This window comes from Arthrobacter globiformis, from assembly GCF_003261175.1.
In the GTDB taxonomy this organism is placed as follows: domain Bacteria; phylum Actinomycetota; class Actinomycetes; order Actinomycetales; family Micrococcaceae; genus Arthrobacter; species Arthrobacter globiformis_A.
In genome coordinates this window covers 115,344-172,641 of sequence record NZ_QLNP01000074.1, presented here as the reverse complement: position 1 = coordinate 172,641, position 57,298 = coordinate 115,344, and the positions used below count along the sequence as shown (strand labels likewise).

The window sequence follows — 57,298 nt, the reverse complement described above, 5'->3', positions numbered from 1 at the left end:
CTCGCGTGGGCTTCAGTAAAGCTTCTGATGCGGACGACGGCGGGGAAGTTCCAAGAGGTGCCGGAAATCTGAGTCTCCAGTAAAGGACGAATGTGAATCTCACTGAGCTTCGATCTGAAGCGAAGCGCGTAGCCGCCCTTGCCACTACGGCGTCTACCCGCATCCAGACCTTCGGTGAAATTAACGGATGGGAGCTCGTGCCTGGTCGTCGCTCCGATCACGCTAGCGGCCAAAAGTATAGCGATGCATTGGGGAACGATTGGAAAGACTTCCATTACATCGGTGGCACGTTGGTGCTGGGCACCGACGGTTATCTTTGGGAAGTAGACCGATCATGGGGGGAAACATCGGAAAGGCCATACTGGGACAAGTTGACGGTCAAAGAAGCAACTGCCGAGCGCCTAGTTGGTACTGACAACGAGCCGTTCGAAAAAGTCGCAAGTGCGCTGAGGCGTTTAGAGGCTATTTCATCGTGACCTACAATGCATCGCACTGCGGGACATAGAAAAGCACCGCAACATCTAGCAACGTGATGCCTATGGCCCGCTCGGCGGCAGGCGCTGTAGCGCAGCAGGTACTGCGCTACTACGACATTGATGTCATAGCCCTGCGTCGGGGCGACCGCCCGTAAAGGAACTGGGCCCATGATAAGCGACTTCAAAGGTCAGATAAATCAAGGGCCGATTCCTCCGACGGTCGGAGGGGGCCACGGCATCGAACGTAAGAAACTAGGTTCGGAGCTCGCTGCTGACGCTACCCCTACCATGACTGGAACGGACTGTTTGGGACACCGGTGGAAATCCGCAGAGGCTTCTCATTCATCCGGGCATGAATTGTTGACGACGTTATGCCTGGTTATTCCGCACTGGCTGGCTTCAGAGAGCAGCTATGGGCGAGAAATTTTCGCCGCGGCGGAAGGCTCGCACAGGAAAAAGCCAAAGCAGGCTGGAGCCGTCGATTGGCGAGTACCGAGGAGACAACGAATCAGGGACAAGCGGTAAGAAGTAGCGTATGCCTAAGTATGCGCCACGTCATCACGAGTTGCCGCGCCGTTATCGCCGAACCGAGACGGAGAGAGAGTGTCTGCAGCGTCTAGAGGATCAGAAGGAAGAGTAACTTCATATACGTCCACGACTCTTGAAACGCGAAAGTTAATTGCGTACGCCAAGAGAGTTGCGGCCGAAACTAGTGTTCCCCCCGCAGGCAGCCTCACACGCCAAGTTGAGAAAGCCGTCATGTCTACGGAGACAATCAGAAGCGGCTTCCTAGGCTTGAGGTCTAAAACCGTAGATGTGCAAAGAGCGGTGGTGACTAGCGAAGAAGTGGTTGGCCCTCACTGGGTGTTGCACCAGACCTGGCACAATATCGAGTCAAAGGAACGGGGTATTTACACCGAGTACTATGAGCAAAAATACTGGGTGCTTCAAAAAGACGGTTGTCTCCTCAAAGTTTGGCGGTGGGAGGAAGCGAAGGTTTTTTCATCGGGAACAAGAGTCGAAAATGACCTAACAGCCTCTGCCATGACCGAGGACGACATACTGATGCTTGACCGAAGTTTTCCTCCATATGAAAAGGGAAAACATGGGTCTAGTTTCAAATGTTGGGGAAACAGGGAGCCGCAGCAGATTGTGCGTCACGCAAAAGGGGTAGGTATGTCCCTTGCGCTAAAGGCGCTTCTTGAAGGACGGCGACAGGAACTAGTGATCCCTAAGTAGGACACGGTTGCTCAATACGCGATCCGCTCCAGGGCTGCAGGAGTATTTCGTGAGTGTCGGAGGCCGCAGGCAACTGACATTCTCTGGACGCTTAACCACCCCAGCGTGTGGCAACTCCTGGTCTCGAACCGCGGCTGGACCGACGAAGAATACGAGCGATAGCTTGGCGACGCCTTCTGCTTACAACTCCTCCACTCCCCCCGCCGGGCCCACGATGAAACGAGCTCCGTCGATCCCTAGAGGCCGATAGCCGCCGTTACGTCAACCTAGCTAGTTGAAGCTTCCAGTATCTCCTCCTCCGGAGGTTTACTCGTTCGCGCTCACCGCGGGCACAGCTGAAGAGCAGCGGGCACATAAAATTGGACGAGCCGGCATTCTCAGCATTGGCCGTGCGTCCTCGCTGGATGCCGGAGTGGCCGGGTGCCGGCTCGAACCAGCTGTCCGGCCGTGCAGTTCCTACGCTGCACCCGCCAGGTCCTGCGCTATCTGCCGTAGATGGGGACTTTCATTGAATACGTGTTTCCCGGCCTGGGTGCTTGAAGGCCAGAACGAAGACTTCGGGTCTACTCCGTCGCATCGCCGGGGGCTCCTGCTTTGCTCGCCGACTTGAGCGTGTCTTGATCCAATATTGATATGCAATTGAGAAACATTTGCAACAGTAGGGAGTGCAAGGCTGGACCGGAAATCGACAGGAGAAGCGTTGGCTGTACGGATTACACATGTTCGTCTTTCTGGCTCCATCAACCACGAAAACATCACCAATTTTCGCTGGATTGAGGAAGAAAGCTCGGAGACGGGATCGAACACAAAGGCCTCGATAGTCGAATTTATCGACGTTCAGGGTGTACGCGCCTACGTAAGCTCACCAAACGGAAGAGCGGAAGTCGGTGTCATCAAGCCCAACGGCCGAGTTCCATACCTTCGGACTTACGCGGATGGCGAATGGAACAATAATCTGCTCTCACTCCCCCGCTTCTAGAGTTCAAGAAGCCACAATCCCGTAGGTGCCAGAAAGAATGTCGGTGGCCAACGCTATGTTTTATTCACCTTGCCTCGTCCCTCTAGTTCGGAGACCACATGATGACTGAGTACACGCCCGGCATGTTCGGCGACGCCGTCATGGGTGATTTCTCGATTCGTCGTGCAACTAACGGCGTCATGAAAGAGTCTCTCCGTGCTTCCGCGGCTCTGGAGACCAAAGCACTCGGTCATCCAGCGTTCGAGACGCTGCGTGTCGGGGAGCGCCTAACTTCACCCATGGTGGTGGTGTTCATCGATCTGACCGACTTCACCGGCCGCAGCTTCTGGGACGACGAGACAGAAGTTGCCGACCTAGCCCACGCCCTCCTCACAGGGTTCATACAAACAGTAACCGCGTTCGGCGGCTTCCCTCTTGGACTCCGCGGCGACGGACTGTTTGCCGGCTTCGGTCCGGGCAATGCTCAAATCGACAGCGTCATGGCATTGAGCGCCTGCGCCTTTGCCCTGGACGCCGTACAAAATGAAGTAAATCCACGGTTGCAGCGCAAGAACATCGAGCCAGTCCAAGCCCGGGCCGGCCTGGACTACGGACGCATAACCTTTGTTCGTAGCGGGAACCACGAGCACAGCGAGGTCAACCCCCTGGGGTTCGCCGCCAACTTCGCAGCCAAATGCGAAAAGCAGGCAAAATCTTGGGAGATCGTGATCGGCCAGGGTATCGCCCAACAAGTCCCCGATTCCACGACGTACAGCCGGCATGAAAAATCGCCGAAGTCCTACCAGCGAGCCGGAGTAGTCAAGACCTACAACTTCTACCAGTACCACTGGCGTAGAGCCCTTAAATACATTCCGGGCACCGTCCAGCAGGTCAACGGCAAGTCCACAGCCAGCATCACGATCAATTGAACTGACGAGGAGTTCATCATGACAATCGCTGCACTGCTCCGACACCACGGGGTTAACGTCCCGAGGTGGGTCACCATCGACGGGCAAATCGTCTTCGATAACGTCACCACGACGCCCGCAAACTCCTCGCACCCTGCCCACGGCACGGTGACGCCTGTAGCCAACCACACCTTTCACGGAGGAGAGAACCCACCGGCCGACAAAGGCACCGAAACCTCGCCATGGTGGAATGACGCTCCCCGATTCAACCGCCACCGCGCCGCCATGGATAAATCTTTCCCGGGTTGGGTCTATCTCGCTGCAACAGATGACGAAGCGCCATCTTGGGGAGGCACCATCGACACCGGGCGCGGCAAGTTCCTCGTGGCCATCTACCCCCGCCGTGATGAGGGACTGCCTAGGATTACGGTTCTGGGGCCGAAACTTGGCGTGAACGCAGGTCGGCGCTGGATCCCGTCGCCTCACCTGTACTTGAACGGCACCCTTTGCGTGGCAGCAGCTGAGGACTGGAATCCACGGGAACACACCGTTGCTACCGCCGCGTCCTGGGCTGCTCACTGGCTCGCTGCCTACACCGAATGGCGCATGACTCGCCGTTGGCCCGTGGAAGGATCACAGGGCATTGCGGTCTAAACGTAACCCAAACTCCGAACCCGAGCCGGCGGCACCGGACCCCACGTTTGCTGGCAAGCCCGCAGATGGCAAACCAGCTGACGGCGGGTTCCAGGCTATGGACCAACTGGCAAACTGGGTTCGCTTTGCAGACACAAAGGCCACGATCCTGACAGCTGGCTTGGGCGTCGTCCTGACAATGTTGATCAATAACTCGCGAACGATCCTTGACGCAATGGGCAAGAGTCATGTCTCGGCAGCAGTCGTCAGCGGGCTCGCTGTCGGAACCGTGTTGGCAGTTGGATGGACACTGTTTTGGCTAGTGCGAGCAATTGGACCACAAAACAAGGTCTTCTACGCCCGACTAAATCGTTTTGCCTGGCCTTCCCTCGTCCGGGCAACACCGGAACAACTACTCGAGCATACGAGCCACAATGATGTCCGCGCGGACGCGTGGCAACAAGTCCTCGACCTATCACTCCTGGCGGAACGCAAGTTCACCGCATGCGGAAAGGCGGTCAATGGCTTCGCCGCACTTGTCTTGTTCGGGACGGCATGCGTAGGCGCATCAATGCTGTTTACCACCGCCTAAGAGCATCGAAACTAGTCCATTTCTCCCTTGTGTCGGGCAAGGCAATTATTCACCTGTGCCAGGCTGAGGTTTGCGCGCTGGGTCGGGCATAATGCCGGACATCGGTTTCCCGTCCCTGGGAGTCTGCGGGCCGCCTATATGATCCGGAGATGGATTGGTTCGTGTGCGGCAATTTCGCCTCGGTTTCTTGCGGTACTTGGCTCGGGTTTTGGAGTGGGGCGATCGGGGCTGTCGTGGCCGCCTTCGTTGGTGGTCTGGTCGCGCTGATGGTGGTCAGACTCACGAATGGTCACCAGAAGAAGCTTGCCGCGCAAGCTCGCGTTTTGGGTGCCCTTGCCGACTTTCAAGCTGCACTTTCCGAGATGCCACGCAGGTATGCGGACGGGAAAGAATCGATTCAGCGGCTGGTAATTCAAGCCGACGCGGCTAGCAATCGCATCACTATGGACATTGATGACTTTCCCCTCGCGGAAGAACTAAGCCTGTGGCCCCTAGACCTTGGGGTCTTGGCCGTGCGAGCCGGACGACTACACTCGGATGGTCACGCCGAGAGATCGCATGAAGTGTGGGCCCTGCTGCGTCGAGCTCTTGGCACACTCATAGGAACCACGCAGCAGTGGGCCAAGACTCCCGCGAAGAGAAGAACGCATTGGGCCAAAGATCTGCGCGCCGTACGCACTAAGCTAAAGGACGAGGTGGACGCCACCTTGGCCTGACGTTCGTAGCCAATGTGCCAACTGCTTCCAACTACGGACACAATCCAGGCGTGGCGCCTCAGCACAGCTGAATGGACGAACGAAATGGCGCCTATCTGTCCGGCCCTCAGCTTGTCGCTTATCGGCGTTCGGTCAGGGGTGTCATTAGATAAGCGAACCGTGCATCTATTTGCAGTCTCTGCGGGTGCCAAACAGCAGGCTCTGTTATGCCCCACGTTGGATGTTGCCAGAAAAACGGCCATCATGGTGGCGTTGACCCTAGGCCGTTCACAGATCTTTGAACGACGGAAGCTACGCACTCATTTTGTGAACGGCGTGGCCTGTGAAGTACCTGGAGTGCGTCTTTCTGACAGTGTCCAGGGAGTCACTGTTCAGCGAAACTATCTCCCATTCGGCGCTTGGGCGGATCTTTTCCAGCTCGAGCCGACGCAGCAGCGCTGCTCGATGTCCGTCAGCACCGGAGTACTCGGTGACCAAGTGGTCGCCCGTAATCCTGTTGTATTCGATAACAAAGCCCGGCATGGTCACCCCTTTCGTTCTTCTCGCATGGTATCAAAGCGACGCTTAAGAACGACCATCTCCTCTGTGGTCGCTTCCTCCTGCTTTCGAAGCAGCTCGCGCACTCTGTGCAGCGTTCCTCGCAGCTGCGCCACTTCGTCCGCGATCCGTTCTCCCTTCGGCCCTGGCATGAGAGTTTGGAGAAATTGAGAAGACCGGCCATGGGAAATCTCAAGTTGTTGGACCTCATTGCGTGACTTCTCCAAGGTGACGATGCGGTCCAGAGAAAGGGCGTGCATCTGCTCGACGAGATTGGCTGACGCGTCGTCCTCGGGCATGTGGCCGTACCGAATCTCGCGGCCGAAAACGTCGGCAGCCGACTCATACATGTTCGCCCAAGCGCCTTGGAGCTGAGTACGAACCTGGAGCTCCGCCCGGACAGGAAGTCTGAGCCAGATGTGCACAGCTCGATAGCCACTGTGCGGTTCCTTGCGAAGATCGCGAACTGTGCAGCCGGCGCCAAACGCCCCCACGAGCTGTTGAACAACCTTGTCTTGCTCAGCCAGCGTCATATCGGCCTCAAACCTGACACCGGCGACGTCCTGCACGCTGGGCAGTGGCGTGGTGGGTTCCCTCTGCAGCTTTTCCCGAAGAGTGTCAATGGACTTGGCCCGGGATGTAACTTTCGGCCGTACGCCGCCGAGAAGCTCCGGCCAGTCAATCTCGTCGATTTGTTGCTCGACATGGACGGCCACGTCGTTGTAAAAGACCATCACCTCGCCATAATCCGGGACGTCGCCACGGGGTTCCAGCCCGTCGCGGAGACATTTGCTTAATCGCTTGAGTTGTCCGCCCGTCCACTGATGCTGCATTGAACGAATCCTAGCTGCCGGCACCCGCTTCACCTGCAGACCTAGCCTTTGTTTCCGCGCTTAGTTCGGTATTCGAGGACTACCCGCTACGCCAGGCGGGATCCACTGCCGCGGTTTAGAGCGTTCGCGGTCAACAGTTCCCGCTTCCATGGCATCTCCGTTAGAAACGTCTCTCAGAAGGCTCGCGCTGGCAGCTTTTGCCCATCGTCGCGCCTGTTCACCTTCCGTCGACGGCTGCCTAGATTCACGCTCGTTTCGCTGCTCCGGATGACCCCGGAGCTTTACAGAATCTTTATTATCGGCGTTTCAAAATGGCCGGGGGAGCGGCCTTAACGGTAGCCGTGTGTCCGTTCCCATTTTAGGTGTCAGCTTTCGCATCCAAGGTATCAGTCGACGGATTTTGGACGTTTCTCAGTCAAGTTGTCAGTTGGCGTTTAGTCTTGCTGTGGCTGACGAAGTACCTGACCGCGACGCCGCATGGACTGCGCTGACTTACGGAACTGTCAACTTAAGTGAGAAAGAATTCACCAGATTCCTCTCATCCAACCTGTCAGTTCCCAAGTCGCCACTGGCATATACATTGAGAACGGACACCGTGTCCAGGACGGGCTGTGCGGTCAACTGGGGCCCGCTCGGCATTCGGCCTGTTTGGTAACGGGCCTTTCAACTTCGGCGGGTTTCTAGTTCCGCCATCCGAAGACTCCCCGCATTGGTGTGGCCGTCCTCCGGGGGGCGTCCAGCCTTTGACCAATCTCTTGCCTGCCGCCGCTGCTGCCACATAGGCTCAGGGTGTGAGTGGCGGGGACGGCAATCTGAAAAGCGGATCCGGTCCGCGACCCGTGAAGGAAACAAGCATGGCAACGGGTACAGTCAAGTGGTTCAACGCCGAAAAGGGCTTCGGTTTCATCGCCCCCGACGACGGAAGCGCTGACGTGTTCGCACACTTTTCGGCAATCGCATCCAGCGGTTACCGCTCCCTCGACGAGAACCAGAAGGTTCAGTTCGACGTCACCCAGGGCCCTAAGGGTCCGCAGGCGGAGAACATCCAGCCGCTCTAAGCGGTTGTTAAAAAAGCTGACCGGCACAAGCCGGTCAGCTTTTTTGGTTCCCACAGTGCCCCTTGCCGTAAAGATGCTCAGCATGACCACGATGAAGGCCCGCCAGCCCAAGGCGTCAGCTCCGGCGGGCGATTCACCGAAACCGGCCGCGAAGAAGCGCCCCGCTCGCTGGAATGTATCGACCCTGCCTGCAGGGCTTGTAGGCCGAGATTCTGTAAAGCAGCTTGCCCTTGTTACTGGATGCGGGATTCGAGCAGCTGGCGCCCAAATGATCCCTTAAAGCCTCGTATGGCGTCTGAAATTGGGCATAAAGAGTGGGTAACAAAGGATATGCCGTCGCCAAGGCTCCATGAGAGGGGGCGGGGCCCGTGGACAGGCCGCATCACTTGCCGAGCGAGCACGTTGACAGCTAATGAGACGCAGGTAACATATATGAGAGCGAACAAGCGTTCGCTCTCATAGTTACTGTGTTCTGTGTCTTGGTAGAAGGATCGGTGCATCACGATGGAGAGAATCACGGTTCTGGCCGGCGGCGTGGGTGGCGCCCGTTTCGTCCGCGGCCTCCGTGCACATCTGACCGACGCTTTCGCTGATGCCGGTTCTAAGGCCCCTGAAGTCACCGTAGTTGCCAACACCGGAGATGATATGTGGCTGAACGGCCTGCGTATTTGTCCGGATTTGGACACTGTCATGTACACATTGGGTGACGGAGTGGACGAGGACCAGGGCTGGGGACGCAGTGGCGAAAGCCGTCGTGCGGCTGCTGAAATCAGTGCCTACGGCCGTGGCTGGGACTGGTTTACCCTCGGCGATCTCGATCTGGGGACGCACATCGTCCGCACGGACATGTTGCGTGAAGGCGCAACGCTGACTCGGGTCACTGAAGCGCTGTGCCAGCGCTGGCGTCCTGGGGTTCGCCTCCTTCCCATGAGCGATCAACCCGTCGAAACGCACGTCCGCCTTGCTCAGGGCACCTCCGAGCATATGGCCGGTGAGCTGATCCATTTTGAAGAATGGTGGGTGCGCTACCGCGCCGGTATCCCGGTTAGCGAATTCATCCAGGTTGGCCTGGAGCAGGCCTCGGCCACACCGGAGGTCATCGAAGCCATAGGATCCGCGGACGCCATCATCATGTGTCCGTCAAACCCGGTGGTGTCGGTGGGAACGATCATGGCAGTTCCCGGCGTCCGTGATGCCCTCGACAGCACGGACGCCCGGATTGTCGGCCTGTCCCCCATCATCGGCGGATCGGCCGTGCGCGGGATGGCCGAGCAGTGCCTCCAGACCGTCGGCGTGGATGCCACTGCTCTCGGAGTGGCTGGTTTCTATGGCGCCAGAACTCGCGGCGGCGTTCTGGACGGATGGCTCATGGATGTTACTGATGCCGAATACCTTCCCAGTCTGAAGGAACTCGGCATCCGGGGGGCGACGGCCCCACTGTGGATGACAGATACGCAGGCCACTGCCGCCATGGCTTCAGCCGCATTGGACATGGCCACCTCGATGGCCACCCCCTAGCCCCTGCAATCCACCCACGCCCTGTCGGGCGCAGCAACCCTCCGCCCCTACCCTGGAGTTTGATCATGACCGCGATGGATACGTTCGTCCCTTCCGAAAGCGCAATACGAAGGGCCCTGCGCCGCGCAGAGGACGGGGTGACTCTAAACCCCGACGAGGCCCAAACGCTCCTGCATGCCCGAGGGGAAAATCTCACGCGCCTGATGACCGCGGCTTCCAGGGTCCGCGATGCCGGTCTGGAGCAGGCCGGCCAGTCCGGCATCATCACCTACTCCCGGAAGGTTTTCATCCCAGTCACGCACCTGTGTCGTGACCGGTGCCATTACTGCACCTTTGTCAGCACTCCCGGCAAACTGGCAAAGGCCGGGAAGGGCATCTTCATGTCACCGGATGAGATTCTGGACGTCGCACGCAAGGGAGCGGAATTGGACTGCAAGGAGGCGCTCTTCACGCTGGGAGACCGGCCCGAAGACCGTTGGCCTGCCGCCCGGGAATGGCTTGACTCTCATGGCTATGACTCAACGCTGGACTATGTCCGCGCGATGGCGGTCAGGGTCCTGGAAGAAACAGGCCTCCTGCCCCATCTGAACCCCGGAGTCATGACCTGGGAGGAGATCCAGCGGCTCAAACCGGTCGCCCCTTCTATGGGAATGATGCTGGAGACAACCGCCACCCGGCTGTGGTCCGAAAAGGGCGGGCCCCATTACGGTTCGCCGGATAAGGACCCTGCGCTGCGACTCAGGGTCCTTGAAGATGCCGGACGTTCCAGCGTTCCATTCACCACCGGGGTCCTGTTGGGCATCGGGGAAAACTACGCCGAGCGTGTTGATGCCATCTTCGCCCTCCGGGCCGCGCATCGTCGGTACGGCAACATCCAGGAAGTCATTGTTCAGAACTTCCGTGCCAAGGATGCAACAGCCATGATGGCTGCACCGGACCTCGGAACGGAAGAATACGTGGCAGCCATAGCAGTCACCCGCGTGGTCTTGGGACCGAAGGTCCGACTCCAGGCACCACCAAACCTCACCGACGCGGACGAGTTGGCCCTCCTGATCGGCGCAGGGATCGATGACTGGGGCGGAGTCAGCCCTCTGACTCCGGACCACGTCAACCCGGAGCGCCCATGGCCACATCTGGAAGACCTTGCCCGCTTAACAGCAGCCAACGGCTTCACACTCCGCGAACGCTTGACCGCCCACCCCCGCTATATAAAGGAAGAGGAGCCCTGGCTTGATCCGCGCATCCTGCCGCACGTCCGTGCACTGGCGGGCGCTGACGGCCTCGCCGTAGAAGGACGAAATCCTGCCGGCCTGCCATGGCAGGACCCGGACGTGGAATGGGCAAGCGGCGGGCACGGCCGGGTCAACCTCCACATCGAGATAGACACTATCGGCCGGACGAGTGACCGCCGGAGTGATTTTGACGGCGTCTACGGCGACTGGGCCACGCTCCGTGAAGACGCCGCCCGCGACCATAGCCCACGCCACTCCCCCGGCGGCCACGAGGCCAGTGACATCCGCAAAGTTCTCAGCCGGGCGGAGAACAACCCGGCAGGGCTCTCAGACGCCGATTACCTCCGGCTGCTCTCCTCAGAGGGTCCGGAGCTGGAGGCCCTGGCTGCGCTGGCCGATGATGTGAGAGCACACACGGTTGGCGATGAGGTGCGCTATGTGGTGAACCGGAATATAAATTTCACCAACGTCTGTTACACAGGCTGCCGTTTCTGCGCCTTCGCGCAGCGACGGACCGACGCCGACGCTTACACACTGTCGATGAAGCAGGTCGGGGACCGGGTTGATGAAGCCTGGGCCGTCGGCGCGACTGAAATCTGCATGCAGGGCGGTATTCATCCCGATTTGCCCGGCAGCGCATATTTTGATCTTGCACGGGAGGTGAAGAAGCGCCAGCCCGGTATGCACCTGCACGCCTTCAGCCCGATGGAAATCGTCAACGGGGCGACACGCCTCGGGATGTCCTTCGAGGAGTTCCTGACCGAAGCGCGCAATGCAGGGCTCGATAGCATTCCAGGCACTGCCGCAGAAATACTTGACGATGAAGTCCGATGGCTGCTGACCAAAGGAAAGCTGCCGGCGGCAACATGGATCGACATCGTCAGTACAGCTCACCGGCTCGGCATCCCCAGCAGTTCAACGATGATGTACGGCCATGTCGACAACCCTTCGCACTGGGTGGGACACCTGCGCACTCTGTCCAGGATTCAGGACGAAACCGGCGGATTCACCGAATTCGTTCTGCTTCCGTTCATCCACACGAACGCCCCGGTCTATCTTGCAGGCATCGCCCGCCCTGGACCTACCATGCAGGAAAACCGTGCCATCCACGCCGTGGCCCGCCTCATGCTCCACGGCCGGATCGATCACATACAGACGTCGTGGGTAAAACTCGGTACCGAGGGTACGCAACTCATGCTTCAGGGAGGAGCCAATGACCTGGGCGGAACACTCATGGAAGAGACCATCAGCCGCATGGCCGGAGCCGACAACGGTTCCGAGAAGACAGTCTCGGAACTTGAGCGCATGATCAGCTCCATCGGGCGGATTCCCTTGCAGCGCACTACGACTTACGGAACGCCGACAGCGGAGCGCCTAGCTGTCGCCCGACAAAACGCAGACACCGGATTCGCCGCTACAGGCAAAGACCTTCGCCTGCTCCCCCTGTCCCTGAAGTAGCGAGCACACATCTCGAAAGGAACCACTTCATGATCAGCAGCGGCTCCGGGGTCGCGCCCGCTGGAGGAGGCCTCCCAATTTGGGCGAGCAGGGACGCCAAGTGGACTCTTGTGGTGCCGTTCAAGGGCGGACCGAACGGCAAGAGCCGCCTTCAGGGCAATTTAGGGACGGATCGACTGGGTCCCGGCCTTCGACGTGAAATCGCGCTCGGATTTCTCCGGGACACCGTTACGGCAGCAGCGGCAGCGGCCAATGTTGCACACATCATTGTCGTTTCTTCCGACCCCGCCACCGTCATGGATGCAGGGAAGATCCAGATGCTCCCGGATCCCGGGCAGGGGCTCAATGGTGCGGTTAAGGCGGGCTTCGCCTTCGCACGATCGCTGGGGGTGACTCCCGTAGCCGCGATAACAGCAGACCTTCCGTGCCTTGAGGTGAGAGATCTGGAATACGCACTCGAAGGCGCGAAACATCATTCACTCGGCATCGTTCCGGATCTGGACGGGACGGGGAGCACGATGATATCGGCGCTGCCAGGAGCCCCGGTGAATCCCTGCTTTGGCCCTCATTCCCGTGCCGGACACCAGCACGCCGGCCACCGTCTGCTGCCCATACCCCGCAGCTCGACCCTGCGTGCTGACGTAGACACTCTTGAGGACCTTGCCAGTGCCATAGAGCGGGGCGTCGGCGCCCACACCCGTGCCGCGCTGCTTGCCTCCGGCCTTTTCCCAGCTCGTCCGGTGCCCTTGGGAGGCGAGCACCGCCAAATCCGTCTGTTAGCAAATCCCAGCGTGCAAAGGAAGTCATGTCCGGCCTTTTAATTACCACCCTTGCGGGAATCCCAGAGGTCACCTCTGACGACAACCTTGCCGAGATTATCGGCGCAGCGATCAGCAAGTCTCCTGAGGGCATCCAGAACGGGGACATACTCGTCGTTACGAGCAAAATCGTCTCCAAAGCCGAAGGCCGGCAGGTCGCGGCCGCTGACCGTGAGGCTGCCATCACCGCCGAGACAGTCCGGCTTGTGGCCAGCAGACCGTACCCCGGGGGTCTGACGCGCATCGTGGAAAACCGGCAGGGACTGGTTCTGGCCGCAGCGGGAGTCGACAATAGCAACACGCCCGAAGGCACGGTCCTGCTCCTTCCGACCGACCCCGACGCGTCTGCCAGGAAGCTGTGCGCTGATCTGCGCATGCAGTTTGGGGTGGCGATCGCGGTGATCCTCAGCGATACTCTCGGCAGACCGTGGCGCGAAGGGCAAACAGACGCGGCCATCGGTGCGGCGGGAGTGCGCGTGCTTGAAGACTACCGGGGAACCCGCGACCCGCACGGGAACCTGCTTCTTGCCTCCGCGGCCGCCGTTGCCGATGAGATCGCTGGTGCCGCTGACCTGGTTAAGGGCAAATCCAACGGGTGCCCCGTTGCGCTGGTGCGCGGTCTGTCCCATCTGGTCATTGACGACCTTGATTCGCCTGCCGGGGCAGCGCGCAGCCTGGTCCGGCCAGCGGATAAGGACATGTTCAGACTCGGCAGCGACGAGGCCTACTCCAACGGGTACAAAGACGGCCAGCGCGCAGCGTCTGCCTTTGGAGGCGGGGCCCGTTAGTCCCCTGGTGAAACCGCGGCGTCGTGAGGATGGCTGAATTGCTGTTAGTGCCGCTCGTCTACCCTGGCGTCGGCGTCGGGGACGTTGAGTTCGCGGAGGGCCAGTTTGGTGTAGATGGCGACGATCTCATCCAGGCTCATCCGACCTCCTGGTTTGAACCAACTGGCAATGTGGGTGGCCTGCGCGACAAAACTGTAGACGTGGATTTTGGCGTCGATGACGTCGGCGAGTCCTGCTCGGCCCGCGTCTTCGATCAGCTCCTGTAGGAACAGTTCATATTCGTGGCGCTTTTCGATAACGACATCACGGGCACCGTTCGAAAGCGAACGCAGCTCGGTGTTGCCGATAAACACTTCTTGGGCGCGTTCGGCATGAAAGGTCAGATGGGCAGCCAGCGCCGCCTGGAGTCTGTCGACCGCGTCCCCGTCTATCTTGACGGCACTGCGGGCAGTGTCCAACAGATCATCAATGATCCCGCCCATGATCTGCAGCAGGAGATGTTCCTTACTGTCAATGTGGTTGTAGAGACTGCCCACCATTACCCCAACAGCAGACGCCACCTGCCGCAGGCTCGTCGCGTCGTATCCGCGTTCAAAAAAAAGCTTTGCAGCTTCCTCGCGGATAGCCTGCGCAGTACTGCGTTCTGCCGTTGCAACCATTTACGTCACCTATCGTTTCGTCGATGCCCCAAGTTTAACCGCACGGACATTCGTTTGCTGAGTATCAGTGAAATTACACGCTTTTGGGCCTTCCCTGAGGAGGCCGAAGCCTACTTCGGGACAAGACCGGTGGTCGGCGTCGCCTGTGCCGGCCCGTCTCCTGGCAACTGTTCCGCAACACCGGCTTCTTGAACCCGCGCAGCCGGGTCTCTTCACGATGAGAGCCCGGCTGCGGTTCCTGCGGGTGGTTACTCGGCCTTCGCGATGGCCGGCAGTCCTGTTGTTTCGCCCCCGTCGGCCACGAACTCGCTGCCGGTTGAGAATGAGCTCTCTTCGCTGGCAAGGAAAACCACGAGGTTGCTGATTTCCTCAGCATCACCGGCGCGGCCTTGAGGCACATGGCTGAAGTCCATGTAGAGCCCGTCGATCATCTGGGTCTTGATGTTCCCAGGGTGTATCGAGTTCACGCGCACACCATGAGGTGCGAGCTCGATGGCTGCATTCTTTGTCAGGCCGCGAAGGCCCCATTTGGAAGATCCGTAGGCAGTAAACCCGGCAAAGCCTTTGAGTCCCGCCGTGGAGGAAATGTTGACGACAGCCGACGGTGCAGAGCGTTTCAGCTCCTGGGCAGCCGCGCGGATTCCCTTGAACGCTCCTGTGAGGTTGATGCCCAGCACGAGATCCCATTCCTCGTCGGAGCATTGCTCGACCCCGCTGTGCCGCAGCACACCCGCGTTGTTAACGAGGACATTCAATCCCCCGAATTCCCGCACGGCCAACGCCACCGCTTCCTCCCAGTCGGCGCTGCTGCGGACATCGAGGTGCACGAACCGGGCGCGCAGGCCCAGTGAATCAGCAAAAACTTTGCCGCGTTCGTCATCCACGTCGCCAATCACTACACTGCCACCGTGCTCGATGATGGCTCGTGCGTGGCTGGCACCCATGCCCTGGGCGGCGCCGCTGATGAGTGCGACCTTGCCCTCAAGCCTGGGCATGGGCCACCTCCTCGACGTTGGTCAGGCCAATCCCGGCGTGAGTTTTATACCTGCGGTTGACGGCGATCAGGTTGGCCGTCAGACCTTCAACGGCATGTGCAGTGCGCAGCTTGCCTGCGAAAATACCGCGCATCCCGGGAATCAGGCGCACCAAGTCCTGCACCTTCTTGGTGCTTTCGGCATCGTCGCCCAGAACCATGACATCAGTGTCAACCGTTTCTGCCGTAACGTCGGAAAGCAACACCGAGGAGACGTGGTGGAAAGCTGCGACCACACGTGAATCGGGAAGGAGAACCTGTGCCTGCTGCGCCGCGCTGCCTTCCTCGACCGGCGGCGCATATGCCCCGCCCTTGTCAAAGACCAAGGGGTTGACGACGTCGATGACGATCTTTCCCGGAACGCCATCACGGATTTGTTCCAGTGTTTCCCGATGGGCGTCCCAAGGCACGGCCACGACCACCACATCTGCGTTGGCCGCGCATTCTTCCAAGCCGGCTCCGGTAAGGGAATGTGCTGTCGGAATGGCGCTGCTGATTCTCGCCGCTGCCTCTGCGGCACGTTCTTCATTACGGGAGCCAATGGTGACTGTGAGGCCTGCAGCGGCCCATCGATAGGCGAGGCCACCGCCCAGGGCGCCTGTTCCGCCGAGAATTCCAATCGAAGGCAGAGAGTCGTTGTCGGGTTGCATGATGATCCTTGGAGCTCGTTGAGACGGTATAGGGGATCCCGTCATTGGCCGCATGCGGAGGTGGAATCCGCAAGCGGTCAATGACGGGATCAGGGTTAGCCTTGCTGTGCTAACGAGAGAGCATTATTGCTGGAATTCCTGCATGGCCTTCGCGGCGGTCTCCAGGTTCTGGAACGCCTGACTGGGATCCGAGGGGTCAATCCAGAGAACAGCCCTTTCAATTCCCTGCTCGGCGTATCTTTCCAGCACCTTCGGATCTGGTGGTGCGGACGCGACCGCTACCCGCATGGTCTTCGGATCGCGTCCGGATTCTTCCACGATCTCCCAGAACTTCGGGAGAGTCTTTTCCAGCGTCGGGTCGTCCGGCGGCGGGACGATGTAGAGGCCGTCGGCCCATTCGGCGGCGTGCTTGAAGGTAGTGGGGCCGGCGCCTCCGATGAACACGGCCGGGCCGCCTGTCTGCTGCGGCTTGGGCCATGACCAGCTCGGGGCGAGGTGAATGTGTTTGCCTTCGTAGCTGGCTTCGTCCTCGGTCCATAGGGCCCGCATGGCGGCGACCTTTTCCTTGACGATGCTGAACCGCTGCTTCCAGATGACCCCGTGTGCTTCGGCTTCATCGGCGTTCCAGCCGAGGCCGACGGCGACGGTAAGGCGTCCTCCGGACAGGTAGTCGAGGGTCGCCAGCTGCTTGGCTTTGGAGATGGGGTCATGCTGGGCGATCAGGCATGCACCGGTGCCGATGTTCAGCTTGGTGGTGGCGGCGATGTAGGAAAGTGTGACCACCTGGTCGTACGTGCGCAGGTAGAAGTTGGGAAGCTCCCCTCCCCCGTATGCGGCAGGGTACGGGGTCTTCCTCGAGGTAGGAAAGTGAGTGTGCTCAGGCACGTACAGGGACTCGAAGCCGTAGGCTTCCATCTCCTGTGCGAACTTCACCGGATCCGGGCCTTCGTCCGTGAAGAAATAAACTCCACCAATATCCATTGATCTCAGGTCTTTCTGTTCAAAAGTGGAAGGGGTTTAGTCGTTGTCGACGACGACATAGTCGTTCAGCACGATCACGGAGTGCTTGCCCAGGAAGTTAGGGACATCGGCCAGTGCGGCCTGCCCGGCTTCCGTGGCCCAGCCCTGTTCCATTGCTTCCTGGCTTTCGTATTCGAGAATGGCGATGCCATCGATGCCAAAGTCGTTGTCCGGTTCACCGTTCCCGGCGTCCGGAACGATGTGGCGCTGGACGTACCGTGTTACACCGGGGACCTTGGAGGCCAGGGGCGCGTGGGTATCCCGCCAGTAGGTGCAGAACTGGTCGAAGGACATTCCGGGTTTGCGGCCCAGAAGGGCCATGGTCTTAACCGGGCGGACGTTGTTGTCGGGCATGGGTTTCCTTTCGTTTGTAACCTGGGGTGCATGGCGGCCGGTGGCCGCCGGATACGTGGGCCCCAAGGAGGCTGGCTAGGCGGGCTGTTTTCGTTTCGGCCGTGACGGGGCCAGACGTCCCAACACGGACTTTCCCTGGACCGATTGAAGCCCCACGGCCACCGCGATGACGGCCGCCTGAATGAGGAGCTGGGTGGACGAAGGTGCGCCCAGCGACAGAACCAGCTGGGTCAGCTGGCTGAGGAAGAGCGCCCCGATCGCTGTGCCCAGGATCTTGCCCCGGCCACCGTTAAGTGCTGTTCCACCGACTACCACGGCGGCAATTGCCGGCAGGAGGTACTGGTTTCCGACGTTGGTGTTCGGCGTGCTGATGTAACCGGCAAGAAGGACGCCGGCACCGCTGTAGCAGAGGGCAGCCGCAACATAGCCACTGACTTTTAGGCTGACTACCCGCACGCCGGCGATCTTGGCGGCCGATTCGTTGGCACCGACCGCGACAAGGCGCCTGCCCCAGACAGTGCGTTTCGTGGCAAGTGCCACCACAACGACCAAGAGAACTGAGAGCCACACGGTGTTTGACACTCCGAAGGTCTTATCGAGAGCGAAGTCGGATACGGACTGGGGCGCGCGGGTGGGGGTACCCCCTGAGTAGGCCAGGGCGGCTCCCAGCAGCAGGGCGTTCATGGCCAGCGTCGCGACCAGCGGCGTGACAGAGAACACTGCTATGACCAAGCCGTTGACCAGACCGACGGCGACGGCGATGAGGGCGACAACGGCCAGTGCGAGCGGGACGTTGTCGGAGTTCTTTGCTGCGAACTGTGTACTGACCAGTGCCCCCATCGTCATCATGCCGGGAACTGAGAGGTCGATGCCTTTGAGCATCACCACCAGTGTCTGCCCGATGGCGGTGATGGCGAGGATGGCTGCGAATGGCAGCAGTGAGTCTATGGAGCTTCTGGAGACGCTTCCGGGGGCGATGAGCCAGCTGAGGAGGAACAGTCCGACGGTGGCAATGAGGATAGGTGAGCGGGTGAGTTGCCCGGCGACGGAGCGTGCTGCTTCGCCGGACGTCCGGCGTGATGTGGCCGGGTCGTTGCTGATGGTGATGGTCATGGTTCTACATCCGTTCCGAAAGGGAGCGTGTCTTTGAGTAGAAGGCCGCGGCAGCGAGCGTAAGTCCGCCTATGAACCACTGCTGCCAGTACATTTGCAGGCCCAGGAACTGCACCACGGTGTTGGCCTGGATCACCAGGATTGCCCCCATGATGGCGCCGAGAAATGATCCGCGGCCACCGAAAATGCTTGCACCGCCCAGGACGACGGCTCCGATGCTCGCCAGGGTATAGCTGTCGCCGATGCTGGCATTACCGGTTCCGGCCTGTGCCATGAGCAGCAGAGAGGCGGGAACGACCAGGACTGAGCATCCGACGTATGCTGCCAGCACCACGAGGTTGGACTTCACACCGACTTTTTTTGCCGTCGCCGGGTTCGAGCCGACGGCGCGGAGCCGGACACCGAAGAGGGACTTGTGCAGGGTGACCTCAAGTCCGAGCGCAACAGCGATTGCTCCTGCCAGCATCCAGGGAAGGAAACCGAAGGAGGACGTGACCATGTCCGTGAAATTTGGATCCATGCGGCCGCCGGGAAGCGGCCGCAGCAGGTAGGCGAAGCCTTGGAGGGCTGTGAAGGTGACGAGAGTGGCGATGAGGGGGGTGATCTTCACTATCGTGGTCAGGAACCAGTTGATGACCCCGACGGCGACCGCCGCGAGCGTGACTATCAGGATGCCAATGGCGATGCCAACAGGTGACCGGAATTCTGACAATACGAAGGACCCTAGGACCACGAGGAACCCGGCCAGAGGACCGACCGACAGGTCTATCGCCCCGACCATCATGACCAGCTGTTGGGCAATCGCGAAGAACGCGAGGATGGCAACCAGCGGCAGGACCAGGCCGAAGTTGCGCGGCGTGAGATAGAAGCTGCTTTGGGAGGAGGCCACGATTCCGAGGACGATGGTGGCCACCAGGAGCACGCCACCGGGCATCAGGTCGTTCTCTGCCAGCTGTCGCTTCCACTTCTTCTCCGGCCGAGACGCCTCAGTTGAGACTGCACGGTGCTGGCTGGCAGTGAGTGCGGCCTCGGTGATCCGACGCTCAGAAACCTCCTCACCGGTCAGTTCCTTTGCGGCCTGGCCTCGGGAAAAGACGATGACACGGTCACACAGCTCTTCCAGCTCGGCGGCCGAGGAGGAAAGGACAATGATGGACGCCCCGCCCGCTGCTGCAGTACGGAGGATCTGATAGATCTCGCCACGGGCTCCGACGTCGACTCCCTGGGTCGGCTCGTCAGCCAAGAGGACAGGAGAGCCGCCCAGAAGGACACGGCTGAGGACGACCTTCTGCTGGTTTCCTCCTGACAGCGTATCGATATCCACTTCAGCCGAGGGCGCCTTGACGCGCAGGGCGGCAAACTGTTGGATCACCGTCTTCTGTTCCTGCCGGGAGCTCACCGCTCCTGCCTTGGCGAACTGTGCGATGGAGCCGATGGATGCGTTTTCCCTAAGACTGAGCCGTGAGAAGATGCCTTCGTTGTGCCGGTCATGTGGCAGGTAAACAATCCCATCGCGCATGGCGGTGGTCGTGCTTCCCAGCCTGACGTCGCCGCCGTTGATGGTGACCGACCCCTTGGTCCGTGACAGTCCCGCCAAGGCCCTCAGCGCATCGCGCTGGCCTTGGCCTTCGATGCCGGCGAAACCTACGATTTCGCCTTTCCGGACCTCCAGGTTGAGGTGGGAGAAGCCGTGTCCGCTGAGCTCGTTGATTTTCAGCTGCACGGGCGCGGCTGGATCGAGGGTAGTGGTTCGTGCAGCTTCACGGGACTTCTGATGCCCGACGACGAGGTCGACGATGTCCTGTTCGGACATGTCGGCGGCGGGGAAGGTCCCCTCCAGGGCTCCGTCACGAAGAACAGAAATCGTGTTTGCGATCTTCTTGACTTCGTTAATCTTGTGCGAGATGTAGACGACGGCCCCGCCTCGCCGGACGACGGCGTCAATGAGGTGGAAGAGTTCCTCGACCGCGGCCGGAAGGAGATGCTCCGTCGGTTCGTCCAGGACGATGACCTTGGGATCCTCCGCCATGGCCCGGGCGATCTCCACCACGAAGCGGGCGTCCGGCTTGAGGCTACCTACGAGGGACCGCGGATCAATCGAGGCGACGTTTTTCCAGCCCTCGAGTATCCCTTCGGCCCACCGGTCCTGATCGCGCACTGCGGGGCGGAGTGCCTTGGGCATTCCCAGCCGCATGTTCTCCGCCACCGTCAGATGGGGAAGGAGCGCAGGCTCCTGGTAGACGATGGCCAATCCCTGTTCACGGCTCCACTGTGGTGTCGGGGAGTCGGTGCTCGCCCCGCAGATCTGAACAGAACCCTGTTCGGGCAGAACAGCGCCGGCTGCGACGCCGACAAGGGTGGACTTGCCGGCGCCGTTCTCACCGACCAGAGCGTGGACCTCGCCCCGACGGACGTCGAGGGAGACATTTTTAAGGGCATGGACGCCGGGGTAGCGCTTGTCGACGCCCTCCAGCCGGAGGACTGTCTGTGTGTCGTCCAGGGTGCCGGCAGGCTCTGCCTGGACGAGCCCTTGGGGATCCTGGTGGATCACTGTCATCTCCTTGTGCGCAGTTCCGTGAACAGAGGAAGTCACTGGAAGACTGCCTTCAACTTCTCGGGTGAAAGAGCGGAGGACAGATCAGCGTCCGGCGGCAGGTCCTTGTTGCAGGTCGGAAGCTTTCCGTTGGCGGTGTCGACGAAGGTGGTCAGCTTGAAGAGTTCCGGTTCGTTGTCCGGCAACTTGTTCAACGCGGCGAGTGCCTTGCGGCCGGCGATGCGGACCACCGTGGTGGTGCCGTCAAGGGTCAGGAGCTGGAACTTGGGGTTCTTGTCTTTCTGCTCCAGCCAGAAGCAACCGAGCTCGTTATCCGTCGCGGAGGTTGCCAGCGGGGGAATGGAGCGGTTTGCGTTGACCATAGCGCGGAGACCGCCCAGGTCAGCGACGCCATAGTCGGAGGCCCAGCCATCGATCTTGTCGAACTTCGTCAGCACACCGGACATCGCACGCTGCATGAACGCGGGGTCCCAGCTTGAAGCAATCGGGTCAGGTGTTGCCAATTTGAAGGCGTTGGTTTGTTCGTTGGTCGCTTGGATGCCTTTGAGGAGCTCCACGGTTGATGGGCTGCCGCTGGGAAGTCCGCCGGTGAAGATGACGTTTCCGCCGGCCGGGACCTGTTTGGCCAGCCATTTGGCCATGGTGTCACCTTCGGTCTTGAAGTCGTATGCCACGTAACCGTCGTAGTCGGTGCCGACCTTGCCGCCCGGGTCGGCGATGTACGGAACGACGACAACGCCGGCCTTCTTGGCGTTGGTGAGGGCGCTGAGCGCCTGGCTGCCGAAGTCGTCATAGGTGACGATGGCGTCGTAGCCCTGAGCGCTGTAGGAGTTGATTGCGGTGATGTACTTTTGCAGGTCGCCGTCGGCCTGGGAGTAGTCCACAGTCACGTTCTTGCAGGCAGAGAGCTCGTCCTTGAGCTCGGCTTCGGTGATCTTCCGCCAGGAGTTGGCGCCGAACCCTGCCACGTGGGCGATCTTGATCGGCTTGTCACCGCAGAGTTGGTCAACGGGAAGCGGTGCGCCTCCGGATTTCGCCGCTGCAGCAGCTGCTCCCTCGCCGCCCGGAGCGGCCGAATTAGGGCCTTCGACCGTGCAGCCGGTGAAGAGCAGTGCTGTCAGGACTGCGGCGGCGGCCGAAAGGGTCCGCCGGGAAGTTAGCGAGCATTTCATGGTGTTTCCTTAGAGGGAGAAGCTGAGGGGCCCGAAGGGGCACTCTGTGGTTCGAAGTCATGCGCCGGCCGGCGCTAAGCGGGGACGGTTAGTCCCGGAACTGCTGCTCGGCCCAGCCTTTGTCCCAGTTGGAGACCTGGTGGGTGCGCCCGATCAGCTCTTCGAAGAACCAACGGCCGTCGCGTTTGACGAACTTGTCGGAGTAGGTGACGGTGAGGACGACGGCGTCCTTCTTGTCGGGGTTATTGGTCTGCTCGATGGTGCACAGGCACAGCAGGTAGAACGTCCCTGTTGCGGTCTCTCCGTCATCGGAGACGGAAATATTGGGCGCCATGACGAAATGCAGGGCCCATGAGATCCGCTCGGAGAGAGCTGCAAAGTGATTCTTGATGGCGTCGCGCCCGGTCAGGGTGGCGCCCTCTCCATCGACGATCCACCGGCCATCCTCCACGAAGAGGCGGGCGATGCCGTCCGGGTTGTAGGAGTCGTCGCAGTAGCCCGCGTATGTGTACTTGAGCTTCTCGATTGCCTGGACATCCTCGAGTCGCGTAAGCCGCCGGCTCAGGTCCTCAAGAGTGGCGTTGGTACTGCGGTCTTCATTAGTTTCAATAGACATTTTGGGCCTCTTCTGTCGCAGACGTAAAACCGTCCGGGGCTGCTCCATTGCGCCTCATACGCTTCGTGGGGCAATTCGGCAGGCTGCTCAATACGAACATACACTAGTTTGCTGTGACGGGCGCCACTTTGTCAACAAATTCCTGATTGCTAACAACTCCCGCTATTTCGGCGGTGAAAATTTATCTGCAGGAGATGAAAATGCCCCCAAGAGAACCGGGGGCGGTGCTGTTGAGGGCATGAGGGAAAATCCGGTATTAAGAGTGTCAGAGCACTACCCGCAGCCAAGGGGACAGCGCTCCTGGCGCTGCCGGGCCACGATCGGAACTACGGGGCTGGCGCGGACTTTTCCAAGGCGCGCTCAGGGATTGGCGCCCGGGCGGGACGCAGGTCTGTGCACTCCGAGGCCTGAAGAGCGCCGACCGCGGAGTCTAGAGCCCGAAGCAATGTTTCGGCCGCACCCCTAGGCTCACGGCGTAGGCGTGCGGTTGCTTAGTTAATTAGAAATGTTCGTCGATAAACGGACGGGTGTGAAATCGTTGGCGAACACGCTGCCGCGGTCTTTCTGCAAAAGCATTCTCCTCGCTTTTCGCCGTGTCGTTTTCACCGTGACGGGGTTAATGCCGGGTTTTTTACAGATATATGGGCAGGATCAAATTACCCATTCAAGCAGTGGTGATGCATGCTTTCCGGCGTGAGCCGTCCAGGCCCTTCCACCGGTTTCTGGCTGGCCGGCCCACTGAGGGCCGGCCAGCCAAGCGGCTAGTCGCCGGTGATGGTTTCAGTTCCGGTTGCAGCGCTGGGAGACAGCGGGTTCGTGAGGATTCCGCGCATCACAATGCTCTTGATCTGAGTGAGTTCCTCAAGCGTGTACAGGAAGCCTTCGCGTCCGATGCCGCTCTTCTTGTACCCGCCAAAGGCACTTCCGTCGGGACGGTAGCAGTTGCCGCCGTTGATGGAAACCATGCCCGTCTGCATGCGGCTGGCAGCGTAATAGGCTTTGTGGAAGTCGGTCGAGAAGACCGCACCGCCGAGCCCGAATGAGGAGGCATTGGAAATTTCAAGGGCTTCCTCGATGCCTCGGAAGGGCAGAACGGAGAACACCGGGCCGAAGATTTCATCGTCGGTTGCAATCCCGACTTCCCTGGTGATTTCAAGGATGGTGGGCTCGACGAATGCCCCGTCCCGCTTGCCACCAAGGTGAATAGTGGCGCCTTCAGACACGGCCTGCTGGATCTGGTTCTCAACGTCCTTCGCCGCACGCTCGTTGATGAGCGGGCCGATCTCGGTCGAGGGATCGGTCGGGTCCCCTGATTTCTTGCCCTGCACCTGATCCGTAAGCTTTGCAAGGAACTCGCTGTAACGTGATTCCTCGACCAGAATCCTCTTCGTGGCCACGCAGACCTGCCCGTTGCCGTATAGGCGGCCGATGGCGGCGTGCTGGACCGCAAGGTCGATGTCGGCGTCCTCGCAAACGATGAACGCATCGTTGCCGTTGAGCTCAAGGAAGGTGCGGACGACGTTACGCGCCGTGTTTTCCGCAATCATTTCTCCGACCCTCGTGCTGCCGGTAAAGCTCAGTCCGTTGATCAGTGCGCTGCGAGACAGGTAGTCGCCAGTCACCGATCCGGATCCCGTCACAATCTGCAGCGTCTTGCCCGGCACGCCGGCTTCAAGAAGCATTTCGGTCATCCGGATGCAGGTGAGGGAGTCATCCTGCGGGGGCTTGACGATAACAGCGTTTCCGCCGGCGAGGGCGGCGCCAACTTTCTGTGCGTAAAGTTCAGCCGGAAAGTTGAAGGCAAGGATGGCGGCAATAACGCCCAAGGGCTCGCGCTTGGTAATGAGGAGATCCCCCTCAAGCCCGGGCTGGATATCCAACGGGATGGACTGACCAAAGATCCGCTTGGACTCCTCGGCGAATCCCTCAAAGATTCGCGCGGCTGTTTCCAGCTCGTTCCGGGAATGGGCGAGGATCTTACCGCTCTCACCGGCCAGCAGGACCGCAAGCTCATCGATGTTTTCGCGCAGTGTCGCCACGAACCTTGTCAGGACGGATGAGCGCTGGTGGGCAGGTGTCTCAGCCCAGATCTTTGCGCCCTCCTGCGCGTGTTCCAAGGCCTCCTGGATGTCTTCCGCGGTGGCAGAGGGGATCGTATCGATGACTTCATTGGTGGCGACATTCAGTGTTTCGGAGATGGCGCCATTGCGGGCGTCGCGCTTTTCCCCATTGATAAGCATCTTCATTTCAGGAGCCTTTCAGCTGTTCAGGAGAGTGGTGACGTTGGCTGGTGTGCTACCAGCGGTTGAGGACACTGATGCCGCTGCCTTTGAATTCACCCATGGAGGCGATAATGCTCCCGGCTTCGTCAAGTCCTACTCGGTTGGTGATCATGCTGCCCGGGTTCAGGATGCCGCGCTCGACCATGCGCATCATGTCGGGGTAGCGGGAGACCGGCATGTTGGCTGACCCGACGATCGACAGTTCCTGAAGGACGATGCTGTCGATGGGCAGGGCAATCATGCCCTTTTCTTCCTTGGATGTCAGGCCGACCTGCAGGAGGCGGCCGCGCTTGCGGAGGCTATTGACCGCGGCCTGGCAGGTGATGGAGATCCCGAGGGCGTCCACGGCTACGTGGGCTCCGCCCTTGGTAAGCTCCCGGATTGCCGCGACCGGGTCTTCGTTCCGCCCGTTGACGGTTGCCACTGCACCGAGCGACTTTGCCAGCGCGAGGGAGTCCTCGTTGATGTCCACGGCGATGACGTTGGCCCCCATGGCAGCGGCGATGTGGATTGCCGAGAGGCCCAGCCCGCCGCAGCCGTGAACCGATACCCATTCGCCAGGCTTGACGCTGACCTGGTCCACGATGCCGTGGAAGGCGGTCATGAACCTGCATCCCAGGCCGGCGGCCGCGTCAAAGTCAACGTTCTCGGGCAGACGGACGAGGTTGCGGTCGGCGTCCGGAACCTCGACGAAGCGGCCATAGCCGCCCCAGTAGTTGGTGCCGGCGAACGAGACGTTTTCACAGATGTTGTTATGCCCTGCGAGGCAGTACTCGCAGTGCCCACAACCGTGAGCGTGGGGTACGACGACGCGGTCACCCTTCTTGTAACGCGAAACTTCGGATCCCACCTCTTCAATGACGCCGGCGAACTCGTGGCCCATCACGTGGGGCAGTTCCAGCTTCAGGCCCAGCCAGTCCCAGTCGCCCATCCAGAGGTGCCAGTCACTGCGACAGATCCCATTCGCTTCGACCCGGATCAGCGCGCCCTTGGCTGTCAGGTCCGGCTCCGGCACCTCCAGAACTTCAAGATCCTTGCCGAACTCCGTCAGTACTAAAGCCTTCATTTTTTCTCCATCCGTGGCCGAGCAGCAGCCAGTCATCCTTGACTAAATCGAGTACGAACAATCGCTCGTTCTTGCTTCCTCAATGTTACCCATGTCTCACTCGGTGTCAATCATCTTCCTAGGGTTGAAAGGATCAGCTGAGTACGGCTTGATACGTAGAGTGCCGGTAGAAGTGAATGTTTCCTTTGATGCAATATCGCACTCCTCCATCGAGTTCCGCCGACTGCAAGTAATTCCGGGTTGGGTTGCGGTCGTCGAGGGCTCGTCCAGCGGCCTATGGCATCATCAGGCACACAGGGGTAGCGTCGATTGGAGCAGGTGGCCGGACCGGGGTGCGTACAGTGCTGGGCCGGGTCTCCTGGCGGTGAGGTCAGCCCTTTGAAGGAGCCCGGATGGCTGGATGGAACGCTGACACCGCTGCCGGGCCGTTGGGGCCCGGCTCGGTCACCCTGGTGGAGGGCTCTTCCTTCTGCATCTCCTCGGCGAACGGCGACATTCATCCGGAATACCCGCACGGGGTTTTTTATGAGGACACCCGTATCCTGTCCGGCTGGCATCTGACCGTTAATGGTGCCCCGTTGGAGCCGCTGGCGGCTAAAACCAAGGAACCGTACCGGGGCCTGTTTGCCGGCCGCGTTCCCCGTCCGGACGGGCACGCGGACAGCCCGCTGATTGTTGTACGCCTCCGCGAGGTCGGCGGCGGAATCGTGGAGCAGATAACGGTCAGAAACTACGCGCCGGCCGGGCCGAATGTGTGGTCCGCCTCAGGGTTGAAGCGGATTTCGCTGACCTCTTTGAGGTGAAGGAGGCGCGCATCCAACGGCGCTGGAATGAGTCCCGGCAGGCGGAAGGCGACGCGCTGACCATCAGGGCCGCCTGGCAGGACATTCGGAAAGGTGTCGTCGTGTCCGCCAGTGGCGCCGACGCCTCGCCTGAGGCTCTGACCTACCGCACGGTAGTGCCGCCGCACGGACAATGGAGCGCAACCATACGAGCGGTGCCGACCGCCATTCAGTCCCATCCGTTGTCACCCTTTATCCGTGCCAGGGGAGTATCGCCGCGGGACCTTCGTCGGCAGGAGTGGGTGTCGAAGATCCCGTTGCTGCGGATGGGCAACCGCTCCATCGAGCGGACGCTTCGGCGCAGCTATGACGACCTGGGCGCCCTTCGGATCGAGGACCCCGCCCATCCGGACCGGATCGTGGTAGCCGCCGGCGCGCCGTGGTTCATGGCGCTTTTCGGGCGGGACTCCCTATGGGCATCCCTCATGGCGTTGCCGGTGGACCCGTCACTGGCCTTTGGCACCATCCAGACGCTGGCCGATCGCCAGGGCAGTGCCGTCGATGAGATGAGCGAGGAGGAACCCGGGAAGATCCTCCACGAGGTCAGGCTCGATGTCTCCAGCGGTCTTGCCCTGGGCGGCAAGTCTGCCTACTACGGCAGCGTCGACGCCACGCCGTTGTTCGTCGCGTTGTTCGGGGAAGTGAGCCGCTGGGGATTCGCCCCGGAAACCATCTCAGCGCTGCTGCCGCACGTTGACCGGGCGCTGGCCTGGATCCGGGACTACGGAGACAAGGACGGCGACGGATTCGTCGAGTACCAGCGTCTGAACGACCAAGGGCTGATCAACCAGGGTTGGAAGGACTCCTGGGACGGCATCAACTTTGCTGACGGCACCCTGGCCGAGCCGCCCATTGCACTCTGCGAAGTGCAGGCCTACGTCTACAGTGCGTATCTTGCCCGCTTCTGGATAGCCTATGACGCCGGTGACATGGCCTTGGCGGCTGAATACCGGGAACGTGGGGCGACGTTGAAGAGGCAGTTCAACGAACGGTTCTGGTTGCCTGAGCACGGCTATTACGCCGTCGCCCTCGACGGAAAGAAGCGGCCTGTCGATGCGTGCGCGTCCAACATGGGCCAATGCCTGTTGTTTGGCATCATCGACCAGGACAAGGCCCCGCTGGTGGCGGAGCGACTCATGTCCCCGGAGATGTTCAGCGGGTGGGGCGTCCGAACCTTGGCGAGTGACATGGGCGCTTACAATCCCGCAAGTTACCACAACGGATCGGTGTGGCCCCACGACAACGCAATCATCGCGGCCGGTCTCCTGCGCTACGGCTTCGTGGAGCAGGCGCAGCGGATCTCCACTGCCTTGTTTGAAGCGGCCGAATATTCGGAAGGGAGGCTGCCGGAATTGTTCTGTGGATTCAGCCGGGACCAATTCGACGAACCGCTTCCCTATCCCACGGCGTGCTCGCCGCAGGCCTGCGCCGCCACTACCCCTATCCAGCTTGTGAAGGGCCTAATGGGATATTACGCCGACGTGGCCCGCGGCGGCCTCTGGATGGATCCGGTGCTCCCCGAATCTTACGGCGACCTGCACATCACCAAACGGCAGGATCACTATCGATATCTCCGGTACTACCGCGACCGTCCAAGGCCTGCCCAAGGGTATGTTGTTCCACCATGGAAAGCGACCGTGGGCGGCCGATCTTGTCGAACAAGCCAAATTGCTCGGGAAGGCCTAACCGCGGTTACCCGCTCCGCTGCAGGGCATGGACTTGCGTGCAGGCATGGACTAGGAAGAGGAGCCTCGGTGCCCGTCATCTAAAAGCGATGCCCGCCACAGAACCTTCAGGCGTATCCCCGAAGATTCCCTCAGCGTGCCTCATTAAATCGCCGAGGATCAGGCAACACTGCGGGCCGCGCCATATGGGCGCGGCCCGAAGTGTTGCTAACGAGGGTGCCGGAGGTGAAAGTTTCGATCCCCGTTTATGTCAGTGTTCCCCGTGAAGCGACTGCTTGTAGCGTTCCGGCAGCGTCAGGACGGCAATGACAGAGATGACCACCAGTCCGAGCCCGATGCAGGTCAAGGCTAGGATGCCGTTGCTGGTGTGCTGGAAGATCCAGGCGGCAACGAACGGGATCGGCGCCCCAAAGAACAGGCCGGCCAGGGTCATGCCCAGCGCCGAGCCCGTGTAGCGCATGGACGTAGGGAGCGCTTCGGAGAAGAAGGCGGCCTGGGTGCCAGCCGTGACCTGGATACCGCACAGCGCCAGTGTGATGATCGCGACGCTTGCCGGGTAATTCATGGAATTCATGATGGGGAACATGGTGGCCGCCGCGAGACCCTGCATGGTCAGGCCGAGCAGCATTGTCTTCTTGCGGCCGATGCTGTCACTGAGCCGGCCTCCAAGAAGCGCAGCAGGAATGGAGATGAGGTTTGCCATGAGCAGGAGCCCGAAAGTGATCGAGTTGTCGTAGCCGAGCTCCTTGGTCAGGTAATTCACGGCATAGGTGACGCTGATCCAGAACAACCCCGCGGACGCGGCCCAGGACAGCACCAGCTTGATGACGGTTCCGGGCTTCTTCGCAATCACTGCCAGGGCGCGTTCCTGGGGAACCGCGGATTCGGCAGCCTTCTTCTGGCTTTCCTTGAAGGCAGGGGTTTCTTCGACCCGCCGGCGGATGAACACACCTACAACGAGCAGTAGCACACCCATCAGGAAGGGGACCCTCCATCCCCACGAGGAAAAGTCTTCCTTGGAGAGAAACATAGCCAGCCCCGTAAGGGTGACCGACGCGAAGGTCTGGGCAAGGGGCGAGCCTGTAGCCAGGATTCCTCCGTACAGGCCTCGATGGGCTGAGGGGGCGTGCTCGACGACAAGCACCTGAACGCCCGAGGCCTCCCCGCCGAGGGCGAAGCCCTGCAGGAAGCGCAGCAGGACAAGAAGCATCGGGGCAATGATCCCCGCCACGGCGTAATTCGGAAGCAGACCGATCAGCACCGAGGAAACGCCCATGAGCATGAGGGTGAACATGAGGACGTTTCGTCGGCCAATCTTGTCACCGAGCGCCCCGAAGAAGATTCCGCCGAGGGGGCGGGCGACCATGCCAGCTCCAAAGGTGGCGAAAGAGGCCAGAATTGCCGTATTCGTGTCAAAGCTGGGGAAGAAGAGCTGGGGGAACAGGGTCGCCGACAGCGTGCCGTACACGGCAAAGTCGAACCACTCCAGCGCGGTGCCGAACGTGCCACTCGCGACCGCCCGTCGCGAGGTCCGCGGATCAAACGCTGGGGCCCCGGGCACATCCGGCGCCGAAGCTTGGACGGGATTAGTCAATTCCGACATTGGAACTCATTCCTTAGTTAATTGAAGAGTAGGGGAGATCGGCGTCTCCCGCGACGCTCGCGGTTCGGGTCGGTTGCTGCGGACCTTCGGTGCGCTCCCCTCCCCCGTAGTGCTCGATAACGGTGAGGAAAGAAACAAGCGTTCGTACGGAGTTTAGGGTGTGATGCGTGTCGCACGCAAGAGGCGCCTAATCCATCGCCCCGGGAACGGGGTTGGGCGGGCTGCGCCTGGGTGCCGAAGGGGGAGTTCACCAAATCCCTAGTCGTACGAACGCCCGTTAGTCTATGCTTGCCTGAGAGGCTTCGGCTGAAAGGCAGCCGATGCTGTGGAGAATCACGGTCCCCCAAAGGAGAACAGATGAGCGAGCAGGTCCAGGAGAAGCTGGTCAAGGGACGCCCGGACCATTTCTGGGACGCCCTTGAGACAGGTGACCGGCTGCAAAGCCCGGGTATCACCGTCACCGAGGCGCACCTGGTGCAGTGGGCCGGACTCACCGGCGACTGGGTGTCCCTCCACTTGGATGAGGAGTACGCGGCGCAGACTCCATTTGGCCAGAGGATCGGCCACGGGCCGCTCACACTGTCAGTTGGGCTGGGATTGATGACCCAGACCGGATACTTCAGCAACGTCATCGCCTGGCTTGGGCTGGATGCTGTCCGCGCGGTAAAGCCGGTCTTCATTGGGGACACGATTCATGTGGAGGCAACTGTCAGCCAGGCCCGGGAAACCAGCAAAGCCGGTGCCGGGCTGTGGACCATCGACTACACAGTCGTAAAGCAGGATGGCAGCACGGTGATGACGTTCTCCAGCAGCTTCCTGATTAAGCGCCGCTAGACAACACGAAGTCTGTATACCAAGCAAGGAGCTTCTCCCATGAGCATCACCGCGGACAGTGAGCCTATTGTCAACGCCTCAGCCGGAGGCCGCCGCGAGGACCCTGACGGGTTACGGACACGGCTCGTTCAGCTTCTGGACGAACACGTCACGGAAGAACGCCTGACGGCCCATGACGAAGGTGAGACGTACGACATCGAAATTTTCCGTACGCTGGCGAAAGCCGGTTTCGTCCAGCTGGAGTCAGGGATCGGCGGGGCCAAAGCCAGCCACCGCAGCCAGACCGTGGTACTGGAAGAACTCGGCGCCCGCGCCACCTCCATGGGGGTCAGCTTCGTGGTCCAGTACATGGGTGTCGAACTGCTGCATTCCTTCGGCAGCCGCGACCAGCAGGAAAGATTCCTCGCCCCGCTTTTCGCTGGCGACGCCAAAATGTCCTTTGCCTTGAGTGAACCGGCCGGCGGGACGGATGTGGCACGGGCCATGATGACCAGGGCCGTCCGGCAGCCCGACGGGTCCTTCCTGATCAATGGGCCCAAGAAGTGGATCGGCGGCGCCTCCGACGCGGATTACCTCATCGTCCTGGCGCGCACAAGTGAGATTCAGCGGTCATCGATCGATGGAATCACCATGTTCATCGTTCCCCGGGCCACGTCCGGCATCGCAACGATGCCTATTGACACGATGGGCATCCGGGCGCTGGAACAGTGCGATATCGAATTCACCGACGTACGCGTTCCCGCAGATTTGGTACTCGGCGAAGTGGACAAAGGCTTCCGCCACGTCCTGGGCACGCTCAACGGCGAACGGTTGAACGGCGCAGCCGTCGCACTGGGAATCGCGCGGGGCGCTCTTGACTACGCGGTCGACTACGTGAAGGAAAGGCACGCCTTCGGCCGGCCGATCGGTGCCTTCCAGGCCCTGCAGCACAAGCTCGTCGACTGCAGCGTCAAAGTCGAGAGCGCGCGGCTGTTGTTGGAGAAGGCAGCCACCACTTCAGATCGGCATGCCGGGGCTGACGAAACCCTTTCGGCCATGGCGAAACTGGCCGCAGCCGACGCCGCAACCACTGCCACCGACGTCGGGATGCGGGCAATGGGCGGTTGGGGTTTCCTGCGGCAACTGCCCATGCAGCGCTACTTCCGGGACGCCCGGCTTTACACGTTCGCCCCACTCACGGACGACATGATCCGCAACTACATCGGCGAGCAGCACTTGGGGCTTCCACGCTCTTACTAGGCCCAGAGCCGTCCTGCCCTGCAACGCGACAGCCAGCCAACACTCCAGGAGAAAGACCCATGCCCTACTTGAGGCAGTTGACACTGCTCCAGCGCAAGCCCGGAATTTCGCGCGGCGAATTCCAGCGTTATTGGAGTGAAGTGCATGCCCCGATGGTGCGCCAGCTTCCGCACATCATCTCCTACACACAGCACCACGTGACGGCCTCAGGCGCGCGGGAAAACTACCCTGCGCCGGACGTCGAAGTCGACGGGATTGTGGAGTTCGTTTTTGAGGACGCCGATGGAGCCGGCAAGGCGTTCTCAGGAGAGCTGGGCAAGCACGTACTCGTAGACGCGGAAAACTTCATTTCAGCCATGGTGGTTCTGACCGTGACCAGCATTGCGGTCATCGCCCGGGATGGTGAGGCAACTTCGGCCTAGAACCACACCTTGGCTCATCCCCCAGATGGAGATTGCACTCCCCTGCTATCCGTAGCTGGCGTCCTGAGCCACGCCTGACGGCCAAACCAATCCGCGCATTAATTTCACGAGGCTGCGGCATGCGGCCTGCGCCGCCGGCGTTATGGTCGGCAACCGTATAGCCACATCCGTAGCACGGAGCACCTGCTCCTGCGGATCATGGGATGGATCACGATGATCGCTGACCTGCTGGACAGTGCACGAACGGCGCTTTAAGGCGACGGTGATGCGCTGGACATGCTCGAGGCGCCACCGGACCCACCCCTGCGATTCCACTGTGAATGCGCCCGGGAAGTGTTCGTCGGCGACGTCATCGCCCGCGCATCGCGTGCCTTCTTGTGTCCCTGGCCGGCCCCACTGCCTCGTGCTTCAAAACCCGGAGGGCATATGAAACCTGGACGGGATCGTCCCGTCTACTCCAAAACTGGCGCGGGTCGACCCAACGTCCCCGGCGCGGCACCCTGGGTCGACCGGCGTTACCCGGGCGCCAAAACCGCCGAACCGCGACCTTAGGGATCCGGGTCAGGCGTTCTGGCCGCTGGCCTGGGATTACTTTCGACGTGCCCTAAGTCAGCCGTGCCGAGCAGCGTGAATGGTGCGTCGAGCCGGAAAACCGTGACGGTCTTGTGCCCAGACCCAATTGGATCCTTACTTGATGAAGGGGTCCCAGCCACATCTGGAGCAGTCGGCATTTTTCCTGCAGGCGGCGGCTTTTCGTTTCCAGGCCACGTGGCGAGCGGTCCCTGCAGCGCACGATTGGAGGAATTAATGTTCGCCAGAGTCAGCACCTATCGTCCCGGGCCCGAGAGTACCGGGGCGCCCACGGACGAGACCATCAACCGGGTGCTTGAAATGCCCGGTTGCAAAGGCATCTATTATTTGTACAGCCAAGACAACACGTCCCTGTCCATCACCCTGTGGGACGACAAAAATGCCCTTGACGGAAGCCAACAGGCGGCCGAGCGGATCCGGACGGAGACAAGCGCCGAGCAGCATATGCAGATTCTGAGCGTGGAGGAGTTTGAAGTGCTGACCAGGGAACTCAGGGACTGACCGCCCCGCTCACCTGTTCAGTGTGACCGTTCCTCTAATGCAGGCGGCGGAGCCGTGAATCGTTGCTGCGGATCCATTCAAGAAGCATTCGCCGGTTGAGCTTTCCTCTGTCGGTCAGGGGCAGCTCGGTGAGGGAGTAATAGTGGAGAGGCCTCTTGTCCCTGGCCAAGAGCGCCTGCAGGCCCGCGTTGAGCGCGGCTGCGGTGAGCCCTCCACAGGAGGGAATGATTCCGGCAACGACACGCTGTCCGCGCAGGTCATCGTGAAACCCGACAGCCACGGCAGCGTCAACGCCAGGGATGGACGACAGGGCGAGCTCGACCTCATGCGGGTAGACGTTCCTGCCTGCCGTGTTGATCATGTCCGAGCTCCGGCCGAGAATGTGGAGGACCCCGTCGAGAAGGTATCCCTGATCACCAACCGTGGAGCCACCGTTCAGGCGCCGGAGGGCTTTCCCGTCGTCGCCCCAAAGGTAGCCTTGGCAGATCATGGGGCTCTTGACTCTGATGTTTCCCACGCATCCCTCCGGCTGGGGCTCCCCATGGTCATCGACGATCCGCACTTCGACGCCGGGAAAGGGCCGCCCAATGGCCGTGCCCGCGGCGTCCAGCGGTTCGCCTGCTTCCAGGCCCCGGCCGGCCACGAAGCTGAGTTCTGCGGCGCCGTAATACTCGAAGATGGTGGCGTTGGGTGCCCAGCGCCTGGCGGCTTCCAAGGTGCGGGCGTCGAGCTTGGACCCGGCACAGATGATGGTTCTGATGGCGGAGGCGTCCACCGATGCCATGAGTCCCCGTTCGCTGAGGAGCCGAAGCATCGTGGGGACGAGGACCAGCCTCGTGATGCCGTCGTGGGCGATGACGGCGTGGGCATCGCCGACGTCGAAGGTGCGCAGGGTGTGGAATTCCGTGCCGGCGTAGAGGCATTCGGAAAGTGTGTAGAGGTTCAGGCTCGCCGAGAGCGGGCCCGGCGCCAATGTTTTGTCCTCCGGCCGGAGGCCGAAGAATTCGATTGAGGCGTCAAAGGAGGCCTGCCACGACCGGCGGGAGCGCGTGAAGGCCTTTGGTGTTGATGTCGTGCCGGCGGTGAAGCCGATGAGGAAGGGCTCGTCCGGGTCGCCGTCTTCCAGCGCCGTCCCGGTGGCGCGGGACGGGGAGGGCAGCATGCGGGCCACTTCTTCCTGGGCCTGTGGCGTCCAGGCGGGATCGAGCACAGCGATTTGCCGCCCCTTGGCTACCCCGGCGCAGTACAGCGCTGCGAATTGGGCTGAGTTGGGTTCGGACAGGATGTAGGTTTCCGAAGTGGAAGGGACGAGCTCTTCTGCTGCCCCGCGGAGTTCCGCCCAGCTGAGTCCGCGGCCGCCGACGGCGACGGCTGTGCCGTCGGGGCGGAGGTCGGCCCATCTCTGGAGTCTGTTCAGGAAGGGCACTGCTTTGGTCCTGCTTCCGGCTGGGACGGAGCGGGCCGGCCGCATCTCTGCCGGCCGGCCCGCACACGTTCGGGAGTAAACGAGCTAGGCGCTGGCGGTAGCCTCTGCCTCCGCGCTCTGCTGGCGCTTCATCAGCGCGGTGCGGCGGACCACGCAGACCACGTCGCCGTGCTGGTTGTAGCCGCGGTGTTCGATGCCGACGATCCCTGTCTCGGGCCGCGAATTGGACACGCGCTTGTCCAGTGCTTCGGTTTCCACGCGCAGGGTGTCGCCGAAGAAGACGGGCTTGGGGAATTCGATGTCCCGGAATCCGAGGTTGCCCAGGGTGGTCCCGAGCGTGGTGTCCTGGACGGGGATCCCGGTGACAAGGCCCAGGGTGAAGATGCTGTTGACGATCTGCTTGCCGTACATGCTCTTAGCCGAGAATTCGGCGTCGAGGTGCAGGGGCTGGACGTTCATGGTCAATGCCGTGATCAGCAGGTTGTCCGTCTCAGTGACGGTCCGGGTGACTTCGTGGCGGATCACTTCGCCTACCTGGAAGTCCTCGTAATACATTCCGGCCATGGTGTGTCTCCTGTGGTGTGGGGTTTGCGTTATTAGTTGCTGCCGGCGAAGGCGAGAGCCTGGCGGGCGTGGTTTGCGTGGGCGAGGTCGATGTGATCTCCACGGTAGGAGACGGCACCATGCCCTTGGCGTTGACCTTCTTCGAAAGCCTCAACGAGCCCCTCGTAGTAGGTGCGCATGGCCGACGATAAGCCGTAGGACTCGTTGGCCACCGGGGCGTGGGTGGGATGGATCAGCACCTGGCCGGTGTAGCCCAGCCCATTGTTGGCTGTCGCAAAGCGGCGAAGCCCGTCAATGTTGCTGACCTCCTGCCAGAGGCCGAGAACAATGCTGCGCAGCCCTGCCGCCCGTGCTGCAAGGACAACTTTGCTGCGCAGGTACAGCGTTTCGGTACCTTCCGCTGTCCAGCTGAAGCCGACTTCGCGGGAGACGTCGGCATCCTTGGCGGCCGCCGCCATGACGCCGCCCACTCGGGGACCGGCCAGGATTTCGTCAACCTTGCTGATCGATGCAGCGGTTTCCAGCGACGGGATGAGTTCCACCGATCCCCTGGATAGCCCGTAGGCGATTTCGGCGGCGGTGACCAGGGCGTCGAAGCGCACCACGTCATCGCGTGAGAAGAGCTTGGGGAGCAGGAAACCCGTCAGGTTCCCGTGCGTGGTTTCAGCGATGTCGGATCCGAAATGGATGGTGTCCAGGGCATTGGGGCGGATAAGGATGCCCTTGTCACCCGAGTGGGTGTCGAGGGCTTCACGGGCGTTGGTCCGCGCCAGCGCCTTGTCCGGTTCGGGGACAGAGTCCTCCAGGTCGATGATGATCGCGTCAGCCTCTGAGGCCAGGGCCTTGTCGATCCAGCTTCGCTTGTGGCCGGGGACGAAGAGGAGTGAGCGGTAGGGCTTCATCAGTTGGCCCCTTCCAGGACGAGTTGGGTCAGCAGGGTTCCGGCTGCCATCGAGTCGCCCACGACGGCATGGACCGGGCCGACGATTCCGGCAGCCGGCGCCTGAATGGGGTTCTCCATCTTCATCGCTTCCAGGACAAAGAGGACGTCTCCCGTTGCGACGGCCTGGCCTTCCTCGACGTTGATCTTGATGATGGTCCCCTGCATCGGTGCCTTGATGCTTCCGTCGGTGGCCTTGCCCTTGCCCCGGGCACGGTTGCTTCGCGGCCGTTGGCCGCCCGCTGTGACATCCTCCACGGGCGGAGCCCAGCCTGGTCCGCCGTTGTTTGCTGCGCCGGGGCGGTCTGAGAACTGCGGAATGATGTAGAAGCGTCCGCCGACTTCCACTTCATTGCGCGCCAGCGGCTCGTCCTCGGGTTCTTCCGAGAAGTCGACGGTCTCTTCGAGCCACCGGGTGGTGAATCGCGCCGCCTGGAAGTCCTCGTGGCGCACCACCTTGAGGGAGGCCGGGACGGTGGTGGGAACGCCGCGGACCACCAGCTTCTCGAGGCCGTCCTCGAGCCTGGCCAGTGCCGTTTCACGATCGGGTCCATAGGCAATGAGCTTGCCGATGAGGCTGTCGTAGTACGGCAGGACCTCGTCGCCGCTCTGGTAGCCGGCGTCGAAGCGAAGACCTTCCCCTTCGGGGGGCGTGAGCTCCTCAATGAGCCCGGGTGCGGGCAGGAACCGCCCTCCTGCGACGTCTTCGGCGTTAATGCGCGCTTCGACAGCCGCACCCTGCGGGGTGAGCCGGTCCCGGATGCTCAGTTCTTCACCGGCTGCCACACGGATCTGCTCGGCGATGAGGTCCACGCCGTGCACCATCTCGGTGACGGGGTGTTCCACCTGGATGCGGGTGTTCATTTCGAGGAAGTAGAAGTTTTCGCCTTCCACCAGGAATTCCACGGTCCCGGCGCCGGCGTAGCCGACGTGCTGGGCGAGCCGGACTGCCGCGTCGCCCATGACTGCACGGAGCTCCGGGGACAGGCCCGGGGCGGGCGACTCTTCGATGAGTTTTTGGTGGCGGCGCTGGACGGAGCAGTCCCTGTCCCCGACGTAGACGGTGTTGCCCAGTGTGTCGGCGAAGACCTGCACCTCAACGTGCCGTGCGCTGGTGAGATACCGCTCCAGGTAGACCTCGCCGTTGCCAAATGCGGCCGTCGCTTCGCGGACCGCTGCGGCGACGGCGTCCTCTGCCTGTTCCTCGGACTCGACCAGTCGCATGCCACGGCCGCCGCCGCCGGCCGATGCCTTCACGAGGATCGGGTACCCGTGCCGGGAGCCGAAGTCGATAACGTCTCCGGCACCCCGGATGGCGTTCTTTGAGCCGGGGGCGAGCGGCACCTCGGCCGCAATGGCAACAGCCCTGGCAGCGACCTTCTCGCCCATGGTCGAAATCGCCTCCGGACTTGGCCCGATGAAGGCCAGCCCAGCATCCACTACAGCCTTCGCGAAGGCTGCGTTCTCAGAAAGGAACCCATACCCGGGGTGGATGGCCTCTGCGCCGGTCTCAAGGGCAGCTGCAATGATGCCCTCGATGTTCAGGTAGTTTTCGCTTGCCGGGCCAGCGCCCAAATTCACGGCTCGATCGGCTTCGCGGACGTGCAGGGATGCCGAATCAGCCTCGGAATGAACCGCTACTGACTTGATTCCGAGGGATCGGCAGCTCCGAATGACACGGACAGCGATTTCGCCGCGGTTGGCGATCAGGATTTTGCTAAACATGGTCGTTCCTTGTCATGAGTATGAAGTCGGCAGCGTCGGGATCAGCGGACGACGCAGTGGTTGGCGGTGGCACCGAGCGTGTTGATGCCCGTTTCGAGCACGGACCCCGGCTCGAGGAATTCCTTGGGACTGCGACCGTCCCCCACCCCACCGGGGGTTCCGGTGAGGATGACGTCTCCGGGGCGCAGGGTGGTGATTGACGAGATGTACCGGATGAGAGCCACGGGACCGAAAACCAGTTCCGAGGTGCGTGAATGCTGTTTGGTATTGCCATCCACGGCGCAGCTGATGTCCAGATCCGGCTCGTGGCCCGTCTCGTCGACTGTGACCAGATAGGGGCCCAGCGGAGTTGTCCGGTCAAAAGTCTTGCCCTGGAGCCATTCCGGTGTGCGCCTCTGGTAATCGCGTGCCGAGACGTCATTGGCCACGGCGAACCCGGCAATGGCGTTGCGCGCCTGGGTTTCGTCGGCGCGGCTGACCGCGGAGCCGATGATGACCGCAAGCTCACCTTCCCAGTCGACACTGGCGGAGCCCGGGGGAAGAACAATGTCGTCGCGGGCTCCGACCAGGGAATCGGCGAACTTGGCGAAAAGGGTCGGGTATTCGGGCAGTTCCCTGCCCATCTCCAGGATGTGGTCCCGGTAATTCAGCCCAACACAGATGATCTTGCCCGGGTTTGGGACTACGGGCGCGAAATCCGCTTCCTCAGTACTGACGGGTGCTCCGGCGACGTGGCCTGACCACTCCGGGGACCCGGCCTGCAGCCAGGCTCCCACATCGGCGAAGTCCAGGGGGACCAGTTTGCCGCCGTCGATGACCGCAGCACGTGTTCCGTTTCCGGTGCGGATCGTTGCCAATTTCATGCGTTCCACCCCAGGTTCACTTTCAGCTGGCTCTTGACCAGCTTTCCTGCAGCGGACCGGGGAAGTTCTTCGGGACGCATGAACACCATTTTCTTCGGGATCTTGTAGCCGGCGAGGTGCTGGCGGAGGAACCCGGACAGCTCGGTTGCGTCGGTCTGGACGCCGTTTCGGAGCACGACGACGGCCCGGACTTCCTCGTCCCATTTGGGATCCGGCACACCCACCACTACGGCTTCCAGAACAGAGGGATGAAGGTGCAGAACCTGCTCAATCTCGGCGGAGTACACATTCTCGCCGCCGGTCTTGATCATTTCCTTAAGCCGGTCGCGGAAGTAAAAGTAGCCTCGGTCATCGCGTATGGCGAGATCGCCGGTGTGCAGCCAGCCGTCCCTGAGGGCCTCGGCCGTTGCCTCCGGACGCCCGTAGTATCCGGTCATCAGACCCGGGCCCCGCACACAGATTTCCCCGAGTTCTCCGGCCGGGACTTCCCGCCCATCCGGATCCTGCAACTGGGCTTCGACCAGGAGGTATTCGGTGCCGATGGATCCGTCCACCTCGGGGTCGAGCATGTCAGAGGGCTTGAGCCGGGTGACCATAGGCCCTGCCTCGGTCAGCCCGTACCGGAAGTAGAGTTCGGCCCCCGGAAGCATCCCGGTGAACAGTTCCTTGTCCGGCATCCGGAGGAGGCCGGCTCCGGTGTGGACGCTCTTGAGGTTTTTCCGGATCGCCGGATCCTGCAGCACGCCGCCGTCCATCAGGCGGCGCATCATATTGGGGATCATGAACGTATTGGTGATGGCTTCCCGGCCGACCAGGTCAACGACGGACTCGTCGCTGAACTTCTCGGCAATGACGCTGGTGGCTCCGGCGATGAAATGCGGAACGAGCCAGCACAGCAGGGCCGCTGAATGGAAGAGGGGGGTGACGATCAGACCCCGCTCGTTCTCCCGGCTGCCGACCCCGCAGTCGTACATCTCGTTGATCGCGTTCGCCAGTGCTGATCTGTGCGACAGGACGACGCCCTTCGGAACCCCGGTGCTTCCGCCGGTGTAGATAATGCACAACGGCGATTCGGGGGTGGCCACATCATCTAATGGCCCTGTCCCCCGGCGAAGGGAGTCGGTTTCGCTGCCTTGGCGGATAATCAGCGGCACCTCCCCTGCGTTTTCGGCGAGGATCTCCAGGGCCTGCTCCAGAAGCGGAAGGTGAGCGTCTTCCACGAGAATGACTTTTGCCTCGGTCTCCCGAATGCCAGCGGCGAGCTCGGCCGGGGCCCACCGCCAGTTGTACGCAATGTAAACCCCGCCGGCAGCAGCGATGCCGAAGAATGCTTCCGCGTTGAACACCGAGTTGCCGGCCAGGACGCCGACGCCGGCCCCTGCCTGGACTCCGGAATCGCGCAGTCCCCTGGCCAGTTGCCAAGCCCTCTCCGCGGCCTCCCCAAACGTGACTCTGCCATCGGTACCGACGAACGCTTCCCTCGCAGGGTTGCGTCGACTGTTCAGGCGAATCCAGTCTCCAATAGTTCGCATCGTTGCCTCTCTGGAACGAATTTCAGCTGTCTGCAGTGACCCTATAGGCAACTACTCCAATACGAACAAGCGTACGTCCGAAAGCCGCTGTGCGCAACGCTGCGTGACAATTACACCCCCGGGCGGTCCCGGCCGACTCTAGTGTCGGCGTCGATGACATTAAGCTCCCGAAGGGCCAGCTTGGTGTAGACGGCCACGATCTCGTCCAGGTCCATGCGTCCCCCCGGTTTGAACCAGCTGGCGATGTGGGTGGCCTGCGCGACAAGGCTGTAAACGTGGATTTTGGCGTCGACGACCTCGGCGAGTCCTGCCCGGCCGGCGTCCTCGATCAGGCCCTGGAGGAGCAATTCGTATTCCTGGCGCTTTTCGATCACGACCTCGCGGGCGGAGTCGGAGAGGGAGCGCAGTTCGGTGTTGCCGATGAACACTTCCCGGGCGCGCTGCGCGTGGAAGGTGAGGTGGGCGGCCAGCGCCGCCTGGAGCTTGGTGACGGCATCTCCCGGGACCAGACTGGCGCCGCGGGTGGCGTCCACGAGGTCATCGATGATCCTCCCCATGATCTGCAGCAGCAGGTGCTCCTTGCTGTCTATGTGGTTATAGAGGCTTCCCACTTTCAGTCCGGACGCAGCCGCGATCTGGCGCAGGCTCGTCGCGTCATAACCCCGGTCAAAAAACAGCTGGGCCGCCTCCGCCCGGATCACGTCCGCGCTGTGTCGCTCGCTCAATACAGTCACCGGGTTGCGCCTTTCTGTTTCACCGCACCCTTGAATGTCAGTTGATCGGGTAGCGGCTGGTCCTATGAATCGGGAGTTGAGGTGTTGACTTTCGTCCCTGGAACTCGTTCACTGTTATGAACGTACGAACGATCGTACTCCTTCGATATGAGGTGTGTCTTGCTGGATCAACTTTTTGAGCCCATGGTCCTCGGTGGCCAGACCCTGCCCAACCGCTTCGTGCTTCCTCCCCTCACCCGGAGCCGGGCCCAGGAGGACGGGGTTCCGACGCCCCTGATGGCCGAGTATTACCGGCAACGGGCAGGCGCCGGCCTGGTCATCAGCGAGGGTACGGTCGTATCCCCCCAGGGTTCGGCCTATGCGCAGGTCCCGGGCCTGTACACCGAAGCGCAGGTCGAAGCATGGCGCCCGGTTGTGGCCGCAGCCCGTTCCAAGGGAGCAGCCGTTTATGCGCAGCTGTGGCATGTAGGCCGCCAGGCCCACTCCTGCGTGCAGCCCGACGGCTGCCCTCCCCTGGGACCGTCGCCGATAGCCATTGCCGGATGGGAATACCGCAGCCCGGACGGACCGGTTCCCTTCGAAGTCCCACGGGAACTCAGCCACGAAGGCATCGCAGAAGTTGTCACTCAGTTCGCCACTGCCGCACGCAACGCTGCCGCCGCCGGTTTTGACGGCGTGGAACTCCACGCGGCGAACGGCTATCTGTTCGACCAGTTCTTCAACTCCAGTTCCAACCAGCGCTCCGACCAGTACGGCGGTTCAGTCGAAAACCGACTGCGCTTCCTCTTTGAGGTCATCGAAGCCGTCAGCAAGGTCCTTCCGGTCAACCGGATAGGTGTGCGGATCTCTCCCTCGTCAAGCTGGATGGACGTCTCCGACCCGGACAAACGAAGCCTGTACTCTGCCCTGGTCCGCGGAGTGAATGAGCGCGGACTGGCCTACCTCCATATGGTCGAACCAGGAATCGCCGGTGCCGTCGATGCGCAAACAGACCCCAACGCCATCGACAGCGCCGAACTCAGCGAACTCTTCGATGGCCCCGTCATCGTCACGGGCGGCCACACCCCCCAGAGTGCAGCGGCAGTCGTCGGATCAGGAAGCGCTGACCTCGTTGGCTTTGGACGGCTGTTCATTGCCAATCCCGACCTGCCGCGCCGCGTCCGGCACGGGGCAGAACTCACCGGACTCCGCGAAGAAGGCCTCTACGCCGGCGGCCCTGCAGGCTACACCGACTACCCGGAACTGCAGTCATCCAACTGAAAACCCATCAGAGGGGAACCACGACGTGAACTCGAACCCACATGCCGCATACGACGCTCCGCAAGGGCTCAATGTGCTCATCACAGGGGCCGCTGGCGGGATGTGCCGGGGAATCAACAGGCGCCTCGGCCGTGCCGGACATACGCTGCTCTGCGTGGACCTCGACCTGGGCCGCTGCGAGGCAGCCGTTAAGGAACTTCGAGCCGAGGGGGTGAGTGCGTATGCCTTCGCCGCCGACGTCACCCGGCAAGAGGATGTCGAACGCCTCAGGAACGAAGTCAAGGACACAGTCGGGGACGTACAGGCCCTTATCAACGCCGCAGGCATCCTGGACCGGAAGATGCTTTTGGATCACGACGTGAATTCCTTCTCGCGGGCCATCGATATCAACCTGGTGGGACCTTTCGCCCTCATCAGGGCTTTCGCGGAGGACCTGCTGGCCGCGAACTGGGGCCGCATCGTCAACGTTTCCTCGATCGCCGGTACCACCGGTTACCCGTACCCCAGCTATGCGGCGTCCAAGGCGGGACTGTCGAACCTCACGCGTTCGTTGCTCGTGGATTTTTGGGGCACGGGGATCACGGTGAACTCTGTTTGCCCGGGTGTCGTGGACACCCCCATGGTCATTCAGGAAGTCCGCGACCAGGTCCCTCACAAAGTCCCCACCGGCAAGATCGTGGATCCCGACGAAATCGGCGCCCTGATTGCCTTCCTCCTGACCGACGACGCCCGGAGCATCAACGGCGCTGACCTCGTCATCGACGGCGGCGCCACCCAGGTCTTCCAGCTGTTTGACCGCGCCCGGGGCTGAGCCGTGGAAATTACTGGCACACTCCAGCGCCAGGCCTGGCTGGACAAGGTCATTCCGCCGGTCGAATGCGTGGCAGAGGGCTTGTGGTCCGTGCCCGTGGTTTTCCCGCGGAACCCGATGCGGTACACCCTCTCGTACATCATTCTCGACGGCGACGATTGCCTGGTCGTCGATCCTGGCTTTGACAGCCCTCAGGGAAGGCTTGATCTCCAAGCCGGGCTCCGGACCGCCGGAGTCGGATTCCGGAACGTCACCGGGATCCTGGCCACCCACTTTCACACCGACCATCTCGGAATGGCCGGCTGGCTCAGGGACGAGTCCGGCGCGTGGGTGGCACTGGGCAGAGCCGAGAAGCGGTACATCTCGGCGTTCGAAGACCCGGGAGACGAAAGCGCGGCGGATCGTGCCAGGATGCGGACATGGGGCGTGCCGGAAGACCGGATCCGCGAGGCAGCCATGTCCGTGGGCGGCCTGATGCATTTGAAGCATCTTGCCGACGCCGACCTGCGGGTCGGTGACGGGGACACTGTTCCCGTCGCCGGCCGCAGGCTCACCGTAGTCGAAACCCCCGGCCACACCCCGGGCCACATCTGCCTGCGCGACGACAGCCGCGAAGTCTTCATCAGCGGCGACCATGTCCTTCCGCGCATCTCACCGAACGTTTCGCTGGAAATCCGCGGGGATGCCGACCCGTTGCGCAGCTGCCTGGAGTCTCTTGACCGGCTGGAGGCAGACACGCATTTCGAGGTCCTTCCAGCCCATGAATACCGTTTCAGGGGCCTTCCGGACCGGGTTCGGCACCTGAAGTCCCTGGCCCTGGAGCGCTCCGAAGAAGTGGTGCAGGAACTTAACGCGCAGGTGGATCCGACCGTGTGGACCATCGCGGCCAAGCTGAGTTGGTCGCGGGGGTTCGAGTCGCTGGGCAACCTCCAGCTGCGCCTGGCCCTCAGCGAGACCGCCGCGCACCTGCAGTACCTGCGGACATCCGGCTTCGACCACGGCATCGAGGGCCTTCCGGCCGTGAGCCGGACTGGGGCATCCACCGCGGGTTAGCGGTTTTTCTGCGTCCTCTGCGCTCTATCTGCCGGGTGCGCTCGTCACGGCCACGGGGCCGACGGCAGCATTCCCGGCGAGTGATTTCAATGCTGGTGGGGACGGTCCGACGTTGCGGCACCTTGAGACGGCTTGCGCGCATCATTTTCTCTACTCAGCACCGTGTGACGGGCGCTTCGGCCGGGGACTAAGGGCCATGCCCGTTTGCGGTGGCGGATTGTGGAGTCCGTGTTGCCTGAGGCCGGGACGCAGCGAAGGCCGCCTCCTTGGGCTCCATTAGGAGTACAAGGTTCTGGAAGGTGCGAAGGACTGGATTTCTTTGTCCTCCCTGTTTCCAGCGTTCCCGCAATCACTGGCGCCTGGCGCCAGCTGTCCCTGGCCTTCGTTGGCTGCCATCATTTCAGGTGAGGCGGGCGTGGGTCAGAGGTTCAGCCGGTGATCCATCCGTTCCCGTTTGGTCCGAAGGTAGCGGATGTTCTGTTCTCTGGAAGGGACTTCCGTGTGCACCAGGTCGACAACTGAAAGGCCGGCCCGGCTGAGGCGATCCTGCTTGTCAGGGTTGTTGCTGAGGAGCCGGACCGTGTGGAAGCCCATCTCGATCAGGATCTGGGCGGCTGCGTTGTAGCATCGGGCATCAACCGGAAGACCCAGTTGTTCGTTGGCTTCCACGGTGTCGAACCCTGCTTCCTGCAGGGCGTAGGCCTTGATCTTGTTGGCCAAACCAATGCCCCGCCCTTCCTGCCCGCGAAGATACAGCAATGTGCCGCCGTGCCGGCTGATCATATCCAACGCGTAGTCGAGCTGCTCACCGCAGTCACACCGGTATGAGCCAAACACATCACCGGTGAGGCATTCTGAATGGAGCCTCACCAAGGGCGCTTCTCCATCTGCTGCCGGGGCCGGTGAGCTGACGGCAAGGTGTTCGACGCCGGTAAGCCCGTCGGTCCAGGCTTGAGCCCGAAAGAGTCCGAACTGTGTAGGCAGGTCCACTACCGGGCCCCCTTGGACCGGATGAAGACCGTGTGCCGCCGTAAAGGCAGCGCTTGCTTCCAAAGCTGACATAGCCCTTCCTCATTTCACTGACGGAACAGGCCATGTGCGTTGCTCGCTCCCCCATGGGCGTCGCGGGCCGCCTGATCCACTTTGATCATTCACACTTGCCGGCGGCGCTCCCGGCGTTCGGGAGTGGCGCGGTCACCGCCGGGTTTTCTGCGCTGATGCGGAAGGGCCGGATCGCTGGATCCGGCCCGTCCGCCGTTTCATGCGTTGAGGTCGATTTCCCGCTCCTCCGCCAGGAACCACCGCATGTCATCGAGGAATTCATGCTCATGCTCGAAGAGCACTCTGGCCTCCTCGCCCGCGTAGGCCTTCTTGACGTCCGCCACGCTGTCGAACCACAGTTCGGCCATGCCGTTGAACGGCCAATTCTTGGCATGCTCAATGGCAGGGTTTTGCCGGTATCGCCTCAGTCCGGGTAGCTTACGGACCAGGACCGGGTGCTCCACGTTCCACTTGTGGAGGAATTCCTCGCGGCTCATGCCTGACTTGGCAGTGAGTACAGCTACGACTTTGATCACGGTCAGCGCCTAGGCAGGGGTGACGGCCTGGCGCCGCTCCACGGGGACGGTCTTGCGGCGGCCATACAGATCCAGGCGCACCATCAGGTCCGCGCGCAGATCGTTGGCCGGAACGACCGCTTCCACAGCGTTGGCATTGGCGATCTTGAAGACGTCGATCCCTTCGGCGTACTCATTGTGCTTTTCCATGATGAACTTCTGGCGTTCCTCGGGATCGGCTATTTCGTGGATCTGGTTGTAGTAAATGCCGTTGACGGCTGCGTCCGGACCCATCAGTGCCGGGCGCGCGGTGGGAAGAGCGATGACCGCATCAGGGTTCATCGGTGCGCCGGACATTGCCAGGTAACCGCCGCCATAGGCCTTCCGCACCAGAATGGTGATGCGCGGGACCCGGCATTCGGACACGGCGAAGATCATCTTCGCTCCGTGACGGATGATGCCCTGGCGTTCCACGGCCGAACCGATCATGTACCCGGCGATGTCTACGAGGAAGAGAATCGGAATGTTGTAGGCGTTGCAGATCCAGATGAACCGGGCAGCTTTGTCGGATGAGTCGGGGAAGATGGACCCACCCATGTGCTTTGGCTGGTTACCAACCAGCCCCACCGGGCGCCCACCAATCCTGGCGAAGCCGGTCAGCATTTCCGGGGCGAACAGTTCCTTGTAGGGGAACCAACTGCCCTCATCCACCAGGGATTCGACAAACTCCTCCATGTCGAACACCTCAGCCTCGCGCAGCGGGACGATCTCCTCCAGCGTGCGCCCGGGCCGCGGGTCCAAAGCAGGGGCCACCGGAGCCGGCTGCTCCCAGTTGGCGGGCAGGAAACTGAGCCACACACGAATGGCGGCAATGGCCTCCGCGTCGTCTTCGACGAGAACGTCACCGAGTCCCGAGACGGTGCAGTGCATTTCAGCGCCACCCATCTCCTCCAAAGTGACTTTTTCACCCGTCACCATCTCAGCCAAGCGCGGAGATCCCAAATATGCCGTCGCGTGACCGCGGACCATGATGGTCATGTCGCATAGGGCGGGAACGTAGGCGGAGCCGGCCGGGGAGGGCCCGAAGAGGGCACAGATCTGTGGCACACGGCCCGAAATCTGGACCTGGTTGTAGAAGATGTTGCCCCAGGCGTGGCGACCTGCGAAGCTCTCAAACTGTTCGTCGATGCGCGCACCGGCAGAATCGAACAGGTAGACAAGCGGGATCCCCGCAGCGTTGGATTTCTCCTGGGCGGCAGTGATCTTTTCAAAAGTCCTGTTGCCCCACGTCCCGGCCTTGACGCTGAAGTCGTTGGCGATGACGCACACCTGCCGGCCATCAACCCGGCCGAAGGCAATCACAACAGCATCTCCGGGCAGGCCGTCTTCGAAACGGGCCAGCAGCCCGTCCTCAATGTATTCGTTATCGTCAAACAGCAGCGCGAGGCGATCGCGCACCAGGAGTTTGCCGGAATCGACGATCTTCTTGCGGTTCTTCTCTGAACCGCCCAGCTTGGCCTGGGCGAGCTTCTCCTGGAGAAGTTCGTGCACGGTCGGTGCGCCGGCAGCCGCCGTCGTCGGCGCCTCGGCTTCCGTGATCGTTGTGGTGCTCATATGGGCCTCCAGTTGAAACAGCAATATAGATACTTACGTCTAACCAGTATACGAACAAGCGCTCGCTAGTCCAGTCCCGGCTTGGAGAATATTATTAGAGATGGCTGATCCGCGTACCGCTTTGAGGAGAGCGACATGTGGGACTGCAGCGGTGGGCTCGTGCAGCTTGCCATGGGCAATGTCCCCGGGGCCGGTCGGGATAAAGCCCTGGAATCACCTTTTAGCGAGGCTCTCCCTGCTCAATGGGCCAGCCTTGTCGGGTACCGGGGAGCCACGAAATAGACGCCATGGGCATGCGTAGGTTTGGCCGGTGCGGTCAGCCTCGAGAACGGTTGAGCCGGGAAAATCTGAGCCCTCCCCCTGCGTATCGACCGTGAAAGGGGATGGCCGGCCTAAATTCATCAGGCCGGCCATCCCTGCTTGAACAGGCGTCCGTTTAGGACTGGTAGTCGATCTGCAAATCGGCCACGTCCTGGTCGGCGAGATTCACTACGATGTTGTCCGGCGTCCGAGTGGTCATCCAGATCAATTCCTCAGTCTTGCTGGCGTTCCCCTCGATATGAGGCATGTACGGCGGGACGAAAACGAAGTCGCCTTCTTCGAGGTAGACGATTTCGCTGTAACGCTCGCCGTAGCGGATGAAGCCGCGGCCCTTGAAGACGTAGCCGCCGGTCTGCGCCTCCCCATGGTGATGCGGATCGGAGATCTCCCCGGGGCCGGTGTAGACCTTCCCGAACCAAAGCTTGTCCGCCGCGCTGTTTTCCTTGCTGACGCCGGAGATGCGGCGCGCGTTCTGGGTTTGACCAGGAGCAGCCTGCAAATCTCCTGCCCGGTGAACGCGGAAGATGTCGGTGTTCTTGTTGATATCGAAGGCGACGTCTGTCATCGCGCATCCTTTCAAAGTGGCGTCGGTGGCACGTTCTTGGATCGTCCACCTTGCGGCGGAACGTCCCCTAAGCAAGTATCCAGCCCAACCGCGATTGGGTCAATACAAGCGTTTGTTCGTATACTCGTGTTGCGAGGCTTCTATTAACCAAGGGTGCTTAATCAGATGAACCGAAAAATGCTCAAGTCCAAAATTCATGGCGCTGCCGTTACTCAAGCCAACCTGCACTATGTCGGGTCAGTGACCGTGGACCTCAATCTGCTCGACGCCGCAGACATTCTTCCCGGCGAGCTGGTTGTGATCCTCGACCTCACCAACGGCGCCCGCCTCGAAACGTACACCATAGCCGGTGAACGCGGCTCGGGCGTCCTCGGCATCAATGGGGCAGCTGCACATCTAATCCACGCTGGGGACACAGTCGTACTCCTCACCTACGCGGAGATGACGAGGGAAGAAGCCCATGCCCACAGGCCTGCAGTTATTTACGTCAATGACCGCAACTCCATCATCCAGGTGGCAACCGATCCATCGGTACCGGCGCCTAGCGGCCGCGCACCGGCCTCATCGCCATCGCACCGGTCCAGCCATATTGAGAAGCCCCCAGCCCTTGCCTGGCGCGGCCCCATCCCCCATTGAAGCTCGTCCACGCTCTCGAGTATCAACGACCATCGGTGCCGTCGTTAGCGTGTTCCGACAGTTAGAGACCTTCAAATTCCCTGCCGTCAGAAGCGCCCGCAAGGAAACAAAGCCCAGTTACCGCATCTATTACTGAAAGCAATGAGATGACCCCTGAAAGCGCAGACTCCATAACGCTGAGAATCTGGGACCGCTCCACAGTGGAGCGCACTCTCGAGAATGCCGTGCAACAGCTCGCCGAAAGAACCAGGACCAGCAAGCACAGCATCGTCGTGACCCGGAGTGGGCCCAACACCTATACAGCAAGCTTGGATCCCGATTCGCTCACCGCCAACGAAAACAGACCCGCAACCCCAGCAGCGACAGCATGAGGGGCGAGTGACATGAAAAGAACGCTGATCATCGGTCCTCCGGGCTCAGGCAAGGGCACGCAGGCGGGACGTATTTCTGAGCGCCTCGGCGTCGTTGCGATCTCCACCGGCGACATTTTCCGCTCCAACGTCAAAAACGAGACGACGCTCGGCGTTGAAGCCAAGAAGTACATGGATGCCGGCGACTTTGTTCCGGATAACGTCACTAACAAGATGGTCCGCGACCGGCTCAGCGAGACCGACGTCGAAGACGGCTTCCTGCTTGACGGCTATCCTCGCACAACTGCCCAGGTTGACTACCTGGACCAGGTTCTTGCCGAGAATGACGAGAAGCTCGACGTCGTCCTGCAGCTCACAGCCGATGACGAGGAGCTGATCTCCCGTCTGCTGGGCCGCGCCACGGAGGCTGGTCGCAGCGATGACAACGAGGCCGTCATCCGCCATCGTCTCCACCTTTATCACCAGCAGACCGAGGCTGTCGTTGCCAAATATGCCGAACGCGGCATCCTTACCCAAGTGGACGGCATCGGCAACATTGACCAAGTCACCCATCGTGTTATGGAGGCCCTCAAGGTCCCCGGGGCAACTCCAACACTACAGACGGTTCTGGAGGGTCCTCCGGGAAACAGTAGGGCCCAACTTTAGGGGCTTCATCAGGCAATCATCCTGCGGAATCCACTAATGAAACTTTCTCCAAACCGTGAAAGAAGTCACGGGGTAGAGCGAGGGCTCAGAGAGGCACTGCAGTGAGTCACCATAGGTGCTGATGGGCCAAGCCTTCTCTCTCATATCAAGTTGAAGTACACGCCAACCTGAGCTAGAGCTGCCTCCAAGAGGCACACTAGCAGCTCTAATGATCGGCGGAGTGATCGGCTTGCCCGTCGCTCATACGACATAAAACGTGGAGGAAAAAAAGTCATGCCTCACGCGACCGAAATCAACCGGCGCATATCGGCCACCGACGTGGCTACGCTTGACGATCTACTGAATTCAGCTTTGGAAGGCCTCATTCCGGCTGCCCTTGCACGCAACCAAGGCATCAGGGTGACCAGAGTCGGCCCCGGCGATTACCTCGTCGAAGCCACCCCTGATGTTCAGTGCGGCTACACAATCTACAGGGCGCATTAGACATGGTCGTGCCAGATTGGGGCACACCCCAACCTGACGTTAAGGCGGTCTCACAAGGAAGGATTTACCTCTCGGGGGAGCTTCGGTCCTGTTCTCAGACACCTGTCGAGCCGCAACAGGGGATTTCGTCAGCTCCTGCCGCACGCGAGCACCATTGAGTCCCGATTCTTTTGGCCTATTTCGATGATTCTCGGGCTACCGCACCTCGGTTTCCTGCCCTCCGACTGTCAGTGTGGGGTCTGAGAACATCATGAACGACTGTCAATAAAACGGAAATTTCGCCCTATTCTGACGCCAACACGAGCGTTGCTTCGAATCTCGTGTGCCACATGAGGATGCAGACCAGGTGCGCGCAAGTCGCGCCGCCCTGGCCACCGCCCCCGTCCCCGAGGCTGCGCGTTGCGGGACTTCCGAGAAACCTTGATGAGTGCGGCTGTGCAGCTACCTGACGGAATACCCATTATCGGCGTGCTGCAGAGTTGCCTAAGAGGGCCATTCAAGCAGGACTCCATTCCGGGAACTGCCCGGACTTCAGGCGAAACCGCTAAACTGCGCTGAGGCTGATTCGCCTCGACCCATACGGTCCATCTTCTAAGTGCATAAAAGCAAACGGGGTGCCCGACATCCGGCACAGCATCTTGCTGGCTTGCCAGATTGTAAGGCGGAGGTCGTCGTAGTCCTCCAACTTGATGTGAAGCCTCTCAATGCGAGGCTCATTCATAGCAGACATAAGGAAAAAGGAGTACGCGCGGTTCGGAAATTCCTGTGAAAGATGGGCATGAATGTCGGGCAGAAGGTGAAGCAGCTCGATAGCGTTACGACTGTCACCACGACAATCCCAGAGTTGTATGAGACAGAACCTTTGTGTGCGGTTCAATCTCCGGCGGTGATGCACATCTCGTATTCCCTTGAAGAAGACGAAAGCCTTGGACGCGGCAAGGATGAGGAGAGAAGCCCAAACGTTTTGAGCCACGCTCTCCATGAAAGGGCCAATTGCGCTGCCTGTGCCAGGGATGACCACGGAACTGGACGTGACTCCTGCCCGCCGCAGCCAGTCTTGCACTTCGTGTCGGATGTCTTCTGCCAGCGACTCATCGCCGTAGCCACCGTCGACAACTCCAACGCCAACAGTTCCAGGTTGGGGGGAGGATCTCGCAGGGTCAGCCATAACCTCGACCATACCCTTCTGCTGAAAACCGGTTGCGCCGGCGTCCCGGCTAGTTACATTGCCTATGAAGGCTTGCTACCACTTGTCGAAGTGGTGTTCCCCGTCGATCCTTCGTACCGTCCCGGACAGGGCGCGCATCACGACGGATTGGGTGATGATTTTCGATTTTTGGTATCGGACACCTTTGAGCAGGTCGCCGTCGGTGATGCCTGTCGCGGCGAAGTAGCAGTTGTCACTGCGCACGAGATCCACCGTATGAGCAGCCGGAGCTGCCCGAAACGGGTCCGGCGGTCAGGGTTCCGCCGCCACCAGGCGGGTCACTTAGCTGACGCTTCAAGCATCGGGATGCTAGCCTATGCCAACGCAGCCTAATCGGGGGGCCCATGGATTCGTCGCGCGTGGCAGTTGTAGTCGAGGATGACCAGGACATCCGGGAAGCGGTCCGTCATGTCCTGCTCGCGTCCGGATTCACCGTTCACCCTGCCGCCACAGGCACCGAAGGTGTTGCGGCGGTCCGCCTGCATGATCCCGCCGTCGTCACCTTGGACCTGACCCTGCCTGACATTGACGGTTTCGAGGTCGCCCGCCAGGTGCGCCAGTTCAGCGACACTTACATCATCATGGTCACCGCGCGCACCGAAGAGCTCGATACGCTGATGGGGCTCGAGTCCGGCGCGGACGACTACATCACCAAACCATTCCGGCCCCGGGAGCTGCGGGCCCGTGTCGAGGCGCTGCTGCGCAGGTCCAGGGACCGAAACCCGGCCGGGACCGGCGCACCTGACGGCACCGGCGCACTGGACGGCGCGCCTTGGGGGGCTGCCCCACCGGCCGGAGCCGGTCCGGGGCACGAAACCGCGGGCACTGACCCGGCAGGTCCCGGGGGGCAGCACGCCGCCGGGGTGAGCGCCGCTGTGGTGGACAGGCCGGCGGTGTTTGAGCATAACGGCCTGTGCCTGGACCCGGCCACCCGCACCGTTCGGCGGGAGGGCGCCGAGCTCGAGCTGACCCGGACGGAGTTTGATCTTCTGCTGGCGCTGATGCGGGCCGGCCGGGTCGTGCGGCCCAAGCGCGAACTCGCCCGGGGCATCCGCTCCAGCGAGTACGACACCGGGGCCTTCGTCAGTGAGGCAGAGGAACGCGCCATTGAAGTGCACATCGGCAACTTGCGCCGCAAGCTGGGCGACGACCCCCGGCTCCCCCGCTGGGTGGAGACGGTGCGGGGCGTCGGGTACCGGCTGGCCCCTACGTCTGTCCACGCTCAGGGCACCGGCGCCAGCCGGTAGCCGGCCCCGCGAAGGGTCTGGATCCACCGCCTGCCCTCGAGCCGGTCACCGAGTTTGCGTCGCAGGTTACAAATGTAGACATCGATAGTTTTGTCATCGATGGACGAGACCGCGCCTCCACCGCGCAGCGAGTGACCGGCCAGAAGGAGCGCCAGTTGGGCGCGGCCGCGAACGCGCCGTCCTCCTTCCAGGAGCAGGCGCAGCAAGTCGAACTCCGTGGGGGTTAGTGTGACCTCCGCCCCGTCCGCACTGACGATGCGCGCCCATGGATCCATCACCAGCCCTTGGCGCTCAAGCACGGGCCGTGCTGCGCCTGCCGCCCCGCCGGGTCCCCGGCGGGGCCTGCGCTGTACCGACTGGATGCGTGCCTGCAGGACGCGCGGACGGAACGGCTTGGTGAGGTAGTCATCGGCCCCGGCCCCGAACGCCATGATCAGATCCGGTTCGGTGTTGGCTCCGCTGATCACCAGGATGTACGCGTCGCTGAACTGCCGGATCCGCCGGGTCGCTTCAAAGCCGTCCATTCCCGGCAGGCCAAGGTCCATGGTGACCAGGACGGGTCTGTGCTCGCGCGCCGCCGCGACCCCGGCCTCACCATTAGCGGCGGTATGGACGGTGAACCCGCACTCCTCCAGCAGCAACGTGATGAGCGAGGCCGTCTCCGGGTCATCCTCGATCACGACCACCACCGGTGCCGCGGGCATGGCTGCGGAGGTCATGGCTTCACCCCCTGTGCCGTGCTGGCGCCGCCCTGTTTGACGGCTGCGGCGGCCACGGCACCGGGTTTCGGGTAGCCGATGGTGAGGGAGTCCAGGATGGTTTGCCGGGTAAAGATCCCGGTTCCGGGCACGGTCTCGGTCAGCAGGTCGATCGTGAAGACGATCTTGGTGCTGGTCGCCTTGGGGTTGGCCGGGACGACAACGCCGGAGGAGTAGGCGTAGGGCGGGTCGATCGCGAAGCTACCGGTGTCGTTGGCCAGGACGGCTCCGAGCGCATCGACCCGGGCGTTGAACCGTGTCACCTTGATGGCCTCCCCGGTGGGTGCGCCGTCGATGCGGGCGTTGAGGCTGATGATCGGGGAAGAGTCCGGAGTCCAGGACGCCGGGTCCTCGGTGGTCCAGTAATCGATGACCAGGGTATGCGCGGCCGCGCCCAGGCGGTGCGTTTTGGAGCCGCTGGCCAGGTCACCCCGGACGGGCTTCCAGACCGGCGCAGCCGGGGCCGCATTCCGGGCAACCGGGGCCTTGGCCACCGCCAGTGTCGACGCCGGGTTTGGTGTGGGGGTGGTCGCGGAGACCGGGGCGATGGCTGCCGGGCGGTTAGGTTCCGGCGCGCCGGTCGGGCCAGGCAGGCCGGGGATGGAACATCCGGAAAGCGTCAGGGCTGTGCCGAACGCGAGGATGGACAGCGCTGCGCCGGTCCCGTGGCGCTTCCTTCCCCCGGGGGTAGCGGGCATGGGAGTCTCCTTGGCGGTAGTTGCGGCCGTGCCCGGGGCTGTGCCTGAGTGCGGGCGCCGGAGTGGGGCGGTCATGCGTGGAACCCGCGGTGGCTGCGGAACGTCTTACGGAGCATGAACGTGGTCTGGACCATGGTGGTGATGTAGAGGACCGGCCAGCCGATGGACAGGATTGCGGACTGCAGGTCGATGGGCAGCTGTAGCCAGGTGAAAATCAGGCCGGCGCCGACCACGAGGAAAACGATGGCCGGCATCAGGTACGCCGAGCCCGCACCCCGTTCCGCCCGGGCCTGGGCGGCCCAGTTGTCCGTCTGGTTGCTGGTGAAGAATTTCGTCCAGGCCCGGACAAAGTGCCCCATGCGGAGCCACAGGTAGATCTCGGCCGGGACCGCCAGCAGCGCGAACGCGATGTCCCGCGCTGACTTGCCCCTGATCGACAGGCCGATGCGCAGGTTCAGGATGACCGCCACGATGGGCGGGATCAGCCAGACCGGGTAGAACACGTAGGCGTTGATGCTCAGGGACGCCGCCAAGAGCATGATGAACGAGATCCGGGTGAGGATGTTGAACACCATGGAAATGTTCTCGCTCCACCGCAACCGCAGGTTGGGGTGGAAGGGTTGGCCCGGGGTATTGCTGCGCTGGCCCGGCCACATCAGATCGATGGCCCCGTAGTTCCACTTCACCTGCTGCCCGTCCAGGGAACGAAGGGTATCCATGCCACCGACCGAGGCCCTGGCCCGGGCGGAGATCTTCGTGGCGTAGCCGATGTTCTTGATCTGCAGGGACAGCAGCGAGTCCTCCACCTCGGAGTCCTTCACCCAAGGCGTGGACTGCCGGTTGTCCACCATCACGTTTTTCAGTGCCTCCATCGACAGGATGGAGCACTGCCCGCCCAGGACGGCCATGTTCCGGCCCCGCAGCAGGTTGTCCATGTTGAACGCCGCGAACTGTGCGCGCTGGCCGGCGGTGAGGAACTTCGCCGTGAAACCCCGGGCGGTGGGTTCGGCCACGGTGTAGATGGCAGAGATCCCGCCGATCCGGGGATCGCTGAGGATCTCCTCCTCCAAATGCTCCACCGCATGCTTGTCCAACACGGTGTCCCCGTCCACCCCGAGGAAGTAATCGAAGTCATCGCAGACCCGGGCGAAGCCGTAGTTCAGGGCTCCGACCTTTTTGTCCTTGTTCACCCCGATGTCGTGGATGAACACTTCGGTCCGGTAGGTGACGTCCTGATACGTGTGTTCATGCGGGCCAGCGAACTCGCGCGCCACATAGAACGTTTCATCGTCAGAATTGTTGATGACAACGTGGATCACATCCGGGAGCCGCGTCTGCTTCAGCAGGGCGGTAAGGACCTCGGCAATCGTGTCCTCCTCGTTGTAGGCCGGAATAACACAGGCGATCGTGGTCCGCGCCGTCGTCCTGTCCTGGACTTTCCTGGGCATGACCGTTAAGTAGGCCTGCTCCTCCAACTCCTGCAGTGCTGCACTCACTATGCCTCCGCGTGGGCTATTAGGGTCTTGGCGCCGTCCCGTACCGGACCGGCGCTTCCCCATCCTGAAAGCCCCACCGCAAGACCACCCGCTGCTGGACCACAAATTCAGCTCAACAAAAGCCTCCCCTCCTCAACACCAGCCAAAGACTCAAGAACACATCACGGTTTCCTGAAGAAAGCACCCCAAACCCTTGGGCTTCCGTAAGAAACCAACTCCCCCCCGGGAACGGGGAAGGATGCGGGATCCAAGGTCAGCCGAAGTTTCCCCAAGGTCCGCCCGCCACACTCAGGTGATCTGGCCTGGAGCCGCGTCCAGGCCAGACCGTCGGCCCCTGCCACTCCCCCCGGTGCAGGGGCCGACGGCACCAACGCGCCGGGCCCCGACCGGAGGGTTTCCCAGCCCACATCGGCCCGGACCGGACACCCTCCCGCTAACCTCCCGTGGCCAGAGCAACCGAGGATCTACCATGGGACCTCTCCAATCCCCGTGGAGGCCCGCGCGTTCATCAACCGTGTTCGGGAACGTGTTGGGGAACCTCACCCTTTAATGTGGCGGTTGGTTGCAGTGCAAATGTTCAATCCAAGCGGTCCTGGTGTTTCGGAACCTGTGCGTATAGAAACCTCCGGCGACTCAAGATCCCGGCGCGGGTGGGGAACTTGCAACAGCGGGACGGCCACCTGCCTGATCCTGGCGACGTCGCTGCCGCGGCCTCGAAATGGGCTCAAGACCGCTGAGGACTCTGACTTGGCTGCCGGTGAGAGCAGAGCGGCCCACCCGGACTAGCGCCGTT

Annotated in this window: 51 protein-coding genes and 2 pseudogenes; 24 read left to right on the top strand and 29 right to left on the bottom strand. The window is 61.6% G+C overall.

Annotation, left to right across the window (positions count from 1 at the left end):
* The first annotated feature begins 92 nt into the window (after positions 1-92).
* The 7 genes from DBZ45_RS22685 to DBZ45_RS11090 all read left to right on the top strand — a co-directional run bounded on the left by DBZ45_RS22685 (position 93) and on the right by DBZ45_RS11090 (position 5,522).
* Positions 93-476 carry a hypothetical protein gene (locus tag DBZ45_RS22685; RefSeq protein ID WP_146617501.1) on the top strand — a complete coding sequence of 128 codons (384 nt, stop codon included), beginning with the start codon at positions 93-95 and terminating at the stop codon, positions 474-476.
* Between the two features lie 759 nt (positions 477-1,235).
* Positions 1,236-1,715: a hypothetical protein gene (locus tag DBZ45_RS22680; RefSeq protein ID WP_146617500.1), complete on the top strand. Its 480-nt coding sequence runs from the start codon at positions 1,236-1,238 to the stop codon at positions 1,713-1,715.
* Positions 1,716-2,415: 700 nt separating this feature from the next.
* Positions 2,416-2,694: a DUF3892 domain-containing protein gene (locus tag DBZ45_RS11110; RefSeq protein WP_111903954.1), complete on the top strand. Its 279-nt coding sequence runs from the start codon at positions 2,416-2,418 to the stop codon at positions 2,692-2,694.
* Between the two features lie 98 nt (positions 2,695-2,792).
* Positions 2,793-3,602, top strand: coding sequence for an adenylate/guanylate cyclase domain-containing protein (locus tag DBZ45_RS11105; protein WP_223257023.1), 810 nt, complete (start codon positions 2,793-2,795; stop codon positions 3,600-3,602).
* 18 nt (positions 3,603-3,620) lie between these two features.
* Positions 3,621-4,235 carry a hypothetical protein gene (locus tag DBZ45_RS11100; protein WP_111903953.1) on the top strand — a complete coding sequence of 205 codons (615 nt, stop codon included), beginning with the start codon at positions 3,621-3,623 and terminating at the stop codon, positions 4,233-4,235.
* A gap of 97 nt (positions 4,236-4,332) precedes the next feature.
* On the top strand, positions 4,333-4,806 hold the full coding sequence (locus DBZ45_RS11095; RefSeq protein ID WP_190243091.1) for a hypothetical protein: 474 nt from the start codon (positions 4,333-4,335) through the stop codon (positions 4,804-4,806).
* 149 nt (positions 4,807-4,955) lie between these two features.
* Entirely contained in the window at positions 4,956-5,522 is a 567-nt protein-coding gene (locus tag DBZ45_RS11090; protein ID WP_146617499.1) for a hypothetical protein, read from the top strand.
* A gap of 291 nt (positions 5,523-5,813) precedes the next feature.
* On the opposite strand, the gene DBZ45_RS11085 is transcribed toward DBZ45_RS11090, so the two are convergent.
* Positions 5,814-6,044, bottom strand: coding sequence for a hypothetical protein (locus DBZ45_RS11085; protein ID WP_111903951.1), 231 nt, complete (start codon positions 6,042-6,044; stop codon positions 5,814-5,816).
* A gap of 2 nt (positions 6,045-6,046) precedes the next feature.
* Entirely contained in the window at positions 6,047-6,892 is an 846-nt protein-coding gene (locus DBZ45_RS11080; RefSeq protein WP_111903950.1) for a hypothetical protein, read from the bottom strand.
* 854 nt (positions 6,893-7,746) lie between these two features.
* On the opposite strand from DBZ45_RS11080, the gene cspE reads away from it, so the two are divergent.
* The 5 genes from cspE (at position 7,747) to DBZ45_RS11055 (ending at position 13,764) form a co-directional block, all read left to right on the top strand.
* The gene (cspE, locus tag DBZ45_RS11075) at positions 7,747-7,950 is read left to right on the top strand and encodes a transcription antiterminator/RNA stability regulator CspE (protein ID WP_104046164.1); all 204 of its coding nucleotides are present in this window, start codon (positions 7,747-7,749) and stop codon (positions 7,948-7,950) included.
* A 504-nt stretch (positions 7,951-8,454) separates the two neighbouring features.
* Complete coding sequence (cofD, locus tag DBZ45_RS11070; RefSeq protein ID WP_111903949.1) at positions 8,455-9,468, top strand: 2-phospho-L-lactate transferase; 1,014 nt, start codon at positions 8,455-8,457, stop codon at positions 9,466-9,468.
* A 65-nt stretch (positions 9,469-9,533) separates the two neighbouring features.
* On the top strand, positions 9,534-12,158 hold the full coding sequence (locus DBZ45_RS11065; protein WP_111903948.1) for a bifunctional FO biosynthesis protein CofGH: 2,625 nt from the start codon (positions 9,534-9,536) through the stop codon (positions 12,156-12,158).
* A gap of 29 nt (positions 12,159-12,187) precedes the next feature.
* A complete protein-coding gene (cofC, locus tag DBZ45_RS23655; protein WP_111903947.1) occupies positions 12,188-12,979 on the top strand; it encodes a 2-phospho-L-lactate guanylyltransferase in 792 nt (263 codons plus the stop codon).
* Positions 12,964-13,764: a coenzyme F420-0:L-glutamate ligase gene (locus tag DBZ45_RS11055; RefSeq protein ID WP_111903946.1), complete on the top strand. Its 801-nt coding sequence runs from the start codon at positions 12,964-12,966 to the stop codon at positions 13,762-13,764. The genes cofC and DBZ45_RS11055 overlap by 16 nt, the downstream gene beginning before the upstream one ends.
* Before the next feature lie 44 nt (positions 13,765-13,808).
* Here DBZ45_RS11055 and DBZ45_RS11050 read toward each other — a convergent pair whose 3' ends face one another.
* The 11 genes from DBZ45_RS11050 to DBZ45_RS11000 form a co-directional block, all read right to left on the bottom strand.
* Positions 13,809-14,423, bottom strand: a complete 615-nt coding sequence (locus DBZ45_RS11050) for a TetR/AcrR family transcriptional regulator (protein ID WP_111903945.1) — start codon at positions 14,421-14,423, stop codon at positions 13,809-13,811.
* Positions 14,424-14,671: 248 nt separating this feature from the next.
* Positions 14,672-15,418: an SDR family oxidoreductase gene (locus DBZ45_RS11045; protein ID WP_111903944.1), complete on the bottom strand. Its 747-nt coding sequence runs from the start codon at positions 15,416-15,418 to the stop codon at positions 14,672-14,674.
* Positions 15,405-16,106, bottom strand: coding sequence for an NADPH-dependent F420 reductase (npdG, locus tag DBZ45_RS11040; RefSeq protein ID WP_111903943.1), 702 nt, complete (start codon positions 16,104-16,106; stop codon positions 15,405-15,407). Before npdG ends, DBZ45_RS11045 begins: the two co-directional genes overlap by 14 nt.
* Before the next feature lie 123 nt (positions 16,107-16,229).
* The gene (locus tag DBZ45_RS11035; protein ID WP_111903942.1) at positions 16,230-17,087 is read right to left on the bottom strand and encodes an LLM class F420-dependent oxidoreductase; all 858 of its coding nucleotides are present in this window, start codon (positions 17,085-17,087) and stop codon (positions 16,230-16,232) included.
* A gap of 36 nt (positions 17,088-17,123) precedes the next feature.
* Entirely contained in the window at positions 17,124-17,480 is a 357-nt protein-coding gene (locus tag DBZ45_RS11030; protein ID WP_111903941.1) for an EthD family reductase, read from the bottom strand.
* Between the two features lie 75 nt (positions 17,481-17,555).
* Positions 17,556-18,593, bottom strand: coding sequence for an ABC transporter permease (locus tag DBZ45_RS11025; protein ID WP_223257022.1), 1,038 nt, complete (start codon positions 18,591-18,593; stop codon positions 17,556-17,558).
* Positions 18,594-18,597: 4 nt separating this feature from the next.
* Entirely contained in the window at positions 18,598-21,150 is a 2,553-nt protein-coding gene (locus tag DBZ45_RS11020; protein WP_111903940.1) for an ATP-binding cassette domain-containing protein, read from the bottom strand.
* A 32-nt stretch (positions 21,151-21,182) separates the two neighbouring features.
* A complete protein-coding gene (locus tag DBZ45_RS11015; protein ID WP_111903939.1) occupies positions 21,183-22,319 on the bottom strand; it encodes a substrate-binding domain-containing protein in 1,137 nt (378 codons plus the stop codon).
* A gap of 88 nt (positions 22,320-22,407) precedes the next feature.
* Positions 22,408-22,935 (bottom strand): nuclear transport factor 2 family protein, encoded by a 528-nt coding sequence (locus tag DBZ45_RS11010; protein ID WP_111903938.1) that lies wholly within the window; start codon positions 22,933-22,935, stop codon positions 22,408-22,410.
* A 761-nt stretch (positions 22,936-23,696) separates the two neighbouring features.
* On the bottom strand, positions 23,697-25,181 hold the full coding sequence (locus DBZ45_RS11005; protein ID WP_111903937.1) for an aldehyde dehydrogenase family protein: 1,485 nt from the start codon (positions 25,179-25,181) through the stop codon (positions 23,697-23,699).
* 49 nt (positions 25,182-25,230) lie between these two features.
* Positions 25,231-26,283 carry a zinc-dependent alcohol dehydrogenase family protein gene (locus tag DBZ45_RS11000; RefSeq protein ID WP_111903936.1) on the bottom strand — a complete coding sequence of 351 codons (1,053 nt, stop codon included), beginning with the start codon at positions 26,281-26,283 and terminating at the stop codon, positions 25,231-25,233.
* 392 nt (positions 26,284-26,675) lie between these two features.
* On the opposite strand from DBZ45_RS11000, the pseudogene DBZ45_RS10995 reads away from it, so the two are divergent.
* Positions 26,676-28,811: pseudogene (locus tag DBZ45_RS10995) on the top strand (amylo-alpha-1,6-glucosidase).
* A gap of 249 nt (positions 28,812-29,060) precedes the next feature.
* Here DBZ45_RS10995 and DBZ45_RS10990 read toward each other — a convergent pair.
* Positions 29,061-30,413: an MFS transporter gene (locus tag DBZ45_RS10990; RefSeq protein WP_111903935.1), complete on the bottom strand. Its 1,353-nt coding sequence runs from the start codon at positions 30,411-30,413 to the stop codon at positions 29,061-29,063.
* Positions 30,414-30,770: 357 nt separating this feature from the next.
* Here DBZ45_RS10990 and DBZ45_RS10985 point away from each other — a divergent pair, with 357 nt between their 5' ends.
* The 4 genes from DBZ45_RS10985 to DBZ45_RS10970 all read left to right on the top strand — a co-directional run bounded on the left by DBZ45_RS10985 (position 30,771) and on the right by DBZ45_RS10970 (position 34,000).
* Positions 30,771-31,247 carry a MaoC/PaaZ C-terminal domain-containing protein gene (locus tag DBZ45_RS10985; protein WP_111903934.1) on the top strand — a complete coding sequence of 159 codons (477 nt, stop codon included), beginning with the start codon at positions 30,771-30,773 and terminating at the stop codon, positions 31,245-31,247.
* A gap of 39 nt (positions 31,248-31,286) precedes the next feature.
* The gene (locus DBZ45_RS10980; protein WP_111903933.1) at positions 31,287-32,486 is read left to right on the top strand and encodes an acyl-CoA dehydrogenase family protein; all 1,200 of its coding nucleotides are present in this window, start codon (positions 31,287-31,289) and stop codon (positions 32,484-32,486) included.
* A 59-nt stretch (positions 32,487-32,545) separates the two neighbouring features.
* On the top strand, positions 32,546-32,908 hold the full coding sequence (locus DBZ45_RS10975) for an EthD domain-containing protein (protein ID WP_111903932.1): 363 nt from the start codon (positions 32,546-32,548) through the stop codon (positions 32,906-32,908).
* A gap of 807 nt (positions 32,909-33,715) precedes the next feature.
* Positions 33,716-34,000 (top strand): hypothetical protein, encoded by a 285-nt coding sequence (locus DBZ45_RS10970; protein ID WP_111903931.1) that lies wholly within the window; start codon positions 33,716-33,718, stop codon positions 33,998-34,000.
* Between the two features lie 34 nt (positions 34,001-34,034).
* Here DBZ45_RS10970 and DBZ45_RS10965 read toward each other — a convergent pair whose 3' ends face one another.
* From DBZ45_RS10965 to DBZ45_RS10935, 7 genes are all read right to left on the bottom strand, one after another.
* Positions 34,035-35,426 carry a class I adenylate-forming enzyme family protein gene (locus DBZ45_RS10965; RefSeq protein ID WP_111903930.1) on the bottom strand — a complete coding sequence of 464 codons (1,392 nt, stop codon included), beginning with the start codon at positions 35,424-35,426 and terminating at the stop codon, positions 34,035-34,037.
* 84 nt (positions 35,427-35,510) lie between these two features.
* Positions 35,511-35,990: a MaoC family dehydratase gene (locus DBZ45_RS10960; protein ID WP_111903929.1), complete on the bottom strand. Its 480-nt coding sequence runs from the start codon at positions 35,988-35,990 to the stop codon at positions 35,511-35,513.
* A 32-nt stretch (positions 35,991-36,022) separates the two neighbouring features.
* On the bottom strand, positions 36,023-36,892 hold the full coding sequence (locus DBZ45_RS10955) for an HpcH/HpaI aldolase/citrate lyase family protein (protein WP_111903928.1): 870 nt from the start codon (positions 36,890-36,892) through the stop codon (positions 36,023-36,025).
* Positions 36,892-38,655: an acetyl/propionyl/methylcrotonyl-CoA carboxylase subunit alpha gene (locus DBZ45_RS10950; RefSeq protein ID WP_111903927.1), complete on the bottom strand. Its 1,764-nt coding sequence runs from the start codon at positions 38,653-38,655 to the stop codon at positions 36,892-36,894. Before DBZ45_RS10950 ends, DBZ45_RS10955 begins: the two co-directional genes overlap by 1 nt.
* Positions 38,656-38,696: 41 nt before the next feature.
* On the bottom strand, positions 38,697-39,518 hold the full coding sequence (locus DBZ45_RS10945) for a fumarylacetoacetate hydrolase family protein (protein ID WP_111903986.1): 822 nt from the start codon (positions 39,516-39,518) through the stop codon (positions 38,697-38,699).
* Positions 39,515-41,050 carry a class I adenylate-forming enzyme family protein gene (locus DBZ45_RS10940; RefSeq protein WP_111903926.1) on the bottom strand — a complete coding sequence of 512 codons (1,536 nt, stop codon included), beginning with the start codon at positions 41,048-41,050 and terminating at the stop codon, positions 39,515-39,517. Before DBZ45_RS10940 ends, DBZ45_RS10945 begins: the two co-directional genes overlap by 4 nt.
* A 110-nt stretch (positions 41,051-41,160) precedes the next feature.
* On the bottom strand, positions 41,161-41,784 hold the full coding sequence (locus DBZ45_RS10935) for a TetR/AcrR family transcriptional regulator (RefSeq protein ID WP_111903925.1): 624 nt from the start codon (positions 41,782-41,784) through the stop codon (positions 41,161-41,163).
* A 159-nt stretch (positions 41,785-41,943) separates the two neighbouring features.
* Between DBZ45_RS10935 and DBZ45_RS10930 the strand changes: the two genes are divergently transcribed.
* The 3 genes from DBZ45_RS10930 to DBZ45_RS10920 are packed head-to-tail and all read left to right on the top strand — an operon-like array spanning position 41,944 to position 44,908.
* The gene (locus tag DBZ45_RS10930; protein WP_111903924.1) at positions 41,944-43,044 is read left to right on the top strand and encodes an alkene reductase; all 1,101 of its coding nucleotides are present in this window, start codon (positions 41,944-41,946) and stop codon (positions 43,042-43,044) included.
* A gap of 25 nt (positions 43,045-43,069) precedes the next feature.
* Positions 43,070-43,855, top strand: a complete 786-nt coding sequence (locus DBZ45_RS10925) for an SDR family NAD(P)-dependent oxidoreductase (RefSeq protein ID WP_146617498.1) — start codon at positions 43,070-43,072, stop codon at positions 43,853-43,855.
* Positions 43,856-43,858: 3 nt separating this feature from the next.
* A complete protein-coding gene (locus tag DBZ45_RS10920; RefSeq protein ID WP_223257020.1) occupies positions 43,859-44,908 on the top strand; it encodes an MBL fold metallo-hydrolase in 1,050 nt (349 codons plus the stop codon).
* Positions 44,909-45,328: 420 nt separating this feature from the next.
* Here the strand turns inward: DBZ45_RS10920 and ribA are convergent, their stop codons facing one another.
* The 4 genes from ribA to DBZ45_RS10900 all read right to left on the bottom strand — a co-directional run bounded on the left by ribA (position 45,329) and on the right by DBZ45_RS10900 (position 48,964).
* Complete coding sequence (gene ribA, locus DBZ45_RS10915) at positions 45,329-45,970, bottom strand: GTP cyclohydrolase II (protein ID WP_111903922.1); 642 nt, start codon at positions 45,968-45,970, stop codon at positions 45,329-45,331.
* A 197-nt stretch (positions 45,971-46,167) separates the two neighbouring features.
* A complete protein-coding gene (locus DBZ45_RS10910) occupies positions 46,168-46,485 on the bottom strand; it encodes an EthD family reductase (RefSeq protein WP_111903921.1) in 318 nt (105 codons plus the stop codon).
* 9 nt (positions 46,486-46,494) lie between these two features.
* On the bottom strand, positions 46,495-48,078 hold the full coding sequence (locus DBZ45_RS10905) for an acyl-CoA carboxylase subunit beta (RefSeq protein ID WP_111903920.1): 1,584 nt from the start codon (positions 48,076-48,078) through the stop codon (positions 46,495-46,497).
* A gap of 436 nt (positions 48,079-48,514) precedes the next feature.
* Positions 48,515-48,964, bottom strand: coding sequence for a cupin domain-containing protein (locus tag DBZ45_RS10900; RefSeq protein ID WP_111903919.1), 450 nt, complete (start codon positions 48,962-48,964; stop codon positions 48,515-48,517).
* 165 nt (positions 48,965-49,129) lie between these two features.
* Here DBZ45_RS10900 and panD point away from each other — a divergent pair, with 165 nt between their 5' ends.
* From panD to DBZ45_RS10880, 3 genes are all read left to right on the top strand, one after another.
* Positions 49,130-49,600 carry an aspartate 1-decarboxylase gene (gene panD / locus DBZ45_RS10895; RefSeq protein ID WP_111903918.1) on the top strand — a complete coding sequence of 157 codons (471 nt, stop codon included), beginning with the start codon at positions 49,130-49,132 and terminating at the stop codon, positions 49,598-49,600.
* A gap of 383 nt (positions 49,601-49,983) precedes the next feature.
* Positions 49,984-50,616, top strand: coding sequence for an adenylate kinase (locus DBZ45_RS10885; protein ID WP_111903916.1), 633 nt, complete (start codon positions 49,984-49,986; stop codon positions 50,614-50,616).
* A 273-nt stretch (positions 50,617-50,889) separates the two neighbouring features.
* On the top strand, positions 50,890-51,099 hold the full coding sequence (locus tag DBZ45_RS10880) for a hypothetical protein (protein ID WP_111903915.1): 210 nt from the start codon (positions 50,890-50,892) through the stop codon (positions 51,097-51,099).
* Between the two features lie 1,243 nt (positions 51,100-52,342).
* On the opposite strand, the pseudogene DBZ45_RS10870 reads toward DBZ45_RS10880, so the two are convergent.
* Positions 52,343-52,522, bottom strand: a pseudogene (locus DBZ45_RS10870) (fructose-bisphosphatase class II); the annotation flags it as partial.
* 128 nt (positions 52,523-52,650) lie between these two features.
* On the opposite strand from DBZ45_RS10870, the gene DBZ45_RS10865 reads away from it, so the two are divergent.
* Positions 52,651-53,553 carry a response regulator transcription factor gene (locus DBZ45_RS10865; protein WP_111903912.1) on the top strand — a complete coding sequence of 301 codons (903 nt, stop codon included), beginning with the start codon at positions 52,651-52,653 and terminating at the stop codon, positions 53,551-53,553.
* Here DBZ45_RS10865 and DBZ45_RS10860 read toward each other — a convergent pair.
* The 3 genes from DBZ45_RS10860 to DBZ45_RS10850 all read right to left on the bottom strand — a co-directional run bounded on the left by DBZ45_RS10860 (position 53,529) and on the right by DBZ45_RS10850 (position 56,505).
* Complete coding sequence (locus tag DBZ45_RS10860) at positions 53,529-54,272, bottom strand: response regulator transcription factor (RefSeq protein ID WP_223257019.1); 744 nt, start codon at positions 54,270-54,272, stop codon at positions 53,529-53,531. The two genes, DBZ45_RS10865 and DBZ45_RS10860, sit on opposite strands and share 25 nt — an antisense overlap.
* A complete protein-coding gene (locus DBZ45_RS10855) occupies positions 54,269-55,009 on the bottom strand; it encodes a hypothetical protein (protein ID WP_111903911.1) in 741 nt (246 codons plus the stop codon). Before DBZ45_RS10855 ends, DBZ45_RS10860 begins: the two co-directional genes overlap by 4 nt.
* Before the next feature lie 71 nt (positions 55,010-55,080).
* Complete coding sequence (locus DBZ45_RS10850) at positions 55,081-56,505, bottom strand: glycosyltransferase family 2 protein (protein WP_223257018.1); 1,425 nt, start codon at positions 56,503-56,505, stop codon at positions 55,081-55,083.
* Positions 56,506-57,298: the final 793 nt, after the last annotated feature.

Coding starts and splice junctions, on each gene's coding strand:
- DBZ45_RS22680 (WP_146617500.1), top strand. CDS start 1,236: ATGTCTACGGAGACAATCAGAAGCGGCTTCCTAGGCTTGAGGTCTAAA.
- DBZ45_RS11105 (WP_223257023.1), top strand. CDS start 2,793: ATGATGACTGAGTACACGCCCGGCATGTTCGGCGACGCCGTCATGGGT.
- DBZ45_RS11100 (WP_111903953.1), top strand. CDS start 3,621: ATGACAATCGCTGCACTGCTCCGACACCACGGGGTTAACGTCCCGAGG.
- DBZ45_RS11095 (WP_190243091.1), top strand. CDS start 4,333: ATGGACCAACTGGCAAACTGGGTTCGCTTTGCAGACACAAAGGCCACG.
- DBZ45_RS11090 (WP_146617499.1), top strand. CDS start 4,956: ATGGATTGGTTCGTGTGCGGCAATTTCGCCTCGGTTTCTTGCGGTACT.
- DBZ45_RS11085 (WP_111903951.1), bottom strand. CDS start 6,044: ATGCCGGGCTTTGTTATCGAATACAACAGGATTACGGGCGACCACTTG.
- DBZ45_RS11080 (WP_111903950.1), bottom strand. CDS start 6,892: ATGCAGCATCAGTGGACGGGCGGACAACTCAAGCGATTAAGCAAATGT.
- cspE (WP_104046164.1), top strand. CDS start 7,747: ATGGCAACGGGTACAGTCAAGTGGTTCAACGCCGAAAAGGGCTTCGGT.
- cofD (WP_111903949.1), top strand. CDS start 8,455: ATGGAGAGAATCACGGTTCTGGCCGGCGGCGTGGGTGGCGCCCGTTTC.
- DBZ45_RS11065 (WP_111903948.1), top strand. CDS start 9,534: ATGACCGCGATGGATACGTTCGTCCCTTCCGAAAGCGCAATACGAAGG.
- cofC (WP_111903947.1), top strand. CDS start 12,188: ATGATCAGCAGCGGCTCCGGGGTCGCGCCCGCTGGAGGAGGCCTCCCA.
- DBZ45_RS11055 (WP_111903946.1), top strand. CDS start 12,964: ATGTCCGGCCTTTTAATTACCACCCTTGCGGGAATCCCAGAGGTCACC.
- DBZ45_RS11050 (WP_111903945.1), bottom strand. CDS start 14,423: ATGGTTGCAACGGCAGAACGCAGTACTGCGCAGGCTATCCGCGAGGAA.
- DBZ45_RS11045 (WP_111903944.1), bottom strand. CDS start 15,418: ATGCCCAGGCTTGAGGGCAAGGTCGCACTCATCAGCGGCGCCGCCCAG.
- npdG (WP_111903943.1), bottom strand. CDS start 16,106: ATGCAACCCGACAACGACTCTCTGCCTTCGATTGGAATTCTCGGCGGA.
- DBZ45_RS11035 (WP_111903942.1), bottom strand. CDS start 17,087: ATGGATATTGGTGGAGTTTATTTCTTCACGGACGAAGGCCCGGATCCG.
- DBZ45_RS11030 (WP_111903941.1), bottom strand. CDS start 17,480: ATGCCCGACAACAACGTCCGCCCGGTTAAGACCATGGCCCTTCTGGGC.
- DBZ45_RS11025 (WP_223257022.1), bottom strand. CDS start 18,593: ATGACCATCACCATCAGCAACGACCCGGCCACATCACGCCGGACGTCC.
- DBZ45_RS11020 (WP_111903940.1), bottom strand. CDS start 21,150: ATGACAGTGATCCACCAGGATCCCCAAGGGCTCGTCCAGGCAGAGCCT.
- DBZ45_RS11015 (WP_111903939.1), bottom strand. CDS start 22,319: ATGAAATGCTCGCTAACTTCCCGGCGGACCCTTTCGGCCGCCGCCGCA.
- DBZ45_RS11010 (WP_111903938.1), bottom strand. CDS start 22,935: ATGTCTATTGAAACTAATGAAGACCGCAGTACCAACGCCACTCTTGAG.
- DBZ45_RS11005 (WP_111903937.1), bottom strand. CDS start 25,181: ATGAAGATGCTTATCAATGGGGAAAAGCGCGACGCCCGCAATGGCGCC.
- DBZ45_RS11000 (WP_111903936.1), bottom strand. CDS start 26,283: ATGAAGGCTTTAGTACTGACGGAGTTCGGCAAGGATCTTGAAGTTCTG.
- DBZ45_RS10990 (WP_111903935.1), bottom strand. CDS start 30,413: ATGTCGGAATTGACTAATCCCGTCCAAGCTTCGGCGCCGGATGTGCCC.
- DBZ45_RS10985 (WP_111903934.1), top strand. CDS start 30,771: ATGAGCGAGCAGGTCCAGGAGAAGCTGGTCAAGGGACGCCCGGACCAT.
- DBZ45_RS10980 (WP_111903933.1), top strand. CDS start 31,287: ATGAGCATCACCGCGGACAGTGAGCCTATTGTCAACGCCTCAGCCGGA.
- DBZ45_RS10975 (WP_111903932.1), top strand. CDS start 32,546: ATGCCCTACTTGAGGCAGTTGACACTGCTCCAGCGCAAGCCCGGAATT.
- DBZ45_RS10970 (WP_111903931.1), top strand. CDS start 33,716: ATGTTCGCCAGAGTCAGCACCTATCGTCCCGGGCCCGAGAGTACCGGG.
- DBZ45_RS10960 (WP_111903929.1), bottom strand. CDS start 35,990: ATGGCCGGAATGTATTACGAGGACTTCCAGGTAGGCGAAGTGATCCGC.
- DBZ45_RS10955 (WP_111903928.1), bottom strand. CDS start 36,892: ATGAAGCCCTACCGCTCACTCCTCTTCGTCCCCGGCCACAAGCGAAGC.
- DBZ45_RS10950 (WP_111903927.1), bottom strand. CDS start 38,655: ATGTTTAGCAAAATCCTGATCGCCAACCGCGGCGAAATCGCTGTCCGT.
- DBZ45_RS10945 (WP_111903986.1), bottom strand. CDS start 39,518: ATGAAATTGGCAACGATCCGCACCGGAAACGGAACACGTGCTGCGGTC.
- DBZ45_RS10940 (WP_111903926.1), bottom strand. CDS start 41,050: ATGCGAACTATTGGAGACTGGATTCGCCTGAACAGTCGACGCAACCCT.
- ribA (WP_111903922.1), bottom strand. CDS start 45,970: ATGTCAGCTTTGGAAGCAAGCGCTGCCTTTACGGCGGCACACGGTCTT.
- DBZ45_RS10905 (WP_111903920.1), bottom strand. CDS start 48,078: ATGAGCACCACAACGATCACGGAAGCCGAGGCGCCGACGACGGCGGCT.
- DBZ45_RS10900 (WP_111903919.1), bottom strand. CDS start 48,964: ATGACAGACGTCGCCTTCGATATCAACAAGAACACCGACATCTTCCGC.
- panD (WP_111903918.1), top strand. CDS start 49,130: ATGAACCGAAAAATGCTCAAGTCCAAAATTCATGGCGCTGCCGTTACT.
- DBZ45_RS10885 (WP_111903916.1), top strand. CDS start 49,984: ATGAAAAGAACGCTGATCATCGGTCCTCCGGGCTCAGGCAAGGGCACG.
- DBZ45_RS10880 (WP_111903915.1), top strand. CDS start 50,890: ATGCCTCACGCGACCGAAATCAACCGGCGCATATCGGCCACCGACGTG.
- DBZ45_RS10865 (WP_111903912.1), top strand. CDS start 52,651: ATGGATTCGTCGCGCGTGGCAGTTGTAGTCGAGGATGACCAGGACATC.
- DBZ45_RS10860 (WP_223257019.1), bottom strand. CDS start 54,272: ATGACCTCCGCAGCCATGCCCGCGGCACCGGTGGTGGTCGTGATCGAG.
- DBZ45_RS10855 (WP_111903911.1), bottom strand. CDS start 55,009: ATGCCCGCTACCCCCGGGGGAAGGAAGCGCCACGGGACCGGCGCAGCG.